The organism is Streptantibioticus parmotrematis (genome assembly GCF_019890615.1).
In the GTDB taxonomy this organism is placed as follows: Bacteria; Actinomycetota; Actinomycetes; order Streptomycetales; family Streptomycetaceae; genus Streptantibioticus_D; species Streptantibioticus_D parmotrematis.
The window spans coordinates 115344-172382 of record NZ_JAINVZ010000015.1 but is presented as its reverse complement, the minus strand read 5'-3'; the positions used below and the strand labels follow the sequence as shown (position 1 = coordinate 172382).

Annotated in this window: 52 protein-coding genes, 1 tRNA gene and 1 pseudogene (2 of these 54 running past the window's edge); 20 read left to right on the top strand and 34 right to left on the bottom strand. The window is 72.8% G+C overall.

What is annotated here, in order from left to right; all coding sequences use genetic code 11:
- Both K7472_RS21255 and K7472_RS33515 read right to left on the bottom strand, forming a co-directional pair.
- Positions 1-1052, bottom strand: the 5' portion of a protein-coding gene (locus K7472_RS21255; protein WP_252395976.1) for a hypothetical protein. The gene continues 229 nt to the left of window position 1, outside the view; only the first 1052 of its 1281 coding nucleotides appear in the window; the start codon lies at positions 1050-1052; the stop codon falls past the left edge of the window.
- Positions 1053-1104: 52 nt separating this feature from the next.
- Positions 1105-1926, bottom strand: a complete 822-nt coding sequence (locus K7472_RS33515) for a DUF4097 family beta strand repeat-containing protein (RefSeq protein ID WP_222980074.1) — start codon at positions 1924-1926, stop codon at positions 1105-1107.
- Between the two features lie 309 nt (positions 1927-2235).
- On the opposite strand from K7472_RS33515, the gene K7472_RS21245 reads away from it, so the two are divergent.
- Both K7472_RS21245 and K7472_RS21240 read left to right on the top strand, forming a co-directional pair.
- Positions 2236-2310: transfer RNA gene (locus K7472_RS21245), tRNA-Val, on the top strand.
- A gap of 402 nt (positions 2311-2712) precedes the next feature.
- On the top strand, positions 2713-3780 hold the full coding sequence (locus tag K7472_RS21240; protein WP_252395975.1) for a DUF4365 domain-containing protein: 1068 nt from the start codon (positions 2713-2715) through the stop codon (positions 3778-3780).
- A gap of 635 nt (positions 3781-4415) precedes the next feature.
- On the opposite strand, the gene K7472_RS21235 is transcribed toward K7472_RS21240, so the two are convergent.
- Positions 4416-4865: a hypothetical protein gene (locus K7472_RS21235; protein ID WP_222980073.1), complete on the bottom strand. Its 450-nt coding sequence runs from the start codon at positions 4863-4865 to the stop codon at positions 4416-4418.
- Between the two features lie 95 nt (positions 4866-4960).
- Between K7472_RS21235 and K7472_RS21230 the strand changes: the two genes are divergently transcribed.
- Positions 4961-5335: a hypothetical protein gene (locus K7472_RS21230; protein WP_222980072.1), complete on the top strand. Its 375-nt coding sequence runs from the start codon at positions 4961-4963 to the stop codon at positions 5333-5335.
- Between the two features lie 10 nt (positions 5336-5345).
- On the opposite strand, the gene K7472_RS21225 is transcribed toward K7472_RS21230, so the two are convergent.
- From K7472_RS21225 to K7472_RS21205, 5 genes are all read right to left on the bottom strand, one after another.
- Complete coding sequence (locus K7472_RS21225) at positions 5346-5789, bottom strand: MarR family winged helix-turn-helix transcriptional regulator (protein WP_222980071.1); 444 nt, start codon at positions 5787-5789, stop codon at positions 5346-5348.
- 79 nt (positions 5790-5868) lie between these two features.
- Entirely contained in the window at positions 5869-6621 is a 753-nt protein-coding gene (locus K7472_RS21220) for an SDR family oxidoreductase (RefSeq protein ID WP_222980070.1), read from the bottom strand.
- 152 nt (positions 6622-6773) lie between these two features.
- Positions 6774-7367: a snapalysin family zinc-dependent metalloprotease gene (locus K7472_RS21215; protein WP_222980069.1), complete on the bottom strand. Its 594-nt coding sequence runs from the start codon at positions 7365-7367 to the stop codon at positions 6774-6776.
- 187 nt (positions 7368-7554) lie between these two features.
- A complete protein-coding gene (locus K7472_RS21210) occupies positions 7555-8868 on the bottom strand; it encodes a M48 family metallopeptidase (protein ID WP_222980068.1) in 1314 nt (437 codons plus the stop codon).
- A 43-nt stretch (positions 8869-8911) separates the two neighbouring features.
- On the bottom strand, positions 8912-9796 hold the full coding sequence (locus tag K7472_RS21205) for a helix-turn-helix transcriptional regulator (RefSeq protein ID WP_222980067.1): 885 nt from the start codon (positions 9794-9796) through the stop codon (positions 8912-8914).
- Positions 9797-10027: 231 nt separating this feature from the next.
- Here K7472_RS21205 and K7472_RS21200 point away from each other — a divergent pair, with 231 nt between their 5' ends.
- Positions 10028-10789: an SDR family oxidoreductase gene (locus tag K7472_RS21200; protein ID WP_222980066.1), complete on the top strand. Its 762-nt coding sequence runs from the start codon at positions 10028-10030 to the stop codon at positions 10787-10789.
- Between the two features lie 121 nt (positions 10790-10910).
- On the opposite strand, the gene K7472_RS21195 is transcribed toward K7472_RS21200, so the two are convergent.
- Positions 10911-11267, bottom strand: a complete 357-nt coding sequence (locus K7472_RS21195; protein WP_222980065.1) for an Imm51 family immunity protein — start codon at positions 11265-11267, stop codon at positions 10911-10913.
- A gap of 284 nt (positions 11268-11551) precedes the next feature.
- Between K7472_RS21195 and K7472_RS21190 the strand changes: the two genes are divergently transcribed.
- The gene (locus K7472_RS21190; protein WP_222980064.1) at positions 11552-11830 is read left to right on the top strand and encodes a hypothetical protein; all 279 of its coding nucleotides are present in this window, start codon (positions 11552-11554) and stop codon (positions 11828-11830) included.
- A 145-nt stretch (positions 11831-11975) separates the two neighbouring features.
- On the top strand, positions 11976-14186 hold the full coding sequence (gene pabB / locus K7472_RS21185) for an aminodeoxychorismate synthase component I (RefSeq protein ID WP_222980063.1): 2211 nt from the start codon (positions 11976-11978) through the stop codon (positions 14184-14186).
- Between the two features lie 162 nt (positions 14187-14348).
- Here the strand turns inward: pabB and K7472_RS21180 are convergent, their stop codons facing one another.
- The 3 genes from K7472_RS21180 to K7472_RS21170 all read right to left on the bottom strand — a co-directional run bounded on the left by K7472_RS21180 (position 14349) and on the right by K7472_RS21170 (position 17775).
- Complete coding sequence (locus tag K7472_RS21180) at positions 14349-14969, bottom strand: DedA family protein (protein WP_222980062.1); 621 nt, start codon at positions 14967-14969, stop codon at positions 14349-14351.
- 362 nt (positions 14970-15331) lie between these two features.
- The gene (locus K7472_RS21175; protein WP_222980061.1) at positions 15332-15832 is read right to left on the bottom strand and encodes a DoxX family protein; all 501 of its coding nucleotides are present in this window, start codon (positions 15830-15832) and stop codon (positions 15332-15334) included.
- A gap of 62 nt (positions 15833-15894) precedes the next feature.
- Positions 15895-17775 carry an FAD/NAD(P)-binding protein gene (locus K7472_RS21170; protein ID WP_222980117.1) on the bottom strand — a complete coding sequence of 627 codons (1881 nt, stop codon included), beginning with the start codon at positions 17773-17775 and terminating at the stop codon, positions 15895-15897.
- 606 nt (positions 17776-18381) lie between these two features.
- On the opposite strand from K7472_RS21170, the gene K7472_RS21165 reads away from it, so the two are divergent.
- A complete protein-coding gene (locus K7472_RS21165) occupies positions 18382-18972 on the top strand; it encodes a TMEM165/GDT1 family protein (RefSeq protein ID WP_222980060.1) in 591 nt (196 codons plus the stop codon).
- Positions 18973-19002: 30 nt separating this feature from the next.
- Here the strand turns inward: K7472_RS21165 and K7472_RS21160 are convergent, their stop codons facing one another.
- Together K7472_RS21160 and K7472_RS21155 are read right to left on the bottom strand one after the other, a co-directional pair.
- Positions 19003-19659 (bottom strand): HAD-IA family hydrolase, encoded by a 657-nt coding sequence (locus K7472_RS21160; protein WP_222980059.1) that lies wholly within the window; start codon positions 19657-19659, stop codon positions 19003-19005.
- Positions 19660-19856: 197 nt separating this feature from the next.
- On the bottom strand, positions 19857-20351 hold the full coding sequence (locus tag K7472_RS21155) for a hypothetical protein (RefSeq protein WP_252396000.1): 495 nt from the start codon (positions 20349-20351) through the stop codon (positions 19857-19859).
- 136 nt (positions 20352-20487) lie between these two features.
- On the opposite strand from K7472_RS21155, the gene K7472_RS21150 reads away from it, so the two are divergent.
- The gene (locus tag K7472_RS21150; RefSeq protein WP_222980057.1) at positions 20488-22557 is read left to right on the top strand and encodes an MDR family MFS transporter; all 2070 of its coding nucleotides are present in this window, start codon (positions 20488-20490) and stop codon (positions 22555-22557) included.
- 186 nt (positions 22558-22743) lie between these two features.
- Positions 22744-23913, top strand: a complete 1170-nt coding sequence (locus tag K7472_RS21145; RefSeq protein ID WP_222980056.1) for a steroid 3-ketoacyl-CoA thiolase — start codon at positions 22744-22746, stop codon at positions 23911-23913.
- 50 nt (positions 23914-23963) lie between these two features.
- On the opposite strand, the gene K7472_RS21140 is transcribed toward K7472_RS21145, so the two are convergent.
- Positions 23964-24767: a sulfite exporter TauE/SafE family protein gene (locus K7472_RS21140; RefSeq protein WP_222980116.1), complete on the bottom strand. Its 804-nt coding sequence runs from the start codon at positions 24765-24767 to the stop codon at positions 23964-23966.
- Positions 24768-24859: 92 nt separating this feature from the next.
- On the opposite strand from K7472_RS21140, the gene K7472_RS21135 reads away from it, so the two are divergent.
- Positions 24860-25627 carry an AraC family transcriptional regulator gene (locus K7472_RS21135; RefSeq protein WP_222980055.1) on the top strand — a complete coding sequence of 256 codons (768 nt, stop codon included), beginning with the start codon at positions 24860-24862 and terminating at the stop codon, positions 25625-25627.
- Positions 25628-25666: 39 nt separating this feature from the next.
- On the opposite strand, the gene K7472_RS21130 is transcribed toward K7472_RS21135, so the two are convergent.
- The 10 genes from K7472_RS21130 to K7472_RS21085 form a co-directional block, all read right to left on the bottom strand.
- Positions 25667-26137: a barstar family protein gene (locus K7472_RS21130; protein WP_252395974.1), complete on the bottom strand. Its 471-nt coding sequence runs from the start codon at positions 26135-26137 to the stop codon at positions 25667-25669.
- Positions 26134-30459: a DUF6531 domain-containing protein gene (locus K7472_RS21125; RefSeq protein ID WP_308014015.1), complete on the bottom strand. Its 4326-nt coding sequence runs from the start codon at positions 30457-30459 to the stop codon at positions 26134-26136. The genes K7472_RS21130 and K7472_RS21125 overlap by 4 nt, the downstream gene beginning before the upstream one ends.
- Complete coding sequence (locus K7472_RS21120) at positions 30456-30818, bottom strand: hypothetical protein (protein WP_222980054.1); 363 nt, start codon at positions 30816-30818, stop codon at positions 30456-30458. Before K7472_RS21120 ends, K7472_RS21125 begins: the two co-directional genes overlap by 4 nt.
- 308 nt (positions 30819-31126) lie before the next feature.
- Positions 31127-31687 (bottom strand): hypothetical protein, encoded by a 561-nt coding sequence (locus tag K7472_RS21115; RefSeq protein ID WP_222980053.1) that lies wholly within the window; start codon positions 31685-31687, stop codon positions 31127-31129.
- Between the two features lie 84 nt (positions 31688-31771).
- Entirely contained in the window at positions 31772-32650 is an 879-nt protein-coding gene (locus K7472_RS21110; protein WP_222980113.1) for an ECF transporter S component, read from the bottom strand.
- Entirely contained in the window at positions 32602-34227 is a 1626-nt protein-coding gene (locus tag K7472_RS21105; RefSeq protein WP_222980052.1) for an ABC transporter ATP-binding protein, read from the bottom strand. Before K7472_RS21105 ends, K7472_RS21110 begins: the two co-directional genes overlap by 49 nt.
- Entirely contained in the window at positions 34224-35513 is a 1290-nt protein-coding gene (locus K7472_RS21100) for a CbiQ family ECF transporter T component (RefSeq protein WP_222980051.1), read from the bottom strand. The genes K7472_RS21105 and K7472_RS21100 overlap by 4 nt, the downstream gene beginning before the upstream one ends.
- Positions 35510-36211 carry an SCO2322 family protein gene (locus K7472_RS21095; protein ID WP_222980050.1) on the bottom strand — a complete coding sequence of 234 codons (702 nt, stop codon included), beginning with the start codon at positions 36209-36211 and terminating at the stop codon, positions 35510-35512. The genes K7472_RS21100 and K7472_RS21095 overlap by 4 nt, the downstream gene beginning before the upstream one ends.
- 137 nt (positions 36212-36348) lie before the next feature.
- Positions 36349-37605 carry an SCO2321 family membrane protein gene (locus K7472_RS21090; RefSeq protein ID WP_222980049.1) on the bottom strand — a complete coding sequence of 419 codons (1257 nt, stop codon included), beginning with the start codon at positions 37603-37605 and terminating at the stop codon, positions 36349-36351.
- A gap of 304 nt (positions 37606-37909) precedes the next feature.
- Entirely contained in the window at positions 37910-38548 is a 639-nt protein-coding gene (locus tag K7472_RS21085; RefSeq protein WP_222980048.1) for a TetR family transcriptional regulator, read from the bottom strand.
- 228 nt (positions 38549-38776) lie between these two features.
- On the opposite strand from K7472_RS21085, the gene K7472_RS21080 reads away from it, so the two are divergent.
- The 4 genes from K7472_RS21080 (at position 38777) to K7472_RS21065 (ending at position 42749) form a co-directional block, all read left to right on the top strand.
- Positions 38777-40141 (top strand): glycosyltransferase family 4 protein, encoded by a 1365-nt coding sequence (locus K7472_RS21080; RefSeq protein ID WP_222980047.1) that lies wholly within the window; start codon positions 38777-38779, stop codon positions 40139-40141.
- A gap of 13 nt (positions 40142-40154) precedes the next feature.
- Positions 40155-40889 carry a class I SAM-dependent methyltransferase gene (locus K7472_RS21075; protein WP_222980046.1) on the top strand — a complete coding sequence of 245 codons (735 nt, stop codon included), beginning with the start codon at positions 40155-40157 and terminating at the stop codon, positions 40887-40889.
- The gene (locus K7472_RS21070) at positions 40886-41965 is read left to right on the top strand and encodes a prenyltransferase (RefSeq protein WP_222980045.1); all 1080 of its coding nucleotides are present in this window, start codon (positions 40886-40888) and stop codon (positions 41963-41965) included. The genes K7472_RS21075 and K7472_RS21070 overlap by 4 nt, the downstream gene beginning before the upstream one ends.
- A 106-nt stretch (positions 41966-42071) precedes the next feature.
- Positions 42072-42749: a hypothetical protein gene (locus K7472_RS21065; protein ID WP_372458006.1), complete on the top strand. Its 678-nt coding sequence runs from the start codon at positions 42072-42074 to the stop codon at positions 42747-42749.
- A 108-nt stretch (positions 42750-42857) separates the two neighbouring features.
- On the opposite strand, the gene K7472_RS21060 is transcribed toward K7472_RS21065, so the two are convergent.
- The 3 genes from K7472_RS21060 to K7472_RS21050 form a co-directional block, all read right to left on the bottom strand.
- Positions 42858-43715: a DUF5336 domain-containing protein gene (locus K7472_RS21060; protein ID WP_222980044.1), complete on the bottom strand. Its 858-nt coding sequence runs from the start codon at positions 43713-43715 to the stop codon at positions 42858-42860.
- Positions 43716-43872: 157 nt separating this feature from the next.
- Positions 43873-44706: an N-acetylmuramoyl-L-alanine amidase gene (locus K7472_RS21055; RefSeq protein WP_222980043.1), complete on the bottom strand. Its 834-nt coding sequence runs from the start codon at positions 44704-44706 to the stop codon at positions 43873-43875.
- Positions 44707-44717: 11 nt separating this feature from the next.
- Positions 44718-45395 carry a class I SAM-dependent methyltransferase gene (locus K7472_RS21050; RefSeq protein ID WP_222980042.1) on the bottom strand — a complete coding sequence of 226 codons (678 nt, stop codon included), beginning with the start codon at positions 45393-45395 and terminating at the stop codon, positions 44718-44720.
- Between the two features lie 240 nt (positions 45396-45635).
- On the opposite strand from K7472_RS21050, the gene K7472_RS21045 reads away from it, so the two are divergent.
- Both K7472_RS21045 and K7472_RS21040 read left to right on the top strand, forming a co-directional pair.
- Positions 45636-47078, top strand: a complete 1443-nt coding sequence (locus K7472_RS21045; protein ID WP_222980041.1) for an MFS transporter — start codon at positions 45636-45638, stop codon at positions 47076-47078.
- A gap of 157 nt (positions 47079-47235) precedes the next feature.
- On the top strand, positions 47236-48837 hold the full coding sequence (locus K7472_RS21040; RefSeq protein ID WP_252395991.1) for an MFS transporter: 1602 nt from the start codon (positions 47236-47238) through the stop codon (positions 48835-48837).
- Between the two features lie 24 nt (positions 48838-48861).
- Here K7472_RS21040 and K7472_RS21035 read toward each other — a convergent pair whose 3' ends face one another.
- Both K7472_RS21035 and K7472_RS21030 read right to left on the bottom strand, forming a co-directional pair.
- Complete coding sequence (locus K7472_RS21035) at positions 48862-49503, bottom strand: response regulator transcription factor (protein ID WP_222980040.1); 642 nt, start codon at positions 49501-49503, stop codon at positions 48862-48864.
- Between the two features lie 41 nt (positions 49504-49544).
- Positions 49545-50465, bottom strand: coding sequence for an alpha/beta fold hydrolase (locus tag K7472_RS21030; protein ID WP_308014013.1), 921 nt, complete (start codon positions 50463-50465; stop codon positions 49545-49547).
- A gap of 121 nt (positions 50466-50586) precedes the next feature.
- Between K7472_RS21030 and K7472_RS21025 the strand changes: the two genes are divergently transcribed.
- A complete protein-coding gene (locus K7472_RS21025; RefSeq protein WP_308014012.1) occupies positions 50587-51258 on the top strand; it encodes a TetR/AcrR family transcriptional regulator in 672 nt (223 codons plus the stop codon).
- 491 nt (positions 51259-51749) lie between these two features.
- Here K7472_RS21025 and K7472_RS21020 read toward each other — a convergent pair whose 3' ends face one another.
- Entirely contained in the window at positions 51750-51947 is a 198-nt protein-coding gene (locus K7472_RS21020) for a hypothetical protein (protein WP_222980038.1), read from the bottom strand.
- 130 nt (positions 51948-52077) lie between these two features.
- Between K7472_RS21020 and K7472_RS33510 the strand changes: the two genes are divergently transcribed.
- Positions 52078-52341 (top strand): hypothetical protein, encoded by a 264-nt coding sequence (locus K7472_RS33510; RefSeq protein WP_308014011.1) that lies wholly within the window; start codon positions 52078-52080, stop codon positions 52339-52341.
- A gap of 18 nt (positions 52342-52359) precedes the next feature.
- A pseudogene (locus K7472_RS21015) lies at positions 52360-53430 on the top strand (NsdA family TPR-like regulatory protein); the annotation flags it as partial.
- 34 nt (positions 53431-53464) lie between these two features.
- Here the strand turns inward: K7472_RS21015 and K7472_RS21010 are convergent.
- A complete protein-coding gene (locus K7472_RS21010) occupies positions 53465-54739 on the bottom strand; it encodes a sensor histidine kinase (RefSeq protein ID WP_252395973.1) in 1275 nt (424 codons plus the stop codon).
- 272 nt (positions 54740-55011) lie between these two features.
- On the opposite strand from K7472_RS21010, the gene K7472_RS21005 reads away from it, so the two are divergent.
- Complete coding sequence (locus K7472_RS21005) at positions 55012-55446, top strand: VOC family protein (protein ID WP_222980037.1); 435 nt, start codon at positions 55012-55014, stop codon at positions 55444-55446.
- Positions 55447-55593: 147 nt separating this feature from the next.
- Here K7472_RS21005 and K7472_RS21000 read toward each other — a convergent pair whose 3' ends face one another.
- Both K7472_RS21000 and K7472_RS33505 read right to left on the bottom strand, forming a co-directional pair.
- Positions 55594-55752 carry a hypothetical protein gene (locus K7472_RS21000; protein WP_222980036.1) on the bottom strand — a complete coding sequence of 53 codons (159 nt, stop codon included), beginning with the start codon at positions 55750-55752 and terminating at the stop codon, positions 55594-55596.
- A 134-nt stretch (positions 55753-55886) separates the two neighbouring features.
- On the bottom strand, positions 55887-57039 hold the 3' portion of the coding sequence (locus tag K7472_RS33505) for a hypothetical protein (RefSeq protein WP_222980035.1). It continues 596 nt past the right edge of the window; the window shows 1153 of its 1749 coding nt (coding positions 597-1749); its start codon lies beyond the right edge, outside the window; its stop codon occupies positions 55887-55889.

The following is a 57039-nucleotide window of genomic DNA, read 5'->3' as shown; positions in this document are numbered from 1 at the left end:
CGGGTCCGGTCGATCTCGGCCTGCGGGTCCTTGCTGACCTCCTTGAGCCTGCGCAGCCGGTCCCCGGCCGCCGAGACGGCCGCGTCGGTCTCGCTCAGCAGCTCACGTACGGCGGTCAGTCCCGCGGTGGCGTCCTCCCAGCGCTGCTCGTCCCGCGCGGTCCGCGTCTCCCGCAGCCGCTGCTCGGCCTGGGCCGCGGCGGCCGCCGCCTGCTCCGGCACCCGTTGCAGGTCCTGCCAGCAGGCGGCGCTGAACCCGCGGCGCAGCTCGCTCAGCGTGGGCTCGACCTGGGCGGCGCGGGTGGTGATCGCCTGGACCCGGGTGCGCAGGCTGACCAGGCGGTTGTCGATCTCCTTGGCGCGCTGCGGCAGGCGGTCCGCCTCGGCGCGGATCTCCTCGGCCGCGCGGCGCACCTCGTCGGCCCGGCCGATGGTCTCCTGCACGCCGTGGGCGCCCGCGCCCTGGTTGAGCTTGGTCAGCTCGGGTCCGAGCGCGGCGAGGCGGGCGGCGAGGCCGTCCGCGCGCAGCCCGCCCGCGCGAACGGTGTCCAGCGCCTGGGTGGCGGCCAGCAGCGACTGCTTGGCCTGCGCCACGGCGGGCGCGAGCCGGGCCAGCTCGGTCGCGGCGCGGGACTGGAGGGGCTCCAAGCTCTGCGCGAAGCGGTCGAGGTCCGCCCTGACCTTGAGGATCTCGTCCTTGGCCAGGGTGAAGGCGTTGCGGGCGCGGGTGGCGGAGGCCAGGTCGAGGTCGACCGCGTCGAGGTCGTGCTCGTCGACGGTGGCGATGTAGCGGCCGCTGACCTCGTCGACGCGGTGCCCCAGCGTCTGGAAGTCCGCCGCCGCCTTGCGGCCCGCGGGGGAACGGTCGACGGCCGTGATGGTCTCGACCGAGAGGGTCAGATCGCGTTGCGCGGTGTCCAGCTCGTAGAAGGCCTCGGCGGCGGCTTCCTTGGCGGCCTGCGCCCCCGCGCGGTGATCGTCCCCACGCCGCCACCACGAACGTGCCGTCGTCACATCCCTCTCCCGCTGGTCCGCCACGGTGCTGGCGTCCATCCTCGCACCTGGGCCGCCCGAACACAGCGGCCGGGTGCGAGGCCGCGGGACGTCAGGAGGCGGTACGCACGGTGATCGACCCGTTGGAGCTGTGCGCGGTGACGACGTGGCCGCTGGCGGAGTCCTGCGGGACGCTGACGCTCGCGTGGCCGTTGTCGCTGGTCGCGGTGACGGCGTAGGAGGCGTGCGGCAGGCCGATGGTGACCGGACCGTTGGAGGTGGAGGTGGTGACCCGGTCGGGCACGGCGGCGAAGTCGACGCGGACCTCGCCGTTGGACGACCCGGCGTGCACCTCCTTCGAACGGACACCGGAGGCGACGACCCGCCCGTTGCCGCTGTCGAGGGTGAGCGTGCCGGTGGAGCCGCTGACGTCGACGGCGCCGTTGCTGGAGGTGATGGTCAGCGGCCGGCTGAAACCGGAGGCGGTGACGGCCCCGTTGCCGTCCTTGACGGTGACGGCGACGCCGCGCGGGACCAGGATCTGGTGGCGTACGGAGCAGTCGGCGACGATCCCGGAGCAGTGCAGCCGCAGGCGCAGGGTGGAGCCGTCCATCGCCCAGGAGACGCTGGGCCTGCTCCCGACCAGGGTGTGCGCCGAGAACCACCGCGTGACCTGCACGTCCTCGACGTCGGCGGGCCGCACGTCCAGGGCGCTGTCGTCACTGTCGATGGTCAGCGAGGTCCCAGCGAGCGCGAAGTCCTTGTGCTTGGGCCCGCTGCCACCGGAGGAACGGGAACACCCCGATACGGCGAGCGTCGCGCAGGCGGCCAGAGCGAGGAACCCGGCGGCGCGGGTGCGGGTATGCGTGGGGGTGGGGGTGGCGGGGGTGCGCGTACGCGTACGGGCGGCAAGGACACGGGGCGAGGCGGACACGCGGACTCCCTGACTGGACACCGAAGGATGCCGAGAACGCTACGGATCCGGTGGGCCGGGGGTAAGCCGGTCGTCCCCCGGGGAGGGGGTGGGGGTAACCCGAGGCCCCGGGCTTCCGTGCGGGGCCGGGGTGAGGCTTCCGGCTTCCGGGCGGGGGCCGGGCCCGGCGGGCTCACGGGCCGACGGCCGGGCCGCCGCTGCCACGAATTTGTCCCGGGCACCGCGCCCGCCGCCCGGGCGCCGCGAATTTGTCCCGGGCACCCCGGGGCAGGGTAACCTGTCGTCTCCCGCACCCCGCGCGGTGCACGAGGGCGCATAGCTCAGCGGTAGAGCGCTGCTCTTACAAAGCAGATGTCACAGGTTCGAATCCTGTTGTGCCCACCAGTGAGAAGGCCCCAGCCGATGACGGCTGGGGCCTTCGACATGGGCGCCGGGTTCAACGGCGGCGGACGTGAACGGTGGTGGACGTCAACGGCGGCGGGCGGTGCGGGAGATGATCCTCAGCTCCGGCGACGCGCACCAGCCGGACAAGGGGTCATCCAGATACGCGCTCCCCCGGTCGGCCGCGATGCTGCAGTTCCCAAGCTGAGGGCGTGAGTTCGATTCCCGTCACCTGCTCTTCTGGCAGGCCCCAAGTCAGCGGCCTGGGACTTCGTTGTCGAGCTGGGCCGAGTCAGCGGACTCCGATATCCCGCTCTCCTCCCATGTCCGGTGTCAGAGGGGTGAGGCAGAGTTATGGGGCCGTCCACATGCGCCGGGGCGGGCAAAGCTCAAGGAGAGGATGGTATGCCTAAGATCCCGAATGGTCGACGCGTGGGGCAGGCCGCCGTGAACGCGCTGCGCGCTCTACTCGAAGCGCATGACCACATCGTTCAGGAGATATCCGGGCAGAACGACTTCGGCGAGGACTTCTACGTCACCTTCACCGAAGATGGCGAGGTTACCAGCGACACGATCAAGATCCAGGCCAAGGGTGGGGACAGTTGGCGCCGGGGCAACGGTTACGCGGTGCCCGTCCACCACCACAGCGGAACGCGGGCGGAGGGGAACATCCCCGTCTACTGCGTGATATATGACCCGGGCACCACGAAACTGCACTGGGCGAACGCCACCCAACAGCTAAGGCGGTCCGGTCCGTTCAATCCGCCCCGCTTCATCGGTGTCAGCCCGAACGCGGTGCTGAACGACGCCACGATGGCGCCCTTCGTCGCCCAGGCCCGCCGCTACGTTGGGCGCTACCGAGGTCGGCAGGCTGTGCTCACCCACCTCGGCGAGATGTCGGGAGTCGATTTCGCGCCGGAAGACCACGTCCTGCACTTCGTCAACGGCTACGACGAAGACCTCATCTTCTGGAAACGCCCAGGGGACGCGCTGGCGACGCTACTGCTCAGTGCCCACGACTGGGATCCGTATCTGGTCAGCCTGAAGTCTCTGATGCGCTCCGAGATTCCACCTCCGGAGGGCCGGAACAACGGCGATCCCGAGCACGAATGGGACGACCTTGACCTGCCGACCGCGGAAGACCTGGAGCTAGACCGAACCGAAGTCATGTGGGTGGCTTCGTGCTTCCTCTCCACCCGGGAGGCCGACGAAGGACCTGAGAACGACCTCGTCACACCCATCGAGTGCGAGGGGTGCCCGAGCTGCACGGGCGAGGAGCCCGAGGAACACGCAACATCGCGGCAGATGTGCTCCACGCATACGTCCTTGCTCGCATCATCGACAGGATCGAGGCCGAGCCCAACCTGCTGCAACGCTCGATCCTGGCCCTGCGCGAGGACGGCGAACTCCCAGCGGAGATCGTCGCCGAACTCGGCCCCCTCGAAAGCGAGCCCCGTATCGTCCGCCAAGTGAATAAGCTCGGCAGGGCAAGGGTGGAGACGATTGACGACATCGAACCAGAGGCATTCCGACTTGCCGTCCACTACCTCATCCACCGCATCTACATCGGTGGCCCCTCACTCCCCCCGAGGAACAGATCAGAATCGTCTGGCGTGTTCCTGAGCAAGGGTCCACACGCCATCGTGGCTGACTGTGATCGGCTGAGGTCCGTTCCATAGCGATGCCAGACGCGAAGGCCGGCTACGGTCAACAGTGCTGCTTTGCGGGTGAGCAGTCGCTCGCTTCCCCGGCCAGCAAATCCAGAGCTCAGGAGGCGACACTCCCCAGCCTCTCCCGTAAAGCGGGTGATCGCTCGTCCGGCCGCCGGACACCAAAGCAGGCCACCAGCGCGCTGCCGTCATCGGTAAGGTCAGGACGCATAGCCAACGGCAGGTTTCTCCGCGAGAACGGTCCAATCCACACATCGGCAAACCGGCGCACGGCGGTAGTCGTTGCGACGTTCGAGCGGAGTGGGTGATGAGCAGAAAACGTGCTCTCGCCCCGCCGTCCAAGGCTGTCACCGATGCCGATGGGCGAAGGCTTGTTGTCTGTCTTTTGCGTGGCAGCAAGTGAACGCACTTACTTCATCCATCAGTTCGTCCCGCGCCTCAGGTCTGTCGTAGTGCCAGGCGCATCTCCGCGATCAATGCTGCGCGGGCCTGGCGGGCGGCCCGCCAGGCGTGCACGTACTCCCGCGAGCCCGAGGTGTGACCCGCGACCACAACGTCATGGAAGTCGAGCACACTGAGGGTCGCTCGACCGGCCTTTTCCACCAGCAACTGTGGGGCCACCAGTTCCAGTTGCTGGTGCGCCGCGTACACGCCGTGCTCGCTGATCGCGACATGGCCTCTGCCGACGTCTTCAGGCGCGGGCTGCGCCTTCGAGAACGCGGTCCTGGCCCGCGCAAGAGCGGCAAGGTAGTCCGTGAACGCGCTGAGCAGCGTTTCGCGATCCTGGTCCGCCCGCTCGTGCCGCCGCCGGACATGTTCGGCGACGAGTGTGGCCATCACACCGAGCACCGCGCCTACAGCTGTGGCCGTGATGGTCGACCATTGCATGCGGCCCCCTGAAGTCTCTGACTCCTGATTGTCTCTCCCCGTCTGAGTAGCCGTACTCATGCGTGCGCCGGGCGACGTGGCTGACGATGACGCGCATGGAGATCTCAGGGCGCGGCGGCGGCACACCGTCGGACGCGCGGTTACGGAACAGCGCCGGCACCGTCGTGATGTGGCTGGTGGCGGTGGTGGTCTACGTGCCGGCCGTCTGGTTCTGGTGCGCCGCGGCCAACGGCGCCGCGCATCCCTCGCCCTACGCCGCGCAGGCGAACCACGCGGCGAACGTCGAACTGGCCGACATCTCGGCCCTCGTCGTCTTCGTGCCTCTCGTCGGGGCCGGTGCGGGCGTGGCCGTCGGCAGGCTCGTGCGGGCCCCGTCCCTGCCCCTGGCGTCGGCCATCGGCATCATCTGCTGCCTCATGGCCTGGTACTGGTGGATCCTCTTCCACCTGCAGCTTTCGTTCTCGTTCTGAGGCGGCGCGCTCAGCCCTCGTCCGCCGCTGCGAGACGGGTGAGGAGAGCGGTCAACTGGCCGAGTTCGTCGGGGGTGAGGGCCTCGACCGCCCGTGGTGGGCGCAGCAGGATCGCGTCGGCGGTCGCGATGGCCTGGTGGCCGGCGTCCGTGAGGGTGACCAACTTGCGGCGGCGGTCGTCGGGATGGGGCTTTCGTTCGACGAGGCCGTGGGCTTCGAGCTTGTCGACGATGAGGGTCGCGTAGGGGGCGTCGACGTGGTGGGCGGCCGCGATCTGGCCCAGGGTCATCGGCCCCTCGCGCAGTCGGAAGAGCACCTTGCCCCGGCCGCCGCCGAGCCGGAAACCGAGGGCCTCGGCCAGTTCGCCCCGGCGGCTGTGGGCCTCGACGAAGCCCTGCATGAGGGCCCACGCCTGCTGGACGGGGTCGGCCGGTCGTCGCGACGTCACTGCCATCGGCGGTCTCTCCCGCGTCCCTCACGCTGTGCGGTCCGCGCCGCCGTTCCGTGGCACCGGCCTGCCGCGGGCGCCGCCGTCACCACGCTACCGTGCGGCCGAGATAGTCCACGTAGTGCAGGCCCGGGCTGCCCTGGAGGGCGTCGAGCGTCCTGACCACGTTCGGGATGCTCTCGTCGATGCCGAAACGCGCGTCGGGGCCGCCCATGTCGGTACGCACCCAGCCGGGGGCCATCAACACCAGCGTCCTGGGCTCGCCTTCGTGCCGCGCCGCGTAGCTGCGCATGAACGTGTTGAGCGCGGCCTTGCTGCCGCGGTACACCTCGTGGCCGCCCCGTTCGTTGTTGGCCACGCTGCCCTGGCCCGAGGACATCACACCGATCGTGCCGTCGGGCTCCACGAGGTCCTGGAGCGCCTCGACGACGCGCAGCGGGCTCAGCGCGTTGGTGACCATGACGCGGGTGAACTCCTCGGTCGAGGTCTCCGCGACGGTGCCTTCCGGCTGGTTGGTGACGCCCGCGTTCACGAAGAGCAGGTCGAACCTCCGGCCTGCCAGGCGGTCGCGCAGCGCGGCGATCTGCTCGGGCTCGGTGATGTCGACGGTCTCGATCTCGACACCGTCCGGGTGGGTGTCCGCGAGGTCGTGCAGGCGGGTACGGGCCGAACCGCGCACGGTGGCCGTGACCTCCCGGCCGCCCTTCGCCCACTCCTGGGCGAGCGCGAGCCCCAGACCGCGGGACGCGCCGATCAGCAGGACACGCTGGATCGGGGTCGGCGGGAGGCCGGGGCGGGGTGCCTGGAGGTCGCGGGGGTTCGAGTTCGTTGTAGTCATAACAACGATTGTGTTGTGTATAAGTAATTTCGTCAAGCCGTCCGCCGCGCACCTGGGGCGGGGCGGGGTCCGGGCGCGGCCGGAACGGCGCGAGGCGCACCGTTCCGGCCGACCGAGCGGTCGCGGAAGGGGGTCGTGGACCTGGCCGCCGGTCAGTGCGAGCCGGTGAGAACCCGTCCGGTCCACACGTCGATCACGATCTGGTGGTGGTGGTTCCGGAGCATCGCCGTCGCGCCGTCGGCGTAGTTCTTGTCGACCTGCGCCGCCTCGGCCGCGTCCGGTTTGGCGTTCGTGCAGGACGTGCCGGGGCCGTGGCCCGACATGATCTCCGAGCAGGGGCCGCTGTAGTCGTCGGGGAGCCCGAGGATGTGTCCGGTCTCGTGGGCCGTGATCCGGGTCGCGTCGTAGCCCTCGTCCACCGCCTGCTGGCCCAGCTGCACTTCGCCGCTGCCGCCGGGGAAGATCGGGCCCAACGTGGTCTGCGGCCAGCCGCTGGTCGCCTCGTAGACGTAGTCGGCCTCGCCGGGGGTGCTCGTCGGCTCCAGGCGCACGTTGTGCACCGCGTTGTTCCAGTTCTGCACGGCCTGTTCGATCGGGCCGGCCCACTGACCGGCGTCGCTTGCGTCGTAGGTGAGGGTGACCACGTCCGCGGTCGCGCGGGGCGCGGGGTGCGCCTCGGCGGCGCTGACCGCGGTGCTGAGCAGGGCCGGGACGAGGACGGTCAGGGTGACTATTCGCTTGATCATGAGACTGGTGCGCCTCCTTGGCTCTCCGTTGCTGCCCGCAGTAAACGGTTTCCGTCGCGAGCATGACAACCTCTGGGTTCCGTGGAATCACAGGAACCGCAAAGTTGGCTCAAAGCACACCGGAGGCGGCGGTCGCCCCGGGTCGCAACCGTCCGCGAGCGGCAGCGGTCACCGCTCCCTTCACTTCCTACTTCCCGTAGTACGTCCTGAGATCCTCGGCCAACGCCTGCCGGACGGCGTCGAGTTCGGCGTCCATGGCGTCGGCCTCCTCGGGGCTCGGCGCGACCGTCGGCTCCGCGTGGGGGAGGTGCCCCATCGCCCTCAGACGCAGGTGCGTGGGCGGCAGGCTGTCGCCGGTCGTCGCGCTGCCCTGGCGTTCCGACAGGCGCAGGCGGCGTGCGCGTTCTGTTTCGGGAACCGTCGCCAGGTGCGTGCGCAGCTCCCGCCATGCGTCGTCGGCGCTCCTGGAGAAGCGTTCGAGGGCGAAGGCCGCCGTCTCGGCCAGCAGCAGGGCTCGCACCATGCCCTCGGCCGACTCCGCCGAGGCCACTCGCGCGGCCGCCGCGTCCGCCGCGTAGGCGGACTGAGCGCGGGAGCGGACGCTGAGACCGGTGAGCAGGCGGTGTGTCCTGCCGGCGGCGCAGTCCGGGATCGCCAGCAGCGGCCAGGTGATCATCTCGACCAGGGCCACCAGGCCGCTCGCGGTCCCGCCCGTCTGCGGGCCGGTGGCTGAGAAACCGGCACCGGTGTAGAGCGCGTCCTGACGGGCCTGTCGGGACCTGCCGGGTCTGAACAGGTCCGTCCACACCGTGAGCGAGGTGAGGGCCGCCGCGGTCCAACGGGCGCTCACGCGGCGGCGGCCCGCGTCGTGGGCGAGTTCACCGGCTATCAGCGCGACGCGCTGATCGGGGGCCAGGGCCTCCCAGAGCGGCAGTCCCAGGATCAGGACGCGGCGTCCGCGCGGGCCCGGCAGGCTGTACGCGGGCCCGAAGCGCGCGTCCACGGCCACCAAGTGGGCCGGAACGGTGCCGAGTTCCGTTGCCACCCGGTCGATCACGGCGTGGAGCGCCGGGGCTTCGGCGCGGTCGAGGGTGCGTTGAGGAATCCGTGGACGGCGGGGCCGCAACGCGACCGCTACGGCGACCTCCAGGGCGCCCAGCACGCGTTGCGGCCAGGTGCCGGTCACCAGTAACCACACCCCCGTTCCCGCCAGGGCGATGGTGATCAGGTTGACCACGGTCGCCAACGCCGTCGCCGCGCACGCGGGCGCGCTCCACGACGGTCCCGGCGCGCCGTCGCGGGGCATGCGCTCCAACGCCTGCTCCTGGCGGGCCAGTCGCTCGTCGCGGCGGGCGCGTTCGGTTGGTGTGAGGGCGGCCAGGGCTCCCGTCGGGTCGACGTTCCAGTCGCAGGCCGGGCACCACACGGTGAAGCGGGGGTCCGCGGGCGGCAGCTGCGCGCCGCACTCCGGACAGAGAGGATCATCCGAGTTGTCATGCACGAACGTCGATGATGCGCCCGAACAGGCGACTTCTCGCTGCCTGTTACGGGTTTTGACCGTCGCTTGACGGTTGCGGGACGGGGAGGGTGACGCGAGCCGGGCGCGAGGTCGCCTGCCAACTGGACAGGAGGGTGAGCTTCTCGGCCGACGGGGAGCCGGGAGCGGCCGTGTAGGCGACGAGGAGCTGGTCGGGTTCCCCCGGGAAACACAGTGTCTCGTAGGCCAGGTGCAGGGCGCCCACCTCGGGATGGTTCATGCGCTTGACGCCGTACGTCTTCTCCCTGACCTCGTGGTCCGCCCACAGACGGGCGAAGTCCTCACTGGCCAGGGTGAGTTCGCCGACCAGCTCGGCCAGACGCTGGTCCCTGGGGTGGCGGCCCGCGTCCAGCCGCAGGTACGCGACCGTCTCCGCTGTCACCGCCTCCCAGTCCGCGTAGAACGCGCGCGCCCCCGGGTTGAGGAACGCGTGGCGGGCCTGGTTCAGGTCCGGGCGCGAGCGGGTGGAGAACGCGCACACCGCGTCGCCCGCTTCGTTCCACGCCAGCACGTCCATGCGCCGGCCCAGCACGAACGCGGGCGTCGTCATCGACTCCAGCAACGCGCGGACACCCTCGCGCAGCGGCTGCTTCGAGGGCGTACGGGACGGCGACGCGGAGTTCGCCGGGCGGGCCAGCGAGCGCAGGTGGGCGTGCTCGACGTCGTCGAGGCGCAGCACCCGGGCCACCGCGTCGAGCACCGCGTCCGACGCGCTGCCGCCCCGGCCCTGCTCCAGGCGGACGTAGTAGTCCACGCTCACGCCCGCGAGTTGGGCCACCTCCTCCCGGCGCAGGCCCGGCACCCGCCGACGGCCGTGGGCGCGCAGCCCGACGTCCTCGGGCTGGACGCGCGAACGACGCGTGCGCAGGAAGTCCCCCAGTTCACCGCTCATGGGCCTCAGCGTAGGCGACACGTCCCACCGCGAGCCTGGTACTGGCTCACCCAGGAAAACCACAGCCCTGGGTACGGCACGCCGGCCGCCGCAGGATCGAGTCCGGGCCGTCCACCGCTTCCGGGGTCGGCGGCCCGCGTTCGGGGTCGGCGGCGCGCTTCCTCACGTTCCATCACGCCCGCTCTCCTGCGATCACCACCATTCCTTCATTCCTTCTCAGGGGGACAGACCATGACCTACTCCGCTCTCCGTGGTCGTACCGCCGTCGTCACCGGGGCCGCCAGCGGCATGGGTGAGGCGACCGCGCGACTGCTCGCCGCCCACGGCGCACGCGTCGCGCTGCTGGCCCGGCGCGAGGACCGGCTCGCCGGGATCGCCGAGACGATCGGCGCCGAGGGCGGCCGGGCGCTGCCGGTCGGCGTGGACGTCACCGACCCGGCCGCCGTCGCGTCCGCGGTGGAACGCGTGCACGCGGCGTACGGCGACGTGGACCTGGTGGTCAACGGTGCCGGTGTCATGCTGCCCAACCCGGTCGCCGACGGCCGTGACGACGAGTGGACGCGCATGATCGACACCAACCTCACCGGCGCGCTCCGCGTCATCCGGGCGTTCCTGCCCGACCTGGTCGCCGCCGCCGGCGCCGGGCGCACGGCCGACCTCGTCAACATCTCCTCGATCGGCGCTCACCTCACCTTCCCCCACTACGCCGTCTACAGCGCCACCAAGGCCGCGCTGACCCATCTGTCCGCCACCCTGCGCGCCGAACTCGGGCCGCGCGACGTGCGGGTGACCAACATCGAGCCCGGTCTGACCGACACCGAACTCGGCTCGCACATCGACAACGCCGAGCTGAGCGGCCAACTCGACGGGATGGCCGCCGAGATCGGGCCGCTGACCCCGGACGACATCGCCGACCTGATCGCGTACACCACCAGCCGCCCGGCCCGCGTCAACCTCCGGCAGGTCATCGCCCTTCCGACACGGCAGGCGTGAGCCTCGCGGCCTGACCCGGCCGTGCGCTCGGGCCCGCCCCGGCCCAGTCCGCCCCGCCGCTCGGGCCCGCCCCGGCGCGGTCCGCCCCGCCCCGGCCCGCTGCGGTCCCGTCTCCGTCCCGTCAGTCGAAGTCCGCCGGGTCGCCGGTGCGTATCAGCTCCGCCAGGCGGGAGCGGTCGTGGTAGGCCGAGCTGAGCAGCGTCGCGACCCGGCGCAGCGCCTCCACGTCGTCGCTGCGGACCACGAGGGTGCCGGCCTCGGGGTCGTAGGCGAGGCGGTCGGCCAGATCGGGCGCGTCCGCGCGCACCGCGGAACGGGCCACGCCGTGCCAGCCGTAGCCGTTGCCGTACCCGCCGGCCGCCGCGAACGCGTCCATCACCGAGGCCATCGCGTCGTCGGTGAGCATGAGGTAGTACGAGCCGGACCCCTCGCCGTACTCGGCCAGGAGCAGGGGCGCGTAGGTCGTCCTGTCCATCATGCTTCGACGCTAGCGCGGGGGTCTGACAACGCCGTGTTCGTCCGCTTCGCCCCAGGTCGGGGCGGGGGTGGGGCGGGAGGTGCGCGGGGCGCGGGCGTGGGGCCGTTCCGGCGGGGCGGCCGCACGGGCCGCACGTGAGCGGATTCTCAGTTCCGGTCCCGGACCGGGCCGCGATCGCCAACTCCGCAGCTGGGAGCGGCACTTGACGAAACGGTTCGCCACTGGCCGGATCCGGCCCGCCACCCCGTGACAGATCTGTCATATACGGCGCCTACGATCCCCGCATGCGCGACACGTTGGAGATAACCGACGAGCTGGTCCGGATGCAGCAGGCCGTCGACACGGCGTTCGCGGCGTTGGGGGAGTGGGACGGCGAGGAGCGGCCCGATGCCCCGCCGTCGCAGTGGTCCGCCGAACGCCGGGCCGAGTGGGAGGCACGCTGGGAGACCTACCGGCGCGCGGTCCGTGATCTCGGCGCGCATCCGGTGATGCGCCGTGCCGCCGCCGAGCGGATCTACGGGCGCATGCAGTCGGCCCTGCGGCAGGCCGCGCGACGGTCGTAGGCGCTCGGCGCGCGCAGACCCCGGCCTGCCGCAGGCCGCCTCGGACCCGCGCACGACGCCCCCGCCTGCCCGGAGCCCGGGCGCCCTCGTGACTGCCGTTGTCACAGGGGCGTGGGAAAATCTGGCGAAGAGGTGATCCCGGGCCATGCGCACACTACGCACACTGCTGATCGACAACTACGACTCGTTCACGTACAACCTGGTGCACCAGATCGCCGCCGCCACCGGGCAGGAGCCGGTCGTCGTGCGGAACGACGACCCGGGCTGGCGGCCCGGGCTGCTCGACGGGTTCGACGCGGTCGTGATCTCGCCGGGGCCCGGCACGCCGGAGCGGGCGGCCGACTTCGGGGTGTGCCGCCAGGTCGTCGAACGGTGCGAGCTGCCGTTGTTCGGGATCTGCCTCGGCCACCAGGGCATCGCCGCCGGGCACGGCGGCTCGGTGGGCCGTGCGGTCGAGCCGCGGCACGGCCGGGTGTCGCCCGTGATCCACCCGGGGACCGGCCTCTTCGACGGCATCCCCTCCCCGTTCGAGGTGGTCCGCTACCACTCGTTGACGGTGAACGGCCTGTCCGACGACCTGGAGGCGCTCGCGCACACGCCGGACGGCGTGCTGATGGCGCTGCGGCACCTGCGGCGGCCGATGTGGGGTGTGCAGTTCCATCCCGAGTCGGTCTGCACGTCGTACGGGGACCGGCTGATGGAGAACTTCGCCGCGCTGGCCCGGGACCACCACGAGGGGTCGGGCGCCGCGCACCGGGAGCACGTGCGGCTGCGGAGCGGTGGCGACGCGCAGGAGCCGGCGGCGCGGGCGGCGACGGAACGGCCGACCACCCACGAGGCGCCCGGCGCGCCGCGACGCTTCGAGATGCTCGCGCACCGGCTGCCCACCCGCTGGAGCGACGAGGTCGTCTTCGACGCGCTGTTCCGCGAGGGGCCCTACGCGTTCTGGCTGGACAGCAGCCGTCCCGGCGGGGCGAACGGGCGGTTCTCGATCATGGGCGATGCCTCGGGACCGCTGGCGCGCGTCGCCACCGCCGACACCTGGACCGGCACCGTGGACGTCCGCTCGGGCACCGAGGAACGCCTGGTCACCGGGGACTTCCTGGGCTGGCTCGACCAGGACCTGCGCTCGATGGAGGTCACGCAGTCCGGCTTCCACCACCTGCCGTTCGACTTCGCGCTGGGCTGGGTCGGGTACCTCGGGTACGAGCTGAAGGCGCAGTGCGGCGGGCAGAAGGCGCACCGGTCCTCGGAGCCGGACGCCGCGATGGTCTTCGCCGACCGCGCGGTGGTGATGGATCACGCGAGCGGGATGACCTACCTGCTCACGCTGGTGGAACGGAACGGGGACGGGGACGGGGATGAGGGCGGCAGGCGCGGGAGCGCGCGGGCCTGGCTGCGGGAGACGGCGGCCCGGCTCGACGGCCTGACGGGGCGGATTCCGGCGCCCACACGGCCTTTTCCGCGCTGCGACATACGGCTGCGCCACGACCGCGACCGCTACCTGGAGCTGATCGCGATCGCGCAGGAGGAGATCGCGGCGGGGGAGACGTACGAGATCAACCTGACCAACATGGCCGAGGCCGACCTGCCGCGGGACGCCGACCCGTGGGAGGCCTACCGGCTGATGCGCCGCGTGTCGCCCGCGCCCTTCGGCGCGCTGCTGCGCTTCGGCGAGGTGTCGGTGCTCAGCACGTCACCGGAGCGCTTCCTGCGCGTCACGGCGGACGGCCGGGCGGAGTCGCGGCCGATCAAGGGGACCCGGCCGCGCGGGGCCACACCGGAGCAGGACGCGCTCCTGCGGCGGGAGTTGGGCGCCTGCGAGAAGGACCGGTCGGAGAACCTGATGATCGTCGACCTGGTCCGCAACGACCTCGGCAAGCACGCGCGGACCGGATCGGTCGAGGTGACGCGGCTGTTCGAGGTCGAGACGTACGACACCGTGCACCAACTGGTCAGCACGGTGCGGGCGCGGCTGCGGCCGGACGCCTCGGCGCCGGACTGCGTACGGGACGCGTTCCCCGGCGGGTCGATGACCGGGGCGCCGAAGGTCCGGACGATGCGGATCATCGACCGGCTGGAAGCGGGACCGCGCGGCGTCTACTCCGGCGCGATCGGGTACTTCTCGCCGAACGGGGCGGCTGACCTGAGCATCGTCATACGCACGGCCGTGATGACGCCCGGACGCCTGCGGTACGGCGCCGGGGGCGCGGTCGTCGCGTTGTCCGACCCGGAGGCGGAGTTCGAGGAGACGGCGGTCAAGTCGGCACCGCTGCTGGCCCTCACGGGCGCGGACTTCCCCGGCAGGCGGGAGCCGGAGCGAGCGGAGGCGGTCGGCCTCACGCAGGCGGGATGACGCGGGGGTCGCGCAGGGCAGGCGGTCGGCCTCGCGCAGGCGCGATCCCCTGAGCGGTCGCACCCGGCCAGGCGGCCCGGTTCCGCGGTCGGGCCTCCGGCAGGCGGTCGGGCTTCCGCGATCGGGCTCCGCCAGGCGGTCGGGCCTCCGGGGGAGGGCGTGTCAGCCCGCTTCGGCGGGGATCGTCTCGCGCTGCTCGCGCCGGAACACGTACGCCGCCAGCGCTCCCGCGCCGACCAGCGAGATGATCGACACCGCGGTCGCCAGCCATGTCGCGCCGAGCCACTGGCCGCCCACGTAGCCGACGCCCACCCCGTACGCGGCCCACGCCAACCCCGCCAGGGCCGACCAGGGCAGGAACTCGGCGGGACTGCGGTGCGCCGCGCCCGCGCCGAGGCTGACCACCGACCGCCCGGCCGGGGCGAACCGGGCCAGCACGACCAGCGCGCCGCCGCCCCGCAGCAGCACCTGCCCGACCCGTTCCTGCGCGGCGACCAGCCGGCGCGAACGCGTCATGCGCCGCTCCAGCCACGTACCGCCGCGGTAGGCGAGGCGGTACGCGGCGAGGTCGCCGAGGCAGGACGCGGCGGCGGCGCAGCCCAGCAGTTCGACGACGTCGAGGATGTCCCGGGCGCCGTCGACGCCCGCGGTGGCGGCGGTCGCGGCGGATATCAGCAGCACACCGCTCGGCAGCACGGGGAGGAAGACGTCCAGCAGGACGGAGAGCGCGACGAGGGCGAGGCCCCAGGGCGAGTCGACGAGTGAACCCAAGTGTCCGAGCACCGTCGTTTCTCCTGGTCCGCGCGTCCGCCGTGAGGCGACCGACGCCCCATCCAGCCGTACAGCGTACGCCGGGAAATCCGGCGTTCAGTGGGCGGGGCGGCGTGACGTACTTCTCATCCCGCTTCCCCTCCGGGTCGCCGCCCGGCACTTCGCCCGCGAGCGGCCGGGGGAAGGGTGCCGGACGGCGCCGGAGCCCTGCTCGAACGCGGCTCGCGGGCCGCGTTCGAGCGCCGGGAGCCCGGCGGCACGGAGAGGGCGCTCGCGGGGCCCGGCTCCGGCCGCCGCGCCTCACCGGGCGTGCTTCACGAAACGTGCCTCCTCACGAAGCGCGCTTCACGAGGCCGTGCTTCACGATGCGTGCTTCACGAAGCGACCGTGCTCCGTTCCGGCTGCGTGGCCGGGGCCGCGATCGCGGCGCCCTCGGGGTGCTCCTGCCCGGCGTGCTCCTTCTCGTACGGCAGCAGGCTGTCGACCGACCACGCGCCTGGGCCGGTGACGACGAGCAGCAGGAACGCCCAGGCGTAGATCGCCGCGGGCTCGCCGCCGTTCTGGATGGGCCACAGTGCGTGCTGCGCGTGGACGCTGAAGTACGCGTACGCCATCGAGCCGGAGCTGATCAGCGCGGCTATGCGGGTGCCGAAGCCGACCAGGACGAGGAGCCCGCCGACCAGCTGGATGAGCGCCGCGTACCAGCCGGGCCAGGCGCCCGCCGCGACCGTGCCGCCTTGGGTGCCCATCGCGCCGCCCAGGACGCCGAAGAGCGAGGCCGCTCCGTGGCAGGCGAACAGCAGGCCGATCACGATCCGGAAGAGTGCGAGCACGTGCGGATGCGCCTTGCCGGTCCACGTTCTGGTCCAGCGCATGGGGGATCTCCTTCGGTCGGTGGGGACGGAGTACCGAATTGGAGACCATAGATTAGGCAGTCCTAACTAAATTCTGCAAGATTCAAGCAAGAGGGTGGCTGGATCCCGACCCGCAGAACGGCTCGCGCCACCGCGTCCGTGTCGCCGAGCGTCACCGAATCGACCCCGGGACGGACGCCCGCCGCCGTCACCCAGTGGACTCCCTCGGTCGGCACTCCGATCGCGAACCGCCTTGCGTGCGGCATCCCTTGACGGTCGATCAGGTGGTACGGGCGCGGGCCGACGTCGAGTCCTCCGGTGTCGTGGCCGCCGACCACGTGCGTACGGCACGCGCCCGACCGCAGCAGTCCGGCGAGCAACGGGTCGGCCGCGTACGGCAGTCGGGGCTCGGGCAGCCTGGCGTCGACGAGCGTGCGCACCGCGACCCGCGCGCCCGGCACCCGCGGCGAGTGCGCGACGAACGCGGGCCGCCCGGCGTCGTCGTGGCCCGCGGTCACCTCGAGTCCCGGGCCCAGCACCTCGATCGTTCCCGCCTCGATGAGCGCCACCAGTTGCTCGACCCGGTGCCGCGGCGGCCCGATCGACAGGAAGGCGTTCAGCGGGGTGTACCAGCCGTCGAGGTGGTCGCGGCGCGAACCGCCGTCCAGACCGCCGTGGTCCACGATCTGCCGCAGCTCGTTGCGCAGGTCGCGCAGCACGTCCAGCGCGGCCGGCACCGGACCGGCGACGTTGCCGAGACGCGCCCCCGCCACGTCCTCGCGCAGCAACTCCAGCAGCCACCCCCGGAAGTCCGCGCGCCCCGTGAAGTCCCGCCCGGCATCCGGCGCCGTCAGCCGCCCCCAGTCCCACCTGCGCCCGTCGTCGGGGAAGCCGAACTCGTCCAGCACGGCCGCCTCCTCACGACTGCCGTGCACGGTCCGCAGGAAGCGGTCCCGGAAGCGGTCCACCAGCGCGGGGTCGGCGCGGGCGAGCACGGCCGCGTAGTGGACGGCCTCCACCTCCTTGGCGACCAGCGGCCACACGTCGGCCAGGAAGTCCGGCGGATCGCCGGCCGCGGTCCGTTTGCGGAATCCCTCGATGACGTCGGGGGTCAGCAGCAGCGGTTCGTGGCGTCCGTACGGGCCCTTGGCGTTGTCGCCGCGTGCCCGGTACGGCACGCCGCGCCGTGAGCCCGCGTACAGCCGGGGTTCGTGGCCGGACGGCCGGTAGACCAGGCGGCCGGTGTCCGGGTCGGTGGTGAAGCGGCCGCCGCGGGCGCGGGTCAGCAGGGCCATGTGGTCGAAGAAGGTCAGGCCCAGGCCGCGCAGCAGCACCGGTTCGCCGGGCGCGACACGGTCCAGCTCGTCCGTGACGTCGGCCGGGTTGGCGGGTGGCAGATAGCGCAGGCCGTGCCGTACGGCGTGGTCGGCGAAGCGGCGCTGGGCCGGGGTCGGCAGCGCGGGCAGGTGGCCCTGGGCGAGCACGACCGCGGTCAGGCCGGTCAGGCGGCGGCCGTCGTCGAGGTCCACGACCTGGGTGCCGTCCGGCTCCTCGGCCAGCCGCACCGCGCGGGCGGCGTGCGTCTCGACGGTCACGCCGCCGGGGGCGGAGGCGACGGTGTGCGCGAAGACCCATTCCAGGTAACGGCCGTACAGCGCCCGCGTCGGGTAGTCGTCGGGCCCGAGCGGCAGGCCCCGGGCCACGGCCCACTCGTGCAGGCTCGGGCCCGGACGCACCGGGCCGTCGCACGAGACGCTCGCGTCGGTGAAGAGGGTGACCTGCGAGGCGACCGTGTTCATCAGCAGCTCACCGGACTGCGTGGTGCGCCACACCCGCCCCGCGCCGGGCGGCGCCGGATCGATCATGTGCACCGACACCCGTGCCTGTGGGGCGAGTTCGGGGACGGCGGCGCACAACCGCTCCAGCACGCTGGTGCCGCGCGGTCCCGCGCCGACGACGGCTATGACGTGGTGCGTGCGGCCGGCGGAGGCGTCGGTGACGGGGCCGTGTTCTGGGGCGGCGTGGTGCTCTGCGGCCACGATGCGCTCTCCCGGGGCAGAAGGGGCGAAGGGCGGGACGGTGACCCATCCTGCCCGGGGCGTCACGCCTACCGGCCGGTCGCTCGTAAATGAACAGGACAGGTGTGGTGCACCTTGCGTGTCGCTCGATCGTGGTCACTTTGGTGATGTGTGTTGACTCACGCTCACGTCCGCCTCTGCCGCGCCTGCCTCTGCCTCGACCTCGACCTCGGCCTCGGCCTCTGTCGCGCGCGTCACGTGGTCGGCGGGCTGGTCGCCGTACCGGCCGTCGGGCCTGCCGTCGTTCCGGGAGTGCCGGAGGCTTCGGTTAGGCTGGGAGGCAGCAGAAGGGGAGTAGCTCTTCGCCGGACCGTCGACATACTGCTCGGGTCTCCCGAGCCGGCGCCCGGAGGCCGTACGGACACGTTCAGCGTGGCCCGTACGCGCCAGCGAGACCTTCGGCCGCAGTGTCCGACGCTGCCGTGCCGAAGCGACCCCTCTCCCCGAGGCCCTTCCGGTGCGGCGAGCCCGACCGAAGAGGAAACGTCCTCCGTGTTCAGCTTCACCGTCGCCGCGATCGTCTTCGGCATCATCTTCGTCGCGGAACTCCCCGACAAGACCGCGCTGGCCAGCCTGGTGCTCGGCACCCGCTTCCGCGCGTCCTACGTCTTCTGCGGCATCGCCGCCGCCTTCGCCGTGCACGTCGCCCTCGCCATCGCCGCGGGCAGCCTGCTGGCGCTGCTGCCGCACCGGTGGGTGGAGGGCGTCGTCGCGCTGCTCTTCCTCGGCGGCGCGATCGCGCTGCTGCGGCACGGGCAGGGGGACGACGAGGACGAGGAGGGCATGAGGACGCCCAGCAGCCAGAGCTTCTGGCGGGTCGCGGGCAGTGGCTTCACGCTCATCCTGGTGGCCGAGTTCGGCGACCTCACGCAGATCATGACGGCCAACCTCGCCGCCCGCTACAACGACCCCGTCTCGGTCGCCATCGGCGCGGTGCTGGCGCTGTGGGCGGTCGCCGCGCTCGGCATCCTCGGCGGCAAGGCGCTGATGAAGCGGGTGCCGCTGCCGTTGATCACCAAGATCGCGGCCGTGGTGATGGTGGTGATGGCGGGCGTGAGCCTGTACGAGGCGATCGCCGGGTGATCCGGCGGTACGGGCCGCGCGGGGCGCGTGTCAGCCCACGCGCAGGGTGAAGGTGCCGTCCGCCTCGCGCAGGACCCGGACCGCCTCCAGCGTCGGCGCGTACGCGGTCGGGCCGAATGCCTCGGCGCGCGGGCCCACGCCCACCACGCGCATTCCGGCCGCGAAGCCCGCCGCGATCCCGGCCTCGGAGTCCTCGAAGACCACGCAGTCCGCAGGCGCGAAGCCCAGCTCGGCCGCGCCCTTCAGGAACCCTTCCGGGTCGGGCTTGCTGGCGCTCACGCACTCGGCGGTGATCCGCACCTCGGGCATCGGCAGCGCGGCGGCGTCCATCCGGGCACGGGCCAGGGCCGCGTCGGCCGAGGTCACCAGCGCGTGCGGGCCGTCGGCCAGGGCGGCGAGGAACTCCGGGGCGCCCTCGACCGGGACGACGCCCTCGGTGTCGGCGGTCTCCCGGGCCAGCATCTCGGCGTTCTCGGCGTGGTTGACGGCCATCGGGCGGTCCGGCAGCAGCGCGGCCATGGTGGCGTAGCCCTGCCGGCCGTGCACCACCCGCAGCACGTCGGCGACGTCCAGCCCGTGCCGCTCGGCCCACGCGCGCCAGCAGCGCTCGACGACCGCGTCGGAGTTGACCAGCGTGCCGTCCATGTCCAGCAGCAGCGCGCGAGCGGTCAGGGTGACGGCCGTCATGGGCGGACTCCTCGGCGTTGACCGCGCTGCGGTGAGGGAACAGCGGCGGGGCGGGAACGACAGCGGAAAGAACACAAGCGGCTCGCCCGCCGGTCAGGGGAAACGGGCGAGCCACTTTGTTCCTCAACGATACAAAACGATGCCCCGATCACGCCAATGGGCCCCTTCGGGGCGATCCGGCCCCGCCGGGGATCCCCTCAAGCCCCTGGTTCCACGTACTGGAGCAGCCCGTACGTGAAGTGCGCGACGTGGCCCTCGAAGGCAAGCCGCCAGCGGGTCGGCGCGTCGCCCTCCATGGGCCTGGCGGGGGCGAAGGCGCGGGCCACCTCGTCCACGACGCACGACCACGGCGTCAGGTCCTCCGGCCCGCGCAGGCCGGGCGCGGGCTCGCCGGGCGCGCGGACCAGCCACTCGTTCCACACCCGGCCGCCCGGCCCCGCCATCACCTCGAACCGCAGCGTGGGCCACAGCGGCACCGGCCACAGCAGCGCGCGGCACGTGACGTCGCCGATCCGGCGGTCCTCCTGCGCCTCGGGCGGCCCCAGCAGGACGTGGTGCCGCCGCAGGCCCTTGGGGAAGCCGCGGGCGCGCAGCGTGGCCTGCCAGTGCCGGTTCGCCTCCCGCATCCGGCTGCGGTCGGTACCGAGGTCGCGCAGGGCCTCCTCGACCAGGTCAGGGCGGTGGTCCGCCATCCGCCGCAGCAGGACCAGCTGGAGTCCCGCGGTTCCGAAATCACCATTCGCCACGAAAGTGAGCCTATGCGCCGGGGCGGCGGGCCCGGCTCCGGACCCCCAAGCGGGACCGGGCGAACGGTGTGAACATATAGAAATGGCACAGGACGCGACAAACGAGGCGGCCGCCTCCGCGGCCGCCGAGCCGCCCTCCGGCACGCCCTCGCACCGCACCGTCCTGGTGGCGATGAGCGCCCTGCTGATGGGCATGCTGCTCGCCGCGCTGGACCAGACGATCGTCTCGACCGCGCTGCCCACCATCGTCAGCGACCTCGGCGGGCTCGACCACCTGTCGTGGGTGGTCACCGCGTACATGCTCGCCTCCACCGCCGCCACCCCGCTGTGGGGCAAGCTCGGCGACCAGTACGGGCGCAAGAAGCTGTTCCAGACCGCCATCGTCATCTTCCTGATCGGCTCCGCGCTGTGCGGACTCGCCCGGAACATGGGCGAGTTGATCGGCTTCCGCGCGTTGCAGGGCCTGGGCGGCGGCGGGTTGATGGTGTTGTCGATGGCGATCGTGGGCGACATCGTGCCGCCGCGCGACCGGGGCCGCTACCAGGGCCTGTTCGGCGCGGTGTTCGGCGCCAGCAGTGTGCTCGGGCCGCTGCTGGGCGGGCTGTTCGTGGACAACCTCTCCTGGCGCTGGGTCTTCTACGTCAACCTCCCCATCGGTGTCGTCGCGCTCGCCGTCATCGCCACCGTGCTGCACATCCCCGTGCACCGCACCAAGCACGTCATCGACTACGCGGGGACCGGTGTGATCGCGGGCGTCGCCACCTGCCTGGTGCTGGTCGCCTCGCTCGGCGGCACGACATGGGCGTGGGGTTCACCGCAGATCATCGGTCTCGCCGTGCTGGGCGTGGTGCTGCTCGGCGTCTTCGTCGCCATCGAACGCAAGGCGGCCGAACCGGTGCTGCCACTGCGGCTGTTCCACATCCGCACCTTCACGCTCTGCTCGGTGATCGGCTTCGTCATCGGGTTCGCGATGTTCGGTGGCATGACCTACCTGCCGACCTTCCTCCAGGTCGTGCACGGCGTCACGCCCACCATGTCCGGCGTCCACATGCTGCCCATGGTGCTCGGCCTGCTGATCGCCTCCACCGGCTCCGGCCAGGTCGTCAGCCGCACCGGCCACTACAAGGTGTTCCCCATCGCCGGGACCGCCGTGGTGATCGTCGGCCTGCTCCTGCTGCACACCCTGAGCGAGTCCAGCGGCACGTGGGCGATGAGCGGGGTCTTCTTCGTCTTCGGCTTCGGGCTCGGCCTGGTCATGCAGGTGCTGGTGCTCGTCGTGCAGAACTCCGTGGGATACGAGGACCTGGGCGTCGCCACCTCCGGCGCCACCTTCTTCCGTTCCATCGGCGCCTCGTTCGGCGTGGCGATCTTCGGCACCATCTTCACCAACGAACTGCGCACCGAACTGCGCGCGGCGCTGACCGGCAAGCCGCTGCCGCCCGGATTCAACCCCGGCCAGCTCCAGACCGACCCGCACACCATCTCCCGGCTGCCGGTTGCCACCAGGACCGGCGTCCTGCACGCGTACTCCGTGGCGATCACCGACATCTTCCTGTACGCGGTGCCGGTCACGGCGGTGGCGTTCGTGCTCGCCTGGTTCCTCAAGGAGCAGCCGCTGCGCGGCTCGGTCACCGCGCCGGACGTCACCGAGACGCTCGCCTCCAACCCGGTGGAACGCTCCTCGCGCGAGGAGGTGGCCCGCGCGCTGTCCACCCTCGGCACCCGCGAGGGCCGGCGTGACCTGTACGTCCGGATCACCGAACGCGCGGGGCTCGACCTGCATCCCGCCTCCGGTTGGCTGCTGTTGCGCATCAACCGCTACGGGTCCGCCGCGCCCCAACTGCTGGCCGAACGCGTGTCGATCCCGAACGAGATCGTCTACCAGGCCACCGCGGAGGTGGAGTTGCGCGGGCTGGTGCGGCGCGAGGGGCTGCTGCTGGTCCTCACCGACTCCGGGCAGGAGATGGCGCGGCACCTGGTACGGGCACGCACCGAGGTGCTGGCGGAACTGCTGGGCGACTGGTGGGATCCGGCCCGCGCGGCCGACGATCTGCACGGCCTGCTAAGGGAGTTGAGCGCGCAGCTGTGCGGGGACGACTCCGATCATCCGGAACGCGGGGGGTCGACGGTGGCGGCGGTCAAGCCTGCGTGAGGCGGGTCGGGCAGCCGTGCACCAATTCACTGACGCCCCGTCACCCATCGCGTACGCGCCGTTTCCGTGCGCGACCCTTGCGTGGCCGTACCGCGGGTAATACAAACGTGCCGGATCAACGGAACGCGGACCCGTGCCGCTCCGGGCGCCGGGACGCCGCCCGGGGCCGAGGAGAGGACGAGCTTCATGGCCCCCGAACCCGTCATCGTCGAGGCGGTACGCACCCCCATCGGCGAACGCGGCGGCGCGCTGGCCGCCCTGCACCCCGCCCGCCTGCTGGGGGAGACGTACCGGGAACTCCTGGCGCGCACCCGCATCCAGCCGGACTGCGTGGAACAGGTCGTCGGCGGCACGGCCACGCTCGCGGGCGAGCAGTCGGCGAACCCGGCGCGCACGGCGTGGCTGGCGGCGGGACTGCCGTACGAGACGGCCGCGTCCACGCTGGACTGCGAAGGCGGTGCGTCGCAGCAGGCCAACCACGTGGTCGCCGCCATGATCGCGGCCGGTGTGATCGACGTGGGCATCGGCTGCGGGGTGGAGTCGACGTCGCGGGTGCCGCAGGGCAGCGCGTCCCAGCACGGCCCCGGCAGGCCGTTACCCGACGAGTGGAACGTGGACCTGCCCGGCCCGTTCCACGCCGCGGAGCGCATCGCCGCCCGGCGCGGCCTGACCCGGGAGCGCACCGACGCACTCGGGCTGCTGTCGCGGACGCGGGCGGCGCGGGCGTGGGCGGAGGAACGCTTCAAGCGCGAGACGTACCCCGTGCAGGTACCGACGACGCACGAAGAACAGGCCGCGGGCCAGGGCATGTGGCGTCACCTCGAACGCGACGAGGGACCGCGCGACACCGGCGTCGACGCGCTGGCCGCCCTGAACCCGGTGATGCCAGGAGCGGTGCACACGGCGGGCAGCACCGCCCCGGCCGCGGACGGTTCGGCGGCGGTGATGTGGGCGTCCAAGCGCATGGCGAAGGCGCTGGGACTGCGGCCCAGAGCGCGCGTCGTCGCGCAGGCGCTGGTGGGCGCCGATCCGCACTTCCACCTCGACGGGCCGGTCGACGCGACCCGGGCGGTGCTGGGGAAGGCGGGCATGACACTGTGCGACATCGACGTCTTCGAGGTCAACGAGGCTTTCGCTTCAGTGGTGCTGAGCTGGGCGCAGGTCTTCGACGCGGACCTGGACCAGGTGAACGTCAACGGGGGAGCGATAGCCCTCGGTCACCCGGTCGGCGCGGCGGGCGCCCGCCTGATCACGACGGCGTTGCACGAACTGGAGCGCGCGGACCGGGAGTTCGCCCTGGTCACGACGTGCGCGGGCGGAGCGCTTGCCACGGCGACGATCCTGCAGAGGCTGTAGTCGTAGGGGCTCGCGCAGAGGCCGTAGTCGTAGGGCTCACGGCGAGCGCCTCACGGTGACAGCACCATCGCGGCCGCCACCGTCCCCAGCAGCCCGACGTACGCCCACGCGTACACACGGTCGGGGATGCGCGGCGGGTGGCGGCGCAGGACCGCGATCACCGGCAGCGCGCCGAGCAGCAGCGCGGCGGCGGCACCCGGGTCGACGAGGCCCACCAGCCGCACGTGCGCGCCCGCCGCGGCCGGGACCGCCGCGCCGCTCAGGGACACCGCGGCGGCCGGGACCGCGATGGCCAGGGTGAGCGGATTGGCCAGCGCGGTCGCCACGCGCATCGGGTGACCGGCCCGTCGCATCGCGGGCACGGTCATCACGCTGCCACCCACCCCGAGGAACGCGGCGACCGCGCCGACCGGCGCGCCGAGGACGGCCGGCAGCGGACGCGGGTCGGCTTCCGCCTTCTCGACCGGGGCACGCGGGCGGAGGAAGCCCGGGCGCAGGAGCAGGTCGACGACGGTGACGGAGACGTAGGCGACGAACGCCGCGCGGGCCAGGCCCGCCGGGGCGAGGCGGGTGGCCAGCGCGCCGGCCACCGCGCCGACCGCCAGCAGGAGCACCAGCGCGCGGGTGCCGCGCAGCGCCAGGAGTGTCCGGCGCGGGGTGACGGCCGTGGCGAAGCCCGCGTTCACCACCATCACCAGGGCGGAGGTGGCCGTCGCCACCCGCATCGCGTCCGCGCCGAGCGCCGCGTCGGCCCACACCACGACCGGTACGGCGGCGAACCCGCCGCCGAACCCGAACACCACGGTCGTCACTCCGGTCAGGAGCCCGATCCCGGTCAACACCACGAGGTCCACGTCCACAGCACCCACTCCACCAGCCGGGCGCCGGGGCTCGCATGCGATGGTCGGCACGATTCCTTCGCGACCCAGCCAGTAGGGTGGACGGCGTGAGGAACGTGTCGCTGGACGACGTCGACCACGCGGAGCGGGCCGTGCTGCCGATCGGCACGGACTACCCGCCCGGTCACCTGCTGGACTGGCACGAGCACCGCCGCGCGCAGTTCCTCCACGGCGCCACCGGGGTCATGGTCGTCGACACCGCCCAGGGCACCTGGACCGTGCCGCCCGAGCGCGCCGTGCTGATCCCGGCCGCCACCCGGCACCGGGTCCGCATGCTGGGGGTGAGCACCCGCAGCCTGTACGTCGAGCCCGACGCGGTGCCGTGGTGGCCGGCGGACTGCGTGGTCGTGGACGTTCCGCCGCTGCTGCGCGAACTGCTGCTGGCGGCCGTCGAGTTCGAGGCGGACTACAGCCTGTCCGGGCGGGAGGGAACCATCGCCACGCTGCTCCTGCACGAGATCGCCGAGCGCACCCCGCTGCCGTTCCACGTGGCGATCCCGGCCTCCGCCGACCTCGCGGAACTGTGCCGCGCGTACCTGGCCGAGCCGGACACGGGCGTCACGAACGCGGTGTGGGCGCGGCGGACGGCGATGAGCGAACGGGCCTTCACCCGGCGCTTCCGCGCGCAGACCGGCGACAGCCCCGCCGCGTGGCGAGCCCGCGCGAGGCTCCTCGCGGCAGTCCCGCTGCTGCGCACGGCCTCGGTCACCGAGGTGGCCACCCACCTCGGCTACGCGTCCCCAGCGGCCTTCACCGCGGCGTTCACCCGAACCTTCGGCACACCACCGTCACGCTTCGGGCCCAGGGGCGCGTGAGGGGCCTCGTGCAGCCGAGCTGTCGGCCCGGAGTGGATCTCAGGCCGAGATCTCGTCAACTGCCTCGCACATGTCCGAAAATCTCTCGGCGGCGGTGACCAGGACAGTCCTGAGAGAGATATTTCTTTGCAGAGGCACTTCCGGCTTCTCTGCCCAGAAGGAGCATCCGGTCCGCAGTGTCATGAAGAGGTCGGTGCGGACTTCCTCGTCCCCGTTCAAAAGAGCTTCGGCGTTCTCCACGACGAGGAGCACGTTCTCCTCTGCCAGCCAGTGCAGATCGCTGAGACAGTCGCTCAGGGCATCCCAGTTCCAGCCGAAGTAGTCCGGGAGTCGAAGCCGCTCGTAGAACTGAGTGAAGACGCCGTCGACGTCACCCATCCCCCCTCCTTGCAGGCGGGCGCAGAAGGTCGACCCTTGGGGCGGGAGAGTCGCTCCGAGCGGCACGAACGCGCCGGTGCGGACCACGCTCATCCATTCAGGGCCGTGCCTCCACAACTCGGCGTTGCTCATCTGCCTGCCTCCATGACGATGAATGTCTGGTAGTGGGTCGGAGTGTAATAGGCCGATCCGTCCGAACCAGTGACTATACGTTCGCCGCCCCATTTGGGGTTCTGTGCGGATTGCACGGTCCCCCATTCGAGATAGCGGATGGGCTTTCCGGTGCTGTCGAATCCCGGCAGCTTGTAGGCCCCGCCCTTTCCGCTGTTGCTGAACGTCTTGGGGAGGGATGGGCCCATGCGCTGAGGTCCGGCTCCCTGAGCTTCGACGCCGAACTCGCGGATGTCCTGTAGGACAGCCTTGGATTCCTCTGGCACTTCGGAAGGTATCCACCCGGCCAGTGTGGACGGGTTGCCCAGTATGTCGCCGCACTGTGGCGCGAGCCCCGTGGGATCGGCGTGCGTGAACGCGTTGATCACGTAGCGACGAGAGTTGGGCGCAGGGCTCAGACCAAGTGGGTCCTCGGCAAGATAGGACCCGATTTCGGGCTCGTAGTACCTGAAGTAGTTGTAGTGCAGCCCTGACTCGGCGTCGGCGTACTGGCCGGGGAAGCGGAGAGGGCAGGTTACTGCGGGCGTCGTGGTGGTTGCGGGCGGGAGCCGGGTTCCCCAACTGGTGGTCCGTTGCTGCCATGCGAGGTCGCCCGAGGGGGTGACCAGTTCCATCGGTGTGCCGACCGCGTCGGTGATGATCGCGTGGAAGCGGGCGGGGGGTCGGTCCGTTGCCTCGGCGAGGGCGGCCAATGAGCGGGTGGCCTCGCTTTGCGGGACAGGGTGGTGGTCTGTCTGGGTCAGTGGACGGTGGGTTCCCTGGGCGTGGTCCCACGTCGTGGTCGCACCGTCGGACGACACGCGTTCCGCCAGCGTGGTGCCGTCCCAGGTGAAGACCTCGCGGTCGGCCACCCGATCGCCGTCCAGCACCCGCTGCTTGGAAATGCGGCGGCCGAGAGGGTCGTAGTGGTACTGCCAGCGTTCGCCGTCCGGCGCGACCAGTTCCGTGAGGCGGTCTTCCGGGCTCCAACTGTAGGTCCACACCTTGCGTTGGCCGTTCAGCAGCTTGCGCGTCCTGCGGACCACGCGGCCTTGCGCGTCGTGCTCGTACGCGGTGTTGCCCGCGGTACGGATCAGCATGCCGTCGAACTGCCGCTCGCCGGGGGCCGGGTGGCCGGGAGCCCGGGCGGTGGTGAGGTTGCCGGCGGCGTCGTACGCGTAGGTCTCCGTCCAGCCGTGGGCGCGGACCGTGGTGATCCTGCCGACGGGGTCGAGGGTGAAGTGGCGCGTGCCCGAGGTGAGTTCGCGGATCTCCTCGACGTAGCCGTCCGCGCGGTAGGCGTAGGAGCGAAACTGGAGCTGCCGGATCGCCCGCGCCGCGACGGACCCCGCCGTCAGGGACTGCGTCGCCAGGCGGTCCGCGTCGTCCCAGGTCTGCGTCAGCGTCACGTCCGGCCCGATGCGGCGTCGCGATTCGCGGCCTGCCGCGTCGTAGGAGAAGGCGAGGGTGCCCGCGTCCGTGGCGAGGGTGGCGGCCTGGCCCGCCGGGTCGTACGTCCACCGGGAGGTCAGCCCGCTCGGCGTGGTGCGCAGGACACGACGGCCGAGCGGGTCGTAGGCGTAGCGGGTGACGCGGCCGTTGACCGCCTCGGTGAGCGTGCGGCCCAACGGGTCGTAGGTGGTGAGGACTTCGGCGTCCGGGTTCGAGATGCGGGTCGGGCGGCCGTCGGCGCCGTAGGCGTACGTGGTCGCCTCGCCGTTGCTCGCGCGCTGCTCCGTGACGCGGCCGAGGGCGTCGCGGGTGAAGCCGAGCGTTTCGCCCGCGCCGTTCGTGCGGGAGGTCAGGGCGCCGGACGCGTCGTGACCGTAGTGCAAGGTGCGTCCGTTGAAGTCCGTCTCCCCGGTCAGGCGCCCGGCGGCGTCGTAGACGTACGACCAGGTCCTGCCCTGCGGGTTGGTGACACCGGTCAGGCGCAGTTCGGTGTCGTAGGCGAAGGCGTACGCGGCACCGTCCGGGTCGAGACGCTGGGCCGGGAGGTCGAAGGGGCCCGGAGTGTGCCGGGTGACGTTGCCCACCTGGTCGGTGTGGGAAAGGAGGTTTCCTTCGCCGTCCCACGTCCAGGACTCGTGGGTGCCGTCGGGGTGGTCGCGTCGGCGCGGCCTGCCCTCAAGCGTCCAGGTGAGGCGGGTGACGCGGCCGAGCGGGTCGGTGATCTCGGCGACCCTGCCGAACGGATCACGGCGTACCGACGTGACACGGCCCAACTCGTCGGTGACCGCCACCGGCAGGCCCGCCGGGTTCGCGGTGAACGCCCGCACGCCGCCCAGCGCGTCCGTGACGCTCGTCAGCCGGCCCCCGTCGTCGTAGGTGCGACGGGTCTCGGCTCCCGCCGGGTCGGTTGTGGTGAGCAGGTTGCCGCGGTCGTCGTAGGTGCGGCGCCAGGTCGCACCGCCGGGCTCGACGACCTCCTCCGGCAGGCCGAGGGCGTTGTAGGCGGCCCGGGCCACCGAACCGTCCGGCAAAGTGACCTGGGTCGGGCGGCCGTACGCGTCGTACGCGTAGGTCGTGGTGCGGCCGAGCGGGTCGGTGATCGCGAGCGGTTTGTCACCGTGAGCGTCCCACCAGGTGCGAGTGGTGTTGCCGAGCGGGTCGGTCTCCTGCGCGACCTGCCCGTCCGTGGTGTGGCCGTACGTCGAGCGATTCCCCTGGGAGTCGGTGTACGTCGTCGTACGTGTTGTGTCGTCGTAGTCGAAGGTTGCCGACAGGATGCCGTCGACGCCCTCCGTGCGGATGACGCGGCCCCGCTCGTCGTAGACATACCCGAACCAGGTGCCGTTGCGGTCGGTCCACCGGCATATCCGGCCCTGGTCGTCGTACGCGAAACGCAGCGGCGAGCCGCTGGAGTTGACGACTTCGGTGAGGTTGCCGGCCTTGTCGTAGCCGTAGCGGACCACCACCGTCCCGGCGTCCCGGTCCGGGCCGTCGCCGTAGCGGGACGGCGGCTCGTCCAGCAGGCGCAGCGCTGTCACGCGCGGACCCGCGGTGTCGACGGCCAGGTAGTACCCGCCGGAGTGCCGCAACCCCACCGGCACACCGTGCGCGTCGCGTTCGATGTCGATCCGGTTGCCGCCGCGGTCCCGGAGGCTGTTGAGCGGGAGGTGGAAGACGCCCGGGGTGGCGGACGGGACGGCGGCGGTGAAGGTGCGTACGACACCGGTGTCCGGATCGGTGACCTCGATCGTGCCCTCCGGCGCGCCGTCCCACACCAGAGGCAGGCGACCGCCCTTCACCGGCATCGTGGGCTCCCCCGGCCGTGGCACCGGGTAGACCAGTCGCATGCCGTCCGCGGCGGCGAACACCACGCCCTCGCCGTCGATCTGGCAGCACTCGTCCAGCGTCGAGGCCCACACCGGTCCGAAGCAGACCCCGCCGCGGTAGGACGACAGATGGGTGCGCTCGAAGACCAGCGGCAGGACGCCCGGCAGGGTCACATCGGTCTGCCGCATCAGCATGGCGCCGGTCGCCACGTCGACGGGATCGTTGACACAGGGGATGTCGTCGCCGGAGCGCGCGGCCGGCCCCAGGTCGACGAGGTCCGGGCGCAGGGACGGCGGATACAGCATGAGCGGCACGCCATCGCTGAACGCGCTGTCGACGCCCGCCTTCAGCACCCCCACGCCGCCGCCCGTCATGGCGCCGGAGATCACGCCGTCCTTCGCCGCCTGGTCGACCTCGTCCAGGCTCAGGTGCTGCTGCATGCCGGTGGCGATCGCCAGAGGCTGGGCGACGGCCAGGTCCACCGTTACCGACTGCACCCCGCCGAACGCCGCCGACACCAGCGTGCCGGCGGCGATCGTGGCCACCTCTTCCGAGACACTCACCGCGAGTGCCTCGCCCATCGCGATGATGCCGTCCGCCACCGCCGCCACCCCGGCGGAGAACGCGCCCGCGGTGAAGAACGCGAGCGTGATGCTGCCGGCGATCGCCGCGGCGTCGATGCCTATCTGCGTCCACAGCTTCGTGATCGCGTGATCGACGACGTCCGCGAACTTCTCCAGGGCATCGGCCAACTTGCCCGCGGCCTGCGACAGATCGCTCAGCCAGCCGCCGTCCCTGCCCTTCGCGTACCGGCCCCAGAAGACCTCGAACGCGTCGATCGCCTCACCCGAGTTGTTGTGGATGAGCGAGGCAGCCGTGTTGTTCACCGGCGTACGGACGTCGTCCACGGCGGTCGCGAACGTGCGCCAGGCGCCGGCAGCGGTGCGCAGCGTGCCGGAGTCGGCGTCCGGCCACCACAGCCCCATCTTCAGCAGAATGGCTTTGGCGTCGTCCTCAAGACTCACCGCGCCGCGCCTCCCGGCCGCCCCGCGGCGGTCGGGGACTTCGCCTTCGTGAACATGCCCGCGATCAGCTGGTCGTTGGCGATATGGCCGTCAGCCATGTCCGACATCGCTTCGTGAATGCTCGTCAGGCCGAGAACGAGGATGCCGGTCGCGCTCTCGATGGCCTTCTGCTGGGGCGAGTACGCCTTCTCGAACTCCTTGCCCTGCTTGTCCTCACCCCACGGTGTGCCCAGCCCGTCCAGCGTCTTGATCAACGTGGTCAACGCCGAACTCAGCGCCTCTGCCTGCGTCTGGAACACCGGTGCAGACACCTTCAGATCCGCCGTCTTGATGTCCAGCACCTTGCCGCCGTCACCCATGCGGCAACCCCCTCACGTCCCGGCCGATCCTAGATGACCTGGCGCGTCGGCAAGCTGTGTGCTGTCGGCCGCCGGTGGTCGCCTGTGTGTGGGGGGAGGGGGTTCGGTCGGCGCAACGGCCGGCGGGACGAGGGCCACCACGGGGTCACGCGGCAACTCACCGCGCCGCAGGCCCGATCCCGCGCAGCGCCAACCGCGTGACAGCATCGTCACCACCATCAAGAGCACCCCGCCCCACACCAGGACCCCGGCCATGTCACCCTCCCCGTGCGCGCGCACCCCGGCCGGGGCACTGTGCCGGGGCGGTCTCAGGCGCGCGGCCTGCGGAACCAGTCGCCCGTGACGCCGCGGGAGAGGTTGACGACCACGGCTATCGACAGGGCCAGCGGGATCAGGCCCGCGCCGGGGCTGCGGCCCAGGGCGGCCAGACCGGAGACGATCGTCAGCGAGGCGAAGACGATGGCCGTCACCCGGCACGCCGGGCCCGCGCGGTGGAACAGCAACGCGCAGACGAACAGCCCGATCACCGGGAAGCCGCCGCCCATGACCGCGCCCGCGACCTCCGGCCCCGCCAGCGCTCCACCGATGACCGCGCCCAGCACCAGCAGCCCGAAGGCCACATACGACAGCACCCGCGCCGCCTTCACCGGCCCCGGCATCTCCACGGGCGCGGCCGCCATCGGACCGCCCGGGTAGGGCGCGTAGGGCTGCTGGTACGGGTTCTGCGCGTACGGGGTCTGGCCGTACGGGTTCTCGCCGTATGGCGCCGCGCCGCCCTGCCGCGGATACGCCGGGGAGCCCTCCGGCGGCGGGGGCGCGGGCCAACCTTCCTGGTTGGGAGCCGAGTTGTAGGGGTTCTGGTCCGACATGTCCTCAACCTACCCGCTGCCACTGACATCACCGCCCCGGCTCCGGCCACCCGGGACACCCGCGGCCGCGGGTGTCCGGCCGCACTACGGCGCCTGGCCGCCCGAACCCCGCGCCTCCCCGAAATCCCCCTCCGTCTCGAACGCCGCCCTCCGGGTCGCCCTGCGCAGCGCCTTCAGCAGCGGCTTGCCCAGGAGCAGCGTCAGCGTGGCGGTCAGCGCCGCTCGGGGGATGTCCCAGCCCAGGGACGTCGTCAGGTCGTACGCCACGAAACGCGTCAGGTTGGACGCCAGCGGCGCGCCGGGGACGTAGCTGACGCCTGACACCATGCCCGCGATGTACGGCCAGCCCTGGAGGTTCATCACGGTGCCGTACAGCAGGGCCGAGATCGCGCCGTAGACCGCCAGCAGTGCCAACTCCGGTCTGCCGCGCGGCCGTTCCGGCAGCAGGCCCGCGCCCATCGAGACCCAGCCCATGCTGAGCATCTGGAACGGCATCCACGGGCCGACCCCGCCGGTCAGCAGCGCCGACGCGAACATCGACAGCGCCCCCAGCACGAAACCGAAGCCCGGGCCGAGCACCCTGCCCGCCAGCACCATCAGGAAGAACATCGGCTCGATGCCCGCCGTCCCCGCGCCCAGCGGACGCAACGCGGCACCGGCCGCCGCCAGCACGCCCAGCATCGCGATCGCCTTCGCGTCCAGGCCCGAGTCGGAGATCGCCGCCACGACCACGGCCAGCAGCAACGGCAGCAACGCGGCGAAGAGCCAGGGCGCGTCCGCGCTGTGCGCCAGGCCCGAACCAGGCGAGGCCAGCAGCGGCCAGCCGAACGCCACCACCCCGATCGCGGTGATCAGCGCCAGGGCCGCGACGGATCGCGGGCCGAGCCGGACGGCGCGCGCCCCACGCAGCCCGCTCACCCCGACCACCCCATCGCCCCGGCGACCTGACTCACCGTCAGCCAGTCCTGCGGGCGCAGCACCTTCGACACCTGCGGGGCGAACGCGGGGCTGGAGACGACCACTTCGGCGGTCGGGCCGTCGGCGACCACCTCGCCGTCGGCCAGGATGACCACCCGGTGGGCGAGTTCGGCCGCCAGCTCCACGTCGTGCGTGGCCAGGATGATCGCATGGCCCTCGGCCGCGAGCGCGCGCAGGTGCGTGACCAGGCGGGCCTTCGCCGCGTAGTCCAGACCCCGGGTCGGCTCGTCCAGCAGCAGCAGCGGGGGACGCGCGGTGAGGACGACCGCCAGCGCCAGGGCGAGGCGCTGGCCCTCGGACAGGTCGCGCGGGTGCGTGTCGTCCGGCACCCCGGGCAGCAGCTCCTCCACCAGCGCCCGGCACGTCCCGGCCGCGGCACCCGCGGCACCCGCGTCATCGTCTGCCGCCGCGCACTCACCGGTCACCGTGTCCGCGTACAACAGGTCGCGCGGCTCCTGCGGCACCAGGCCCACGTGACGCACCAGACGCCGCGGCGCCGTGCGGTGCGGCACGACGCCGTCGACGCGCACCGTGCCGGCCGCGGGCTCGTACAGCCCGGTCAACGTGCCCAGCAGCGTGGACTTGCCCGCGCCGTTGCGGCCCATCAACGCGATCGCCTCGCCCGGCCGCACGGCCAGGTCCACGCCGCGCAGCGCCTCGATCCTGCCGCGCCGCACCGAAAGGCCCGACGCCTTCGCGACCGGCTCGCCGTCCGCGGCGGGGGCGGCCACCGGCACCGGCGAGCGTCCCGCCAGCTCCTCGCGCAGCGCCCCGGCCGCCCGTCGCGCGTCGCGTACCGACAGCGGCAGCGGCGACCAGCCCGCCAGCCTGCCCAGCCCGACGACTGGCGGGAACACCGGCGAGACCGCCATCACCGAGGCCGGGTCGCCCACCACGGGAGGTTCGCCCGGGCCGGGCAGCAGCACCACGCGGTCCGCGTACTGCACGACCCGTTCCAGACGGTGTTCGGCGAGCAGGACCGTGGTGCCCAGGTCGTGCACGAGGCGTTGCAGCACCGCGAGGACCTCCTCGGCGGCGGCCGGGTCCAGCGCGGAGGTCGGCTCGTCCAGCACCAGCACCTTCGGGTGCACGGTCAGCACCGACCCGATCGCCACCCGCTGCCGCTGTCCGCCCGACAGCGTCGCGAGCGGGCGGTCGCGCAGGTCGGCCAGGCCCAGCAGGTCGAGGGTCTCCTCGACGCGGCGCCGCATCACGTCCGGCGCGATCCCCAACGACTCCATGCCGTAGGCGAGTTCGTCCTCGACGACGTCGGTCACGAAGTGCGCCAGCGGATCCTGGCCCACCGTGCCGACCACGTCGGCGAGTTCACGCGGCTTGTGGGTACGGGTGTCGCGCCCGGCGACGGTCACCCGGCCGCCGAGACGGCCGCCGGTGAAGTGCGGCACGAGCCCGCTCACCGCGCCGAGCAACGTGGACTTGCCCACCCCCGACGGCCCGGCGAGCAGGCACAACTCACCCTCCTCGACGGTGAGTTCGACGCCGCTGAGCGCGGGGCGGTCCGCGTCGGCGTAGGTGACCGAGACGTTCTCGAAGCGGATCAACGCGCTCGCCCCTTCCGCACGTTCACCTGCGCATCGCCCTCGGGCACGTTCACGCCCGCTTCCCCTTTCGGCACGTTCACGCCCGCTTCCTCCTCCGGCACGTTCACGCCCGCTTCCTCCTCCGGCACGTCGACGCGCGCCTGCTCCCGCGGCACGGATACGGCCGACGACCCGCGTCCGCCCGCCCGCGCGGGCAGCGGTGCCACCACCGCGGGCACCAGCCCCAGCAGCAGCGACGCGGCGGGCCACAGCGGCAGCGTCGGCGCGGACAGCGGAACGGCCGGGGGGTTGAGCCCGGCCGGGGCGTAGGACGCCGCCCAGATGGTCAGCGTCGCCACCGCGATCCCGCAACCGGCCACCAGCCAGGCCCGCGTGCCCCAGCGGTCCGGCCGGTAGCGGGTGCGCACGCTGCGCCGCCCGCCCAGCCACAGCCCGGCCAGCGCCGCCGCGAGCCCCGCCCCCAGCAACGGCGCCCCGAAGCCCGCGCCCTGCGCCGCCAGCAGCCCGTACGAGCCGACGCACACGCCCAGCAGTCCGCCCAGCGTCAGCGCGGCCGTCAGCCGTCGCACGCCGCGCGGGACGTCGGCGGTGCGGCCGTAGCCGCGCGCGTCCATCGAGGCGGCCAGCGCCACCGACCGCTCCAACGCGCCTTCCAGCACGGGCAGTCCGACCTGCGCCAGCGCCCTGATCCCGGTGTCGGCGCGGCCCCGCATCCGGCGCGCGGCCCGCAGCCTGCCGACGTCGGCGACGAGGTTGGGCGCGAAGGTCATCGCCACGACGACGGCGACCCCCGCCTCGTACAGCGCGCCGGGCAGCGACTTGAGCAGCCGCGCCGGGTTGGCCAGCGCGTTGGCGGCGCCGACGCAGACCAGCAGGGTGGCCAGCTTCAGCCCGTCGTACGCGGCGAACGCGACGCCCTCCGCGGTGACCCGGCCGCCGAGCCGCACGCCCTGCGCCCAGTGCGGCAACGGGATCTCGGGCAGCGTGAACAGGGTGTGGGTGCCCGGGACCGGGGAGCCCAGCGCGATCGCGAAGACCACGCGGATGCCCAGCACGAAGACGCCGAGCTTGAGGAACGCGCCGTAGGAGCGGGCCCAGGGCGCGTCCGTCCTGCGGGCGGCGACGACGTAGCCCGCGACCGCGACGACGAGCAGGAGCAGCAACGGGTTGGTGGTGCGCGACGCCGCGGTGGCCAGGCCCAGCGCCCACACCCACCAGGCGCCCGCGTGCAGCGCGTTGGACCGGTCGGCCCGCGCCGGGGCCAGCGACGACCAGGTGCGGGTCATCGTTCGCGCCGCCTGCGCACCTGCCAGGCCGCGCCCGCGCCGAGCAGCAGCACGACCGCGCCCCCGGCGAGCACGCCCAGCGACGGCCCGGTGTCCGAACCGCCGCTACCCGAGCCGCCGTTGGCGCTCGCCGAGCGGGACGCGGCCGGGGAGGAGCCGGTGGCGCCGCCCGAGGAGACCTGTTCACCGCAGCCGGTGGCCGGGTAGCCCGTGATCGCGCAGACCAGCCCGCTCGCGTCGTACCGCAGCGGCTTGGCCACCGCCGCCAGCGCGTCGGCCGCGGTGGCGTCCTCGGGCACGCGGGCGCAGGAGGTGCGCGCGGCCGGCGGGGTCGCGCCGTTCGGGGCGTCCTGCGAGGTGCCGAAGTCCAGCACCAGCGCGACCCGCTTGGTGCCGGGGCGCGGCGGCGTGCTCGCGCAGATCGTCGCGAACGACGCCGCCCCGCGCGGCTTGACCGCGTCGGCCGAGTCCGCGCTCACCGCGAAACGCCAGCCCTCCACCGCGCCGTCCGCCGGGTCGGTCATCGCGGGACCGGTCTGGGCGAACGTCCAGGTGGAGCCGGTGCGTTCCCAGAACGACCAGTAGCGGTAGCCGACCGCCTGCGCCGGGCTCGCGGCGATCAGCGAGGCGGCCGTCGCGGACAGGGCGAGCAGGAGCAGCGGCAGCAGCCCGGCCCGTACGACGCGCCGTGCTCCCACGCCCAGTGCGACATGCCGTGCTCCCACGCCCAGTGCGACATGCCGCGCCCCCGAGTCCGGTGCGACGTGCCGCGCCCCCGAGTCCGGTGCGACGTGCCGCGCCCCCGCGGTCGGCGTCCGCGGCGCGCCCCGCACCGTCAGCCCCGCTTCCTGCGCAGGCTGAGCGCGAAGCCGATGCCGACGCCCGCGACCAGGCCGACGCCGATGATCCACCAGATGCTCTCGCCGCCGCCCTTGCCGCTGCTCTTGGCGCTGCTCGCGGACGGCGCGGGCGCGGCGCTGCCCTGCGGCCCGGTGTTGGCCAGCTGCCGTACCAGGTCGGTGCCGCCGAAGTCGTGCGGGTTGGCGCCGACCGCCGCCGAGGCCAGGACCAGCTGGCCGAGCGCGGCGGGGTTGTCCTTGGCCCAACCGGAGGCGTTGGCGACCAGCCAGTCGTACGGCTTCTTGGCCGCCGCGAGGTGGCCGTCGGAGGCGAGCGCGAGCACCGCGTCGGCGGTCGTCGAGTAGTCCGGCGTCTTGGTGCTGGAGCCGGGCTGCGCGGTCGTCAGGTGCTGCCCGCCCGCGTCCAGCACACCGGCCAGGTAAGCGGACCCGGCCTGCGCGGAGGCGTTCGCGTCGCCGGGCTTCGCCGAGGAACCGGACGGGCAGGCCGGGGCCTTCGGCGCGCTGTCGCCCGCGGGCGCGGCCACCAGGTAGCCGGAGCCGTGCGCGCCGATGACGCCGTCGGTGGTCGCCTTGTCGTTGGCGGTGAGCTTCCCGCCCTTGGGATCCGGCTGGTACGCGAACGCGCCGCGCTGCGCCTGCGGGGCGTCGCAGCCCAGTTGGAGGCCGCGCAGGGCGTCCATCCCGTTCTTGCCGCCCTTGGTGACCTGCGCGGGGTGCTCGCCCGCCGCGGTCAGCGCGCCCTCGACGACGGTCGTGGAGTCGGCGTCGGTGGCCGCGCCCTGCTGGTAGCCCCAGCCGCCGTCGCTCTCCTGCATCCCCTTCAGCCAGGTCACCGCCTTCGACACGGCCGCCTGGTGCCCGCCGAGCGCGGCCAGCGCCTGCACGGCCAGGCCCGTCGAGTTGGTGTCCTCGTTCTTCGCCACGCACGGCTGCGCGGTGCTCGCGCGGTACGCGGTGAAGCCGCCGTCCGCGCACTGCTGGCCGGTCAGCCAGTCCACCGCGGCCGCGGGCGGCGCCGTCTTCACCGCGTCCAGCGCCAGCAGCGCGGTGGACTGCCGCCACACCCCGTCGTACGTGGGGTCGGTCGCCCCGTAAAGGCCCGCGGGCAGCTTCGGCGGCGCGGACGGCGACGGGGAGGCCGCCGAGGCGGCGGGGACCACCGCGGCGCCGAGCGCGGCGGCGGCGACCAGGGTGCCCAGGGATCGGGTCACGGCGAGGCGGAGTGCCATGGCGTGTTCGGTGCCTTTCGGGAGACTTGACGAAGACCTCGCGAACGCGGAGCGCGGCAGGGCGCACCGCCGCGTGCCCCCACGCGGGCGGGGGCACGGCACCGGGCTCCGGCTCCGCGTTTCCTCGACGGTGCCGGTGGCGGCGCTCGCGCGTCGTCACCGGGAGCCTCACGCGTGCGGACGGGCACTCCGGCTGGGCGGCCGCCCCGGGTCGGGCGGACGCGTCACGGTTGCGGGCCAGCGCCGGAATCCCACCGGCTTCCCCCGCGCGCACACGATCGTTTTGTCGACTGTTCGGTCGCCCTCACTTTACGTGCTGCGGTTCGCGCTCCCGGTCGGCGGTGGGTGCCGTCAGGTCGATCAGGCGGCACGCGGTCTCGATGTCGCCGCGCACCTGGGTGATCGACGCCCGGCCCGCGAGCCAGGTGACCAGCGCCGAGTGCCAGGTGTGCTCGACGACCCGCACGGCGGCCAGCTGCTCGGCGGTCGGTGGGCCCGGCAGTCGCATCGCGTCCAGGATGATCGCCGTCGTCAGCCGGGAGACCACGTCCACCTCGGGGCTGACCGAGCGGTCCGCGAAGATCACCGCCCGCACCATGGCATCCGCGAGGTTCGGCTCGCGCCGCATCGCGCGGAACGCCCGCATCAGCGTCTCGGCGACCCGCGCGGAGGGCTCCGGCGCGCTCGGCGGGCGCTTGCGCAGCGTCTCGTGCAGCTGCTGGAGCTGGTCCTGCATGGTGGCGACCAACAGGTGGATCTTGGAGGGGAAGTACCGGTAGAGCGTGCCGAGCGCGACCTGCGAGGTCTCGGCGACCTCCCGCATCTGCACGGCGTCGAACCCGCCGCGGCCGGCCAGCCGGGCGCCGGCGTGCAGGATGCGCCGACGCCGGGCCTCCTGACGTGCGGTCAGGGGCGCGGAGGCCGGCCGTGACTGCGTGGCCATGTGTCCCCTTCCGTGGCTCGTCCGTGGCACCCGTCCGCGCGCGGCACGTCGGGCGTGTGCGCATGATGGCAGCACGCCGCGCCGTGGTGCGAATCACCTGATCCGCCCCTGGCGGCCTGCTGCCCGGCCGGTAGATTCGAGGTTCGTCGAACCCCTGAGTCTGAAACTTGTTCTAGATTAGCGCCACCGGTTACGCTCCGGCTGATCGCAGTGAGAAGGGGGCCGTGAGTGCCAGCTGAGGCCGCTGAGGCAGTCGGGCGCAGGCCGCCGTCGCCCCAGGTCAACGGGGTCCGGGACGGCGACGGCGACCGGCCGCTGCGGATCGCGCTGCTGAGCTACAAGGGCAACCCCTTCTGCGGCGGGCAGGGCGTCTACGTGCGCCACCTCTCCCGCGAACTCGCCCGGCTCGGCCACACCGTCGAGGTCATCGGCGCCCAGCCGTACCCGGTGCTCGACGAACTGCCCGGGGTCGCCCTCACCCGACTGCCCAGCCTCGACCTGTACCGCCAGCCGGACCCGTTCCGCACCCCGGGGCGCGAGGAGTTCCGCGACTGGATCGACGCGCTGGAGGTCGCCACCATGTGGACCGGCGGCTTCCCCGAGCCGCTGACCTTCTCGCTGCGCGCCCGCCGTCATCTGGCCGCCCGGCGCGGCGAGTTCGACGTGGTCCACGACAACCAGACGCTCGGCTACGGGCTGCTGAACCTGGAGCGGGCGGGCCTGCCGCTGGTCACCACCATCCACCACCCGATCACCGTCGACCGCCGCCTGGACCTGGCGGCCGCGACCAGCGCCAGGCGGCGGCTGTCGGTGCGCCGCTGGTACGGCTTCGTGCAGATGCAGAAGCGGGTGGCGCGCAGGCTGCCGTCGGTGCTGACCGTCTCCGGCTCCTCGCGCCGCGAGATCGTCGCCGACCTCGGGGTGCGCCCCGAACGGGTGCACGTGGTGCCGATCGGCGCCGACACCCGCCTGTTCTCGCCCGACCCCTCGGTGCCCGAGGTGCCCGGGCGCATCGTCACCACCTCCAGCGCCGACGTGCCGCTCAAGGGCCTGGTCCACCTCGTCGAGGCGCTGGCCAAGGTCCGCGGCGAACACCCCGGCGCCCACCTCGTCGTCGTCGGCAAGCGCCCGGAGAAGGGCCCGGTCGCCGACGCGATCGCCCGGCACGGACTCACCCGTGCGGTGGAGTTCGTCAAGGGAATCAGCGACCCCGAGCTGGTCGACCTGGTGCGCGGCGCCCAGATCTCCTGCGTGCCGTCGCTGTACGAGGGCTTCTCGCTGCCCGCCGCCGAGGCGATGGCCACCGGCACACCGCTGGTCGCCACCACCGGCGGCGCCATCCCCGAGGTCGCGGGGCCGGACGGGCAGACCTGCCTGGCCGTGCCGCCGGGGGACCCCGACGCGCTCGCCGTGGCGCTGAACCGCCTGCTGGGGGACGCCGAGCTGCGCGCGCGGCTCGGCGCGGCGGGCCGCACCCGGGTCCTGACACGCTTCACCTGGGAGGAGGCCGCGCGCGGCACGGTGCGGCGCTACCGCGAGGCCATCACCGTCGCAGGACGGCGCCCCAGGACCACCCCCAGCACCTCCAACTGAAAGCAGAGTCCACGTGCTGACCGTCGACTTCTCCCGCTTCCCGCTCGCCCCCGGCGACCGGGTGCTCGACCTCGGCTGCGGCGCGGGCCGCCACGCCTTCGAGTGCTACCGGCGCGGCGCCAACGTGGTCGCCCTCGACCGCAACGGCGAGGAGATCCGCGAGGTCGCCAAGTGGTTCGCCGCGATGAAGGAGGCCGGGGAGGCACCGGCGGGCGCCTCCGCCGTCGCGATGGAGGGCGACGCGCTGCGCCTGCCGTTCCCCGACGCGAGCTTCGACGTCGTGATCATCTCCGAGGTCATGGAGCACATCCCGGACGACAAGGGCGTGCTCGCCGAGATGGTGCGGGTGCTGCGGCCGGGCGGCCGGATAGCGGTCACCGTGCCGCGCTGGCTGCCGGAGAAGATCTGCTGGGCGCTGTCCGACGCCTACCACGAGGTCGAGGGCGGCCACATCCGCATCTACCGCGGCGACGAACTGCTGGAGCGGATGCGCGAGGCCGGTCTCGAACCGTACGGCACCCACCACGCGCACGGCCTGCACTCCCCGTACTGGTGGATCAAGTGCGCGGTGGGCGTCGACAACGACCAGGCGCTGCCGGTGAAGGCGTACCACAAGCTGCTGGTCTGGGACATCATGAAGAAGCCGCTGGCCACCCGGCTGGCCGAGCAGGCGCTCAACCCCCTGATCGGCAAGAGCTTCGTCGCGTACGCCACCAAGCCGCACCTGCCGGCCGGGGCCGCCCTGTGACCTCGCCCGGGCGCACCGAGCACCTGGTCCTGCCCGGAGTCCTCACCGCCGGGCAGGCCGCCCGGACGGTCGCCGGGATCGCCGCCGCGCAGCGGCCGGACGGCGCCGTACCGTGGTTCGACGGCGGCCACCTCGACCCCTGGGACCACGTCGAGGCGGCGATGGCGCTGGACGCGGCGGGCGAGCACGCGCGCGCGGCGGCGGCCTACGCGTGGCTGGCGCGGGTCCAGAACGCGGACGGCTCCTGGTACGCGGCGTACGACTACGCGGACGGCGCCGAGGGCAGCCCCAAGGACCGCGGGCGGGAGGCCAACTTCTGCGCCTACGTCGCCGTCGGCGTGTGGCACCACTACCTGTCCACCGGTGACGAGGCGTTCCTCGACGCGATGTGGCCGCACCTGTTCGCCGCGATCGAGTTCGTGCTCGCGCTGCAACTGCCCGGTGGCGAGATCGCCTGGAAGCGCGACGACGACGGGAGCTTCCCGCACGAGGCGCTGCTGACCGGCTGCTCGTCGGTCTACCACGCGCTGCGCTGCGCGCTCGCCGTCGCCGAGACGCGCGAGGACCCGCAGCCCGACTGGGAGTTGGCGACGGGACGGCTGCGGCACGCGATCGTCCACCACCCGGAACGGTTCCTGGCCAAGCCGCACTCGATGGACTGGTACTACCCGGTGCTGGGCACCGCGCTGCGCGGCGACGCCGCCCGCGCCCGCGTCCAGGAGGGCTGGGACCGCTTCGTCGTCCCCGGCCTCGGCGTGCGCTGCGTGGAGCCGAACCCGTGGGTGACCGGCGCCGAGAGCGCCGAACTCGCCCTCGCGCTGTGGGCGATCGGCGAGTCGGACCGCGCGGTGCGCCTGCTCACCGACATCCAGCATCTGCGCGCGGACGATGGGCTGTACTGGACCGGGTACGTCTTCGAGGACGACGCGGTCTGGCCCGAGGAGCGCACCACCTGGACGGCGGGCGCGCTGCTGCTCGCGGTCGCGGCGCTCGGCGGGGACGAGGCGACGACGGCGGTCTTCGGCGGCGACCGGCTGCCGCTCGGGCTCGACGACCCGGCGGAAAGCTGCTGTTGAGGGCGGTCCCGGACCGGGTGTCCTCCGAATGGAGGCGCTCCGGTGGCGCCGTCGCGGCGGCGCGGTGAGGCTCGCAGGGATGCCCGCCCCCGCCCACGGAGGACCCATGTCCACTCGACCGTCCGGCCCGCCGCTCAGCCCCTCGGGCCCGCCGTCCCGTACGACCAGGCGGCCGCCGCGGCCCACCTCGGGGACGCGCGCCCGCGGGCTGGTCGCGTTGCTGCTGGCCGCCCTGCTGATGACGCTGACCGCGTGCGGTGGCGGCGGCCACAAGGCGGCGGCCGGTGCGGCGAGCCCCAGCGTCCCGGCCACGGCGAGCGCCTCCGTGACCGCGCCCGCGACCGGTGCGGCGGCGGACTCCTCCACCTCGCCGGTGAAGCTGGCCAAAACGAAGTTCGTGCTCAACTCCTCGCTCGCCGCGGGCGCCACGTACCAGTGGATCTACAAGCCGTACAAGGCGGGCACGTTCAAGAAGGGCGCCAAGGGCCGCACCTTCGCGCTGGTCAAGGCGGGTCTGGCCGGAGGGTTCACCTACAACCGGCTCAAGGCGGCGCTGCACGACGCGCAGGGTGACAAGACGCTCGCCAAACTGGTCGCGCCGCTGACCAAGAGCGTCGACTCGCTCAAGGCGCTCCCGGCCAAGCTGAAGAAGGGCGAGTCGCCGGACAGCACGGTCAACTCCTTCCAGGACACCATCAACAACGTGAAGTCCACCGCCAAGAAGGACGGCGACAACGTCACCGACAAGGTCCCCTCGCTCAGCCAGCTCAAGAGCGGCAGCTGATCGACGTCGGCCGCAGGCAAGGAAGTCGAACGTTCCGGCGCGACGGAACGACGACGGCCCCCTCCGCCGGTGCGGAGGGGGCCGTCGTGCGACGAGCGGACGGGGCGGTCAGCCGCGCTGGATGCCCGTGGTGTCCTGAAGGACACCACGGCGCCCGTCCTGGGTCTGCGCCACCAGCGCGGAACCGCGCTGGTCGACGGCCAAGTACCAGGTGCCGGGGGTCAGTTCGGCCAGCGGGGTCGGCGAGCCGTCCTCCGGGTACAGCGGCCGGGCCACCGGCACCGCGAACCAGAACGGCGCGAACTCCTGCGCGTGCGCGGCCTGCTGGGGCTGCGCGGTGGCCGCCGCGTGACCCTGCGCCGGGGTCGGGGTGGGCTGCACGCCCCCGATCGGAGCCCCCGGCTGCTGCGGCTGGGCGCCGTAGCCCTGCGGCTGGCCCGGGTAGCCGTAACCGCCGCCGGGCTGGCCGGGGCCGGGGTTGAAGTGCTGCTGCTGGCCGGGGAAGGCCTGCTGCGGCTTCGGGGCGCCCAGCAGCGCCGCCTTGAGCGCCGGCACCCGCGGCGTGGCGATCGCCGCCGCCGCCAGCACCAGGGTCGCCACCAGGCCGAGGATCGCGCCGGCGCCGGGGCTCAGCTGCGAACCGCCGCCCATCAGCGACCACAGCGCGCTCCACGCCGCGAACACCGCGAGCGCGGTGCCCCACTGGTCCAGGGTGAGCCCGGCGACCTTGCGGTTCTGCGGCAGCACGCGGGACGCCACGATCAGCACGGCGGCGATCAGACCGGCGAGGAACACCGAGGGCAGCACGGGGAAGATCTCGGACTTCCAGCCGGACGGCATCTGGACCTCGCCGCACAGGTTGCCGCAGTTGCTGACGCTGTAGAAGTCGAGGAACGACGCGATCAGCAGCAGCACGGCTGCACCGATCACCGCGCCGTCTCCTCGGGTGAGGGAGCGGATGTTCACGTGGAGTGTCCTTCGTCGGTCTCGGTGGTCGTCGCTGGCGCCGGTACGCACGGAGCGCTCCCGGTCCCGGCAGGGTCGAGCGCGGGGGGTGGGGACCCATCGTACGGGTGTGACCTGGTGCCGGTCAGCCGGGTCGGGCAGCCGTCCCGGGCCGTCCCTACCCTCCGGAACCCTCCAGGTATGCGGCGATCCCGTCCGCGATGCCCCGTGCCGCCCGCTGCCGCCAGGCCGCGTCGGTCAGCCGCGCGGCGTCCTGCGGATCGCGCATGTTGCCGCACTCGATGAAGACCTTCGGCACCGTCGACAGGTCGAGCCCGCCGAGGTCGCCGCGCACGTCCAATGCGGTGCCGTGGCCCACGTAGGTGGAGAACGGCTCGCCGGTGTCGGCGGCGAATCGATTCCGCAGGTCGGTGCCGAGGGTCCGGGAGGGCGCCACGATCGGCCGGGTGTCCGCGATCCCCGCGTGCACCGCGGCGGGCAGGATCACGTGGAAGCCGCGGTCGCCGACGGCCGCGCCGTCCGCGTGGATCGAGACGGCCGCGTCGGCGTGCGCCGCGTTGCCGATCCTGGCCCGCTCGTCCACGCACGGACCCCACGACCGGTTCCCGTCCTGCGTGAACGTCACCTTCGCGCCCAGCGCCGTCAGCAGCGTCCGCGCCCGGCGGGCGACGTCGAGCGTGAAGTCGGCCTCCGGGTAACCGGCGTCGGTGGCGGTGCCGGTGGTGTCGCAGGCCTTGCGGCTGCCGCCGATGTCGACCAGGCGGTTGATCTCGGCCGTGTGGTGCTGGTTGCCGATGTTGTGGCCGGGGTCGATCACCACGACCTTGCCCGCCAGGGGCTTGCCGGGCGGGGCGCCGGAGTCGTGGGCTGTGGGGGAGACGCGCGGCGCCGGCGAGGTGGGGGGAGCCGGCGGACGCTGCGCCGAGCACGCCGTCACGAGGGCGGCGAGCCCGAGCGCGACGGCCGCGCCGCGTCTGATGGGGCTGGACATGGGCGTAGACCCTAGACCCCGTCGGCGACCCGCCGCAGCACGCGCAGGGATCGCGTGACCGACGTCTCGGCGAACGCCCCCGACTCCAGCGCCCTGCGGTAGATCCGGTACGGCGCCTGCCCGCCGTCCGCCGGGTCGGGGAAGACGTCGTGCACGACCAGCAGCCCGCCGGGCGCCACGTGCGGCGCCCAGCCCTCGTAGTCCGCGCCTGCGTGCTCGTCGGTGTGGCCGCCGTCGACGAAGACCAGGCCCAGCGGGCGGCCCCACAGCGCGGCGGCCCTCGGGGAGCGTCCGACCAGCGCCACCACGTGGTCCTCCAGGCCCGCGGCGAACAGCGTCCTGCGGAACGTCGGCAGGGTGTCCATGCGCACGGTCCTGGTGCCGTCCGCGGCGGTCACCGTCAGCTCGGGGTCGACCAGGCCCGCGTCGTGGTACTCCCAGCCCGGCTGCTGCTCCTCGCTGCCGCGGTGGTGGTCGACGGTGACGGCCGTCACGCCCGCGTCGCGCGCGGCGGCGGCCAGCAGGATCGTGGAGCGCCCGCAGTACGTGCCGACCTCCAGCAGCGGCAGCCCGAGCGCGGCGGCCTCGACGGCGGCGGCGTACAGGGCCAGGCCCTCGTCGACGGGCATGAAGCCCTTGGCCTGCTCGAACGCGGCGAGGACCTCGGGGTGCGGCGCGGGGTTGCTCATGCCCACATCGTGCCGCAGGGGGCGCGCGGGCCGACGCCCGGGGGCGGCCGCGGCCTCGGCGTGCCCATGCGGTGTGCGGCCGCGGACGCGAACGCGGCCTGCGGCGGAACGCGCCGTACTCCGGCGGTCCTCAAGACGTGACGCTGTACTCCGGCGGTCCTAAGGCGTGACGCCGTACTCCGGCGGTCCTACGACGTAAATCCGATGCGCGTTCCAGCGGCGCGCGACAGCATGGCGACCATGTCCGACCTCACCGCGCAGCTGAACACCTCCGGCACGGACCGGCGGCCCGCGCCGCCCGCCTGGGCGGTCCTGCTCGCCGCCTGCGCCGGGCAGTTCCTCGTCGTGCTGGACGTGTCCGTGGTCAACGTGGCGCTGCCGTCGATCCGCGGCGACCTCGGGCTGAGCGCGACCGGCCTGCAATGGGTGGTCAACGCCTACGCGTTGACGTTCGCGGGCTTCCTGCTGCTGGGCGGCCGGGCCGCCGACCTGTTCGGGCGCAAGCGGATCTTCCTGCTGGGGCTCGCGCTGTTCACCCTCGCCAGCCTCGGCGGCGGCCTGTCCCAGCAGCCGTGGCAACTGGTCGTCGCGCGCGCCGTGCAGGGCCTGGGCGCCGCCGTGCTGTCGCCCGCCACGCTGACCATCCTCACCACCAACTTCCCCGAGGGATCCGCCCGTACCCGCGCGATAGGCACCTGGACCGCGGTCGGGGCGGGCGGCGGCGCGGCCGGTGGCATGGTCGGCGGCATCCTCACCGACTACCTGTCGTGGCGCTGGGTGCTGCTGGTCAACGTGCCCGTGGGCGCCCTCGTCCTGGTGGTCGCCGCGCTGCGGCTGGCCGAGTCCCGCGCGCAGGGGCCGCGCCGCAGGCTGGACGTGCCGGGCGCGGTCCTGGTGACCTCGGGCGTGGCCGCGCTCGCCTACGGCATCGTCAACTCCGGCCAGTACGGCTGGGGTTCGGACCGGGCGCTGATGCCGCTGCTGGGCGGGGCGGCGCTGCTGGTGGCGTTCGGTGTCGTGCAGGCGCTGTCCCGGGAGCCGTTGATGCCGCTGGGACTGCTGCGGGTCAGGTCGGTGTCGGCGGGCAACGCGGTCATGCTGGTGTGCGGTTCCGCGATGTTCTCGATGTGGTACTTCATGTCGCTCTACATGCAGAACGTGCTGCGCTACTCGCCGTTGCGCGCCGGGTTCGCCTTCCTGCCGTTCACGTTGTCGATCATCCTCGGCTCGAAGCTCGCGCCCCGGCTGATGGCCCGGGTCGACGCGCGGCTGCTGTGCGTGGTGGGCGCGCTGTCGCAGGCGGCTGGTTTCGCCTGGGAGAGCAGGATGAGCGCGCACGGCACCTTCACCGGGACGATCCTGGGTCCGGCGGTGCTGATGTCGCTGGGCGCCGGGCTGTCGATGACACCGCTCGCCGCGGCGGCCACCTCGGGGGTCGCGCCGACGGAGGCGGGACTGGTGTCGGGCCTGGTCAACACCTCGCGCCAGATGGGTGGCGCGCTGGGTCTGACCATCCTGGCCACGGTCGCCGCCGACCGCACCGGCACCGCGACCTCGGCCGCCGCGCTGGCCGCCGGATACGGCAGGGTGTTCCTGGTCGCCACCGGGTTCCTGCTGGTCGCGGCGGTGCTGATGGCGGTGGCGCTGCCCCGGCCCGCGGCGCGCGCGGTGAAGACGGGCTGAGGAGCCGGCCGGGAGGCGTGCCGGGGTGCGTGCGCTGATCGCTCTCCGGCTGCGGGTCGTCCCGTATGGGGCCACAATCAAACGCATGAGCAGCGGTACCCCCTCCGCCGCGAGTTCCCGCACCGAGCGATCGGACGTGGTGGTCTCCGGCGGGCCGATGCGTCCGGGCCGCCAGACCCTCGTCCTGGCGGCCATGCTCTTCACGGTCTCGATGACGTTCATCGACCAGACCATCGTCGCGATCGCGGCGCCCGACATCATCGACGAGCTGAACCTGACCGCGTCCGGCATGCAGTGGGTGGTCAACGCCTACCTGCTCGCGCTGGCCGCGTTCTTCGCGTTCGGCGGACGCCTCGCCGACCTGCTGGGCCCGCGCCGGGTCGCGCTCGGCGGCACGATCGTCTTCGTCGTCGCCTCGGCGCTGTGCGGCGCGGTGCCCAAGGGGTCGGGCGCGCTGGCCTGGCTCATCACCTGCCGCGCCATCCAGGGCTTCGGCGCCGCGCTGCTGTTCCCGGCCGCGCTCGCCGTGGTCGTCGCGGTCTTCCCGGTCGAGCGCCGGGGCCGCGCGCTGGCGCTGTTCTTCGGCATCTCCGGCGCGCTGACCGCGATCGGCCCGATCCTCGGCGGCTGGCTCACCACGTGGACGTGGCGGGCGATCTTCTGGGTCAACGTGCCCGTCGCCGTCATCGCCGTCACGCTCACGCTGATGGCCAAGCTGCGCGACCGGCCGCGCCGCGAGGCGATGGACTGGCGGGGCGCCGCGCTGGTCGCCCTCGGCATGGGCGGCGCGGTGCTGGGCTTGCAGCAGTCGACGACGTGGGGCTGGGGCGACTGGAAGACGTGGGTGTGCATCGTGGGCGGTCTCGCCGTCCTGGCGGTCTTCTGCCGGGTCGAACTCGCCACCCGGCACCCGCTGATCAAGCTGCGGGTCTTCCGCGACCGCGCGTTCGCCGTCGACAACGGCGTGCTGTTCTTCGCCATGATGGCGTTCGTCCCGCTGTTCTTCTTCGCCTCCGTCTACGGGCAGGTGTGCCTGAGCATGTCGCCCAGCGAGGCGGGCTCGTACCTGTTCATCTTCTTCGCCGGGTTCGCCATCGCCTCGCAGCTCGGCGGGCGCATCCTGGACCGCAACGGCGCACGGCCCGCGATGCTGCTGGGCACGGCGCTCGGCGCGGTGGGATTCGCGTTGTGGGCGGGCAGGCTGACGGACCTGTCGCTCAGCAGGCAGTGGTGGTTCGTGGTGATGGCGGGCGCGGGCATCGGCTTCCTGCTCGCCCCGGCCTCGACCGACGCGGTCAACCGTGCCATCGACGCCAGTTACGGCGAGGTCACCGGCATCACGCAGACCGTCCGCAACTTCTCCGCCGCGATCGGCCTCGCCGTCTTCGGCACCGTGCTGAGCCACGTCACGACCGACCGGATCATCTCCTCGTTCCAGGCCCGTGGCATCCCGCCGTCCGTCTCGCACAGCGTCGCCCACCAGATCAGCCAGTCCATCTCCGGCCGTGGCAACGCGAGCGCGCCCACCGGCAACGGCCCGGCGGCGACGTTCGCACGCGGCGCGATGGCAACCGTGCGCAACGACTTCGCCCAGGGCAACCAGGCGGTCTTCTACGGCATGGCCGCCGCGCTGGCGGTCGCGTTCCTCGTCGCCCTGTGGCACCCGGGGACGAGGGTCACGCAGGAGGAACCGGCGGTGGTGCCGGGAGCAATGCCGCCCGCTGCGACGGGAGTTGATGGGCAGTCAAGTCGAAGTTGACGGTCAGTCATGCCTGGCCGGCCGTCACAGCCATCCATGGGTACGGGCGGTGCGGGCCGCCTCGGTGCGGTTGCGGGTGCTGGTCTTGCCGATGGCGGAGGACAGGTAGTTGCGCACGGTGGACTCCGACAGGTGCAGCTTGGTCGCGATGTCGGCGACCGTGGCACCGTCCGCCGACGCGGTCAGCACGTCCCGTTCGCGCGTGGTCAACGGGTTGGGGCCCGCGCTCAACGCGGCGGCGGCCAGCGCCGGATCGATGACCCGCTCGCCCGCCAGCACCCGCCGGATCGCGGCGGCCAGTTCCTCGACGGGCCCGTCCTTGACCAGGAACCCGGACGCGCCCGCCTCCATCGCCCGCCGCAGGTAGCCGGGCCGCCCGAAGGTGGTGAGTATCAGCACCCGGCACTCCGGCAGGGCGGTGCGCAGCTCCGCGGCGGCGTCCAGCCCGCTGCGGCCCGGGAGTTCGATGTCGAGCAGCGCGACGTCCGGCCGTGCGTCGAGCGCGGTCGCCACGATGGCCTCGCCGTCCGACACCTGGGCGACGACCTCCATGTCGTCCTCCAGCCCCAGCAGCAGCGCGAGGGCGCCCCGCATCATGCCCTGGTCCTCGGCGAGCAGGATCTTCACGCGGCTGCTGGCGGCGGACTCGCCGGAAGCGTCAGTCATGCGGGCAGCTTAAGGGGTGTCCCGTGCCCCATGGCGGGCCGTCAGGTGGCCCAACCCGCCACCGACGGCCGGGTGTCCGCGCGGTCGGCGAGGGCGCGGATCTCGTCGGCGTAGGCGGGCCAGGAGGCGCGGGCCAGGAAGTGGCCGACGCCCGGCATCGTGCGCAGGCGGGCTCCGGGGACGGCGGCGGCGATGTCGTACGCGGCCCGCACCCGCAGGAACGGGTCGCCCTCGCCGTGCAGGACGAGTGTCGGCGCGGTGATCCCGGCCAGGGCGCCCCCGTGCCACTTGGCGCCGACCTGGCGGCTCTGCGCCTTCGCGTCGCGGAAGCTGGTCACGCCGTGCGCCGCCTCCTTGTCGACGAACTCCCGTACGTCGTCCTCGTCGAGCCGCTGGCCGGGCGCTGCCAGCAGCCGGGCGACGCGGGTGGCCAGGGCGAGGTTGCCCTCCGGGGTCTCGGGGTAGTGCAGCGCCGCGAAGCGGACGACGGACTTCAGGCGCAGGTAGCGCAGGACACTCAGGCCCTTGGTGTCGCTGGGCACGGCCGAGGACGTCGTGAGGCTGCGGACGCGGCGCGGGTGGCGGATGGCGAGACGCTGGGCGATCAGGCCGCCCATGGAGTGGCCGAAGAGGTGGGCGTCGTCCCAGCCCAGCGCGTCGAGGACGGCCACCCCGTCGTCGGTCAGGTCCTCGGCGCTGTAAGCCGGTGCCTCGCGGCGCAGCAGAGCGGCGAGGGGCGGGCCGACGCGGCGGTCGGGCAGACGGCTGGACTCGCCCGCGTCGCGCTGGTCGTAGGCGACGACGTGGAAGCCGCGGCTGACGAGCGCGGCCACGAGTCCGTCGGGGAACCAGAAACGCGACGTGCCGAGCCCCATGAGCAGCAGCAGGGGGACGCCGCCGGAGCCGCCGAGTTCCTCGAAGGCGATCCGGGTCTCTCCGTTGTGCGCGAAGCGTGTGGTCACAGCGCTCTCCCCATCCTCGAGCGTTCGCGGAACGTTGTTCGCGAACGATGTATGCGAACACCGTATGCGAAGAGGTAGGGTGACGGCAACGTGCGCGGGAGGCCGGAGGGATGGTGCGGCGGTGGCTGGACAGCGGGAGCCGGTGATCTGGCTGCGGCCGGAGCAGGCGCAGGTCGGACGTCCCGCCGAGCGCAGTCGCGCCGAGATCACCGCCGTGGCGGTCGAACTGGCCGACCGCGAGGGCTTGGACGCCGTCTCGATGCGCCGGGTCGCTGCCGCGCTCGGCACCGGAGCAGCCTCCCTTTACCGGTACGTGGCCACCCGAGACGACCTGCTCGACCTGATGACGGACAGCACGGCGGCCGAGTACGACCTGCCGGCGCCGAGCGGCGACTGGCAGGCGGATCTGCTGCGCGTCGCGGAGCAGGCCCGGCACATCATGCGCCGCCACCCGTGGCTGCCCGGCGTGGTCATCACCCGGCCGACCCTCGGACCGAACGGCGCGGACCTGCTGGAGCACGTGCTCGACGTCCTGGCGGACCACCCGGCCCAACCCGCCCGGAAGCTGGAGGCGTTCGCGATCCTGAACGCGCTCACGGCGCTGTTCGTCCAGAACGAGGCGGCGGCGGACGCCCCGGGCGCGCAGCGGCAGGCGGCGTACCTGCGCCACGTGGCGCAGGCGGGCCACCACCCGAGGGTGGCAGCCCTCTTCACGACACCCCCCGAAGCGGACCCACCCACCGACCGCCTGCCGGCGGTCCTCATCAGGGCGTTGGCGGGGGTGCTGGGCTGAGGGTTCTTGTCGCCGCGTGAGCCCGCGGTGGCGAGTCCACGCCCGGGTGGCGTCCGTCATGACGGCGGGTCCTCTTCCTCCCTTGCCGGTAAAGCTCGTCGGCTCTTCGCGCGCATGCGGTTCAACAGGTCCGTGTGAAAGCGCAGTTGGCGGAGTTCGCTCGCGTGGTCCTTCGCCGCTGCGGATTCCGCCCAGCGATTTCCTTTCGCCTGACGCCGCTTGTTCGTCCTGGGCATCGCGGTCCTCCTGTCGCCGTCCTCGTCACTGGGGTCCCGACCGGAGCCACCTGGCCCGGCGGCGTTCTTCGTTGAGCTCGCGGATGCGTGCGCGCAGCGTGGCGAGCGTTTCGCTGTCCCCGCCGTTGCCGTCGCCGTCGTCTCCGTCGCGCTTCCGCCTGTCAGGGCATCCGGGGGCTCCGCAGGCGCAGGGCGGGAAGGCGAGCGGAGAACGGTGGGGCGGGTCCGCGCCTTCGACCATGTCGGCGCCGTCCATCACTCCACGTCCGCGGCGAGGCCCGGATCGATCCCCCGTCGCAGGCCCTCCCGCACCCGCTCGATCACGTCCACGGTCCGCACGCCCGCCTCCATCGGCCACCACGCCGGTACGACCCGTTGGAGGACCACGGGGGTCGGCTCGGCGAGTCCGTCCCGCGTACCGCACGTCGACCGGCGAGTGGCATCGGACTCCACGGCCCAACTCCCTTCGAGTGCCTGGCTGTTCTTACTCACTCCAGGCAACCGGACGACCACGCACAGCGGTACCGTGTGGAGGGGCGCCGGAGTGGAAACCGTGGAAAGCGCCCTCGCGAAGGTGGGGGTCATGGGAGAGCGGAAGCCGAACCGGAGCCTGGCGGCGCTCCTCGGCGAAGCCGGCATGTCGCAGAGCCAGGTCGCCGGAGCGGTCAACCGGCTGGCCCAGGAGGCCGGGAGCCACCTGCGGTGCGACAAGTACACGGTGAACAAGTGGATCGGGGGGACCACGCCCCGCGAAGCCATCAGACCCCTGGTGGTGGAGGCGCTGGCCCGCCGTTTACGACGTCCCGTCACCCTGGCCGAAGCGGGCTTCCCGTTCGCCGTGGCCTGATCAGCACCCGCCGCCGACCCGCCGGGGGACACTCTGGAAGGACTTCTCACTACCGGAAGGGAAGACATGGACCCCTCACGGCGGAAGTTCCTCGCCACGACGCTCTACTCCGCGGCGCTGCCCATCCCGGCCTTCCACGAAGCCGCCGAGCGGGCGGAGAAGCACGCCGCCGCCCCCACAACCCGCATCGGAAAAGGGCACGTTGAGACCGTTCGCGGGGTGACCGACTCGATCGCCGACATCCTGGACGAACACGGCGGTGCCATCGCCCGCCCCATGGCGGCCTCGTTCATCGTGAACACCCTCGGCCCGTACCTGCGGGCCGACGCGTCCGACGCCGTGCAGCGGGACATGCTCTCCGCCGCGTCCGACCTCGTCTACCTGACCGGGTGGATGGCCATGTACGAGAAGGAGCACGGGCGCGCGCAGCAGTGGTACCACCGGGCCCTCACGCTCGCGCGGGACGCCGACGACCACGTGACGTACTGCCGCACGCTGCGCGGCATGGCCCTCCAGGCGGCCAACCTGAAGCTGGGCCAACGGGCCCTCGACCTCGCCGACTCGGCGGCGCAGGCGGCACCCGGGTCCGGGCCGCGTCTGCGCGCGTTCCTCACCGGCCAGCAGGCCCACGGCGCCGCCCTGGTCGGTGACCGGCGTCAGGCGTTCACCCGGCTCGCCGAGACGGAAGCGGCGCTGTCCCAGGCGGACGACCGGCGCGACGCGATCGGTGGCTACGACCTCGCCGCGTACTACTTCCACGTCTCCAGCGTGACCTACGCGCTCGGCGACCTGCCCGCGTCCATCAAGGCGATGCAGGACTCCAACCGCGTCCGCCCGCCCATGGAGAAGCAGGGTCGCGCCCACGCCAACGCCCTGCTCGCCCAACGTCGTCTGGAGGCCGGGCACCTCGAAGCCTCGTGTGCCACGTGGGAGAACTTCCTCGACGACTACGAGAACCTCTCCTCGGCCCGCGCCGACGAGCACTTCGCCACCCTGCGCGCGACACTCAGGCCGTACCGTACCCATCGCACCGCACGCGGCGTGCTCACCCGGGCGAGCGAGGTCGGCAGGCAGAAGGCATCCGTCTGAACAGTCGTGTGCGCACCGCAGCGGGGGTGCCCCCTTACCCCAACTCCTCCCCGTCCACTGGCAGTTGCGCCGTCAGGCGGAAGCCGCCTCGGGGGGTCGGGCCCGACGTCAGGGAGCCTCCCGCCATCGCCAGGCGTTCCTTGAGGCCCTTCAGGCCGTTGCCGCTGCCTCCGCCGGCGCCTGAACCGTCGCCGTCGTCCGTGATCTCCAGTCGCGCGCGGCCCTCCTCGGTGCGCAGGTCGATCCGGCAGGACGCCGCGCCACTGTGCCGCACGACGTTCGTCACGCCCTCGCGCACCACCCAGCCCAGCAACGCCGCCGCCTGCGGGGGCAGCGGCGGGCCGGACTCCGTCACCGTCAGCTCGACGTCGGACGCCTCCAACGCCGAGCGCGCGCGGTCCAGTTCCGTGGTGAGGCTGCCCTCCCGGTAGCCGGAGACCGCCTCGCGGATCTCGGTGAGCGCCTGCCGGGCCACCGACTCGATGTCCGCCGCCTGCCCCAGCGCCGCGTCCAGGTCACGCGGCGCCAGCCTGCGCACCGCCTCCGCCTTCACCACGACCACCGACATGGTGTGCCCCAGCAGGTCGTGCAGGTCACGGGAGAAGCGCAGCCGCTCCTGGTTGACCGCCGCCCGCGCCAACTCCTGCCGTGCGGACCGCAGTTGGCCGATCACCTCGTACAACGACAGGATCGCGCCGGTCACCAGGCCGGAGACGAACGTCGCGTACGCGATGCTCGCCGCGCTCCACAGACTGGCGCCGCCGTGCCCGGCGACGATCCCGGCCGAGACGGCGAGCACCGCCACGATCCGGCCCAGGTGCCGCCCCCGGAAGACCGTCCCGCACGCGAACGCCAGCATCACGATCAACGTGATCCAGTTGTGCCGGAACCCGATCGCGCCCGCGTAGGCGATCACCGCGCTCGCGCACACCATCACCCGCGGCGACACCCCGAACCGCGGCCGCTCGTCGAACGCCGAGATCACACTCATTGCGTACAGCGCGCAGAACGCGGCGAGCGCGAGCCATGCCAGCCACGCCGGGTGCGCCCGGTGGTGCAGCACGTCCGCAGCCGGGGCCACCATGATCGTCAGCCACGGCAGCATGATCCGGCTGTCCGGCCGCTTGATGCGTTCGATGTACGAGTCGAGCTCGGCGCCCTGCAACGAGCCCAGGTCGTGGACCTCCAGGAGGTTCTGCCCACGCTGCCGCGGCGTCCCGGAACCCTGCCGCGACGCCTCCACACGGCCCCACCACCGCCGCGCCTCCTGCCAGGCATGCCGCGCCCGCGTCCCCCGGTTGCCCGCCATCCGCCTCGTCCGTTCCTCGTGTCCGCGTGCCCTCGTCAGGGCTGGTCCCCGTGCGGCTCCATCATGGTGCGCCGGCGGGGTGCCGGGCCATCCGGCCCGATCGGGTGACGGCGTGTCCGACGCGGGCGCGGGTGCCTCGGCCGCCGGGAACGGGCGGCTACGTTGAGAGGCGGGCGGCCGCGACGAGTGGGGACCGGCCGCTGAAAGCGGTGCCGACCAGGCCGGATCCCCGGCCCCCGCGGTCGGGGCGCGGCAAGGAGGCCACCACCGGCATGGACGTTCTCTTCATCACGAGCGTGGCGGCGGTCGTCGCCGACCCGCCGCTGAGCCGCAAGCTGTTCGTCGAGGCTCTCGGGCTGCCGCTGGAGGGCGAGGGCGACGGCTACTACTCCAGCGGGAACGTGCCCGGCAGCAAGCACTTCGGCCTGTGGCCACTCTCGCAGGCGGCCGAGGCGTGCTTCGGCACGGCCGAGTGGCCCGCCGACCGGGTGGTGCCGCAGGCGTCGATCGAGTTCGAGGTGGCCGACGCGGAAGCCGTCGCGGCCGCCGGTGCCGAACTCCGACGCGCGGGCTTCGAGCTGCTGCACCCCGCCCGCACCGAACCGTGGGGCCAGACGGTGGCCAGACTCCTCACGGCGGACGGGCTGATCGTCGGGATCTCCTACGCGCCCGCTCTGCACGATGTGCCGGGGGACACTCAACGTTGATCAATATTGATCAACGTTGAGTGCGAGTCAATGAGTTGATTGCGGGTCAAGTTGACGAGGAAGGGCTCGCGGACATGCCACGGCGGCCGGTCCGGGGACGCTCCCGGGCCGGCCGCCGCGGTGTGGTGGCGTGAGGGGTCCGCCTGCTCAGCCGTGGTCCTGCTCGACCTTGCGGTGCTTGCCGTGGGCCGGGATGTCGGTCTCGTCGGCGGCGGAGGCGGGACCACGGTGCTTCGCGCCCTCGGCTCCCAGGCCGGCCGCCTGCAGGGCGCGGTCGTCGGTGACGTCGGTACGGGCTTCGGACATCAGAAGTCTCTCCGTCGGGATCGCTTACTGGGATGGCGAGTCGGGGCGCACGACACATGACGCGCCTTGACACAACCGCCCGTTGCGCACCTGACGTGGCCGGGTCGTCCGGCTGTGCAGCCCCCGTCTCAAGTCTAACCGTGGACATGATCACTGAAACCGGCGGTCCGACTCGCGTGTGTCACGGCGGTTGTTGCCGAATCGTGGCGCGACGGTGACGCTGAATCGTTTGTGCGCGCAGGGCTTTCCGCGGCTGTGCGCACAGGCCCCTCCGCGGCGGACATCGGCGCCTGTTGGAGCGGGACGACGCGGTTGGCGGGAGGGTCGGAGGCCGGGTCCTTGGCCAGGTCGGAGGGGGCGTCCGGCGGCCCGGCGGGCGGGGTGCCGGAGGGCGCCGGAGCGGTGTCGGAAGGCGCGTCGGACGGTGGCCCCGGCACTTCGGGATGCGCTTCTGGATGCGCTTCGAGACGCGCTTCGGGCGGCGCGGGGGCGAGCGGCGTGGGAGCGGACCGCCCGGCGTCACCCTTCGCTTCTGTGGACGCGGCGGCGTAAACATCCCGCACGTCAGCCCTGAGGGTGATGTCGCGCACGCCGTACGGCTGTTCCGGCCGGGCGTACGGAAGACGCAACGTGTCGCCGTCGCCCCACCACGCACCGTCCACCAGCCACCCCGGCGGCGTCGGCAACGGTTCCAGGCGCCGGGTCGACGGCCGCCACAGCACCGCCCGCTGCCCGATCCGCAGCGCCACCGCGCACGCCTCGGGCGTCAGCGCCTGCCCCGGCTGCACGGCCAGCGGCACCGTACCGGGATCGCGCAGGCACTCGGGGAAGCGCACCGGGCGGGTGCTGCCCAGCACGCCCCAGCCCAGCCGGTCGTCGCCCGGCGCGTTGCTGCGCATCAGCAGCAGGCCGCTGTCGGGGTCGGCGAGCAGCAACCGGTCGTCGCTGTCCTCGGTGATCTGGAGCAACGGGTGCACGGCACCGTTCGCGAGGTCCACGGCGACCGTCTTCGTCCGCCCGTCGCTCTCCCGGTCGAGCGCCAGTGTCCGCCCCTCGCGGTCCAGCCAGATGCCCCCGGTGCAACGGCCGGGCACCTCGGCGAGCGGGGCGAGCCCGGGACCGCCGTGCACCAGCCAGACCGTGCTCACGCCGTCGGCGTGGGTCAGCGCGTACGCGGAACCGTCGGCCGCCGCGGGCAGCAGGCGCACCTGTTCGCCGTGGAGGAAGCCGACGGGCAGCTCCCCGGTGCCGGGGCCGGTCGGGTAGAGCAGCGCGAGGTCGTGGCGG

Bases quoted from the DNA above. Each gene is read 5' to 3' on its own strand.
- K7472_RS21240 (WP_252395975.1), top strand. From the start codon at position 2,713: ATGCCTAAGATCCCGAATGGTCGACGCGTGGGGCAGGCCGCCGTGAAC.
- K7472_RS21235 (WP_222980073.1), bottom strand. From the start codon at position 4,865: ATGCAATGGTCGACCATCACGGCCACAGCTGTAGGCGCGGTGCTCGGT.
- K7472_RS21230 (WP_222980072.1), top strand. From the start codon at position 4,961: ATGGAGATCTCAGGGCGCGGCGGCGGCACACCGTCGGACGCGCGGTTA.
- K7472_RS21225 (WP_222980071.1), bottom strand. From the start codon at position 5,789: ATGGCAGTGACGTCGCGACGACCGGCCGACCCCGTCCAGCAGGCGTGG.
- K7472_RS21220 (WP_222980070.1), bottom strand. From the start codon at position 6,621: ATGACTACAACGAACTCGAACCCCCGCGACCTCCAGGCACCCCGCCCC.
- K7472_RS21215 (WP_222980069.1), bottom strand. From the start codon at position 7,367: ATGATCAAGCGAATAGTCACCCTGACCGTCCTCGTCCCGGCCCTGCTC.
- K7472_RS21205 (WP_222980067.1), bottom strand. From the start codon at position 9,796: ATGAGCGGTGAACTGGGGGACTTCCTGCGCACGCGTCGTTCGCGCGTC.
- K7472_RS21200 (WP_222980066.1), top strand. From the start codon at position 10,028: ATGACCTACTCCGCTCTCCGTGGTCGTACCGCCGTCGTCACCGGGGCC.
- K7472_RS21195 (WP_222980065.1), bottom strand. From the start codon at position 11,267: ATGATGGACAGGACGACCTACGCGCCCCTGCTCCTGGCCGAGTACGGC.
- K7472_RS21190 (WP_222980064.1), top strand. From the start codon at position 11,552: ATGCGCGACACGTTGGAGATAACCGACGAGCTGGTCCGGATGCAGCAG.
- pabB (WP_222980063.1), top strand. From the start codon at position 11,976: ATGCGCACACTACGCACACTGCTGATCGACAACTACGACTCGTTCACG.
- K7472_RS21175 (WP_222980061.1), bottom strand. From the start codon at position 15,832: ATGCGCTGGACCAGAACGTGGACCGGCAAGGCGCATCCGCACGTGCTC.
- K7472_RS21160 (WP_222980059.1), bottom strand. From the start codon at position 19,659: ATGACGGCCGTCACCCTGACCGCTCGCGCGCTGCTGCTGGACATGGAC.
- K7472_RS21155 (WP_252396000.1), bottom strand. From the start codon at position 20,351: ATGGCGGACCACCGCCCTGACCTGGTCGAGGAGGCCCTGCGCGACCTC.
- K7472_RS21150 (WP_222980057.1), top strand. From the start codon at position 20,488: ATGGCACAGGACGCGACAAACGAGGCGGCCGCCTCCGCGGCCGCCGAG.
- K7472_RS21145 (WP_222980056.1), top strand. From the start codon at position 22,744: ATGGCCCCCGAACCCGTCATCGTCGAGGCGGTACGCACCCCCATCGGC.
- K7472_RS21130 (WP_252395974.1), bottom strand. From the start codon at position 26,137: ATGAGCAACGCCGAGTTGTGGAGGCACGGCCCTGAATGGATGAGCGTG.
- K7472_RS21120 (WP_222980054.1), bottom strand. From the start codon at position 30,818: ATGGGTGACGGCGGCAAGGTGCTGGACATCAAGACGGCGGATCTGAAG.
- K7472_RS21115 (WP_222980053.1), bottom strand. From the start codon at position 31,687: ATGTCGGACCAGAACCCCTACAACTCGGCTCCCAACCAGGAAGGTTGG.
- K7472_RS21100 (WP_222980051.1), bottom strand. From the start codon at position 35,513: ATGACCCGCACCTGGTCGTCGCTGGCCCCGGCGCGGGCCGACCGGTCC.
- K7472_RS21090 (WP_222980049.1), bottom strand. From the start codon at position 37,605: ATGGCACTCCGCCTCGCCGTGACCCGATCCCTGGGCACCCTGGTCGCC.
- K7472_RS21085 (WP_222980048.1), bottom strand. From the start codon at position 38,548: ATGGCCACGCAGTCACGGCCGGCCTCCGCGCCCCTGACCGCACGTCAG.
- K7472_RS21065 (WP_372458006.1), top strand. From the start codon at position 42,072: ATGTCCACTCGACCGTCCGGCCCGCCGCTCAGCCCCTCGGGCCCGCCG.
- K7472_RS21055 (WP_222980043.1), bottom strand. From the start codon at position 44,706: ATGTCCAGCCCCATCAGACGCGGCGCGGCCGTCGCGCTCGGGCTCGCC.
- K7472_RS21050 (WP_222980042.1), bottom strand. From the start codon at position 45,395: ATGAGCAACCCCGCGCCGCACCCCGAGGTCCTCGCCGCGTTCGAGCAG.
- K7472_RS21045 (WP_222980041.1), top strand. From the start codon at position 45,636: ATGTCCGACCTCACCGCGCAGCTGAACACCTCCGGCACGGACCGGCGG.
- K7472_RS21040 (WP_252395991.1), top strand. From the start codon at position 47,236: ATGCGTCCGGGCCGCCAGACCCTCGTCCTGGCGGCCATGCTCTTCACG.
- K7472_RS21035 (WP_222980040.1), bottom strand. From the start codon at position 49,503: ATGACTGACGCTTCCGGCGAGTCCGCCGCCAGCAGCCGCGTGAAGATC.
- K7472_RS33510 (WP_308014011.1), top strand. From the start codon at position 52,078: ATGGGAGAGCGGAAGCCGAACCGGAGCCTGGCGGCGCTCCTCGGCGAA.
- K7472_RS21010 (WP_252395973.1), bottom strand. From the start codon at position 54,739: ATGGCGGGCAACCGGGGGACGCGGGCGCGGCATGCCTGGCAGGAGGCG.
- K7472_RS21005 (WP_222980037.1), top strand. From the start codon at position 55,012: ATGGACGTTCTCTTCATCACGAGCGTGGCGGCGGTCGTCGCCGACCCG.
- K7472_RS21000 (WP_222980036.1), bottom strand. From the start codon at position 55,752: ATGTCCGAAGCCCGTACCGACGTCACCGACGACCGCGCCCTGCAGGCG.